The 57,671-nt window shown below is 65.1% G+C and carries 52 protein-coding genes, 1 tRNA gene and 1 pseudogene (1 of these 54 only partly in view); 39 read left to right on the plus strand and 15 right to left on the minus strand.

All coding sequences use genetic code 11. The features are described 5' to 3' along the window. Window positions 1-81: 81 nt before the first annotated feature. Genes FB460_RS12970 through FB460_RS00295 form a run of 3 tightly spaced genes read left to right on the plus strand, consistent with a single transcriptional unit; the run spans window position 82 to window position 1,956 of the window. Entirely contained in the window at window positions 82-237 is a 156-nt protein-coding gene (locus FB460_RS12970; RefSeq protein ID WP_170209879.1) for a hypothetical protein, read from the plus strand. A gap of 7 nt (window positions 238-244) precedes the next feature. Further along, on the plus strand, window positions 245-784 hold the full coding sequence (locus FB460_RS00290; RefSeq protein ID WP_142092162.1) for a PH domain-containing protein: 540 nt from the start codon (window positions 245-247) through the stop codon (window positions 782-784). Window positions 785-789: 5 nt separating this feature from the next. Further along, a complete protein-coding gene (locus FB460_RS00295) occupies window positions 790-1,956 on the plus strand; it encodes a DUF6716 putative glycosyltransferase (RefSeq protein WP_142092163.1) in 1,167 nt (388 codons plus the stop codon). Here FB460_RS00295 and FB460_RS00300 read toward each other — a convergent pair. Continuing rightward, window positions 1,886-3,040: an acylneuraminate cytidylyltransferase gene (locus tag FB460_RS00300; RefSeq protein WP_142092164.1), complete on the minus strand. Its 1,155-nt coding sequence runs from the start codon at window positions 3,038-3,040 to the stop codon at window positions 1,886-1,888. The genes FB460_RS00295 and FB460_RS00300 overlap by 71 nt on opposite strands. A 191-nt stretch (window positions 3,041-3,231) precedes the next feature. Then, complete coding sequence (pgm, locus tag FB460_RS00305; RefSeq protein ID WP_142092165.1) at window positions 3,232-4,860, minus strand: phosphoglucomutase (alpha-D-glucose-1,6-bisphosphate-dependent); 1,629 nt, start codon at window positions 4,858-4,860, stop codon at window positions 3,232-3,234. 97 nt (window positions 4,861-4,957) lie between these two features. On the opposite strand from pgm, the gene FB460_RS00310 reads away from it, so the two are divergent. Further along, on the plus strand, window positions 4,958-5,884 hold the full coding sequence (locus FB460_RS00310) for a tetratricopeptide repeat protein (protein WP_246044181.1): 927 nt from the start codon (window positions 4,958-4,960) through the stop codon (window positions 5,882-5,884). Between the two features lie 50 nt (window positions 5,885-5,934). Here FB460_RS00310 and FB460_RS00315 read toward each other — a convergent pair whose 3' ends face one another. Together FB460_RS00315 and FB460_RS00320 are read right to left on the minus strand one after the other, a co-directional pair. Further along, window positions 5,935-6,378 carry a DUF6918 family protein gene (locus FB460_RS00315; RefSeq protein ID WP_142092166.1) on the minus strand — a complete coding sequence of 148 codons (444 nt, stop codon included), beginning with the start codon at window positions 6,376-6,378 and terminating at the stop codon, window positions 5,935-5,937. A gap of 2 nt (window positions 6,379-6,380) precedes the next feature. Further along, entirely contained in the window at window positions 6,381-7,193 is an 813-nt protein-coding gene (locus tag FB460_RS00320; RefSeq protein ID WP_170209880.1) for an NUDIX hydrolase, read from the minus strand. 335 nt (window positions 7,194-7,528) lie between these two features. On the opposite strand from FB460_RS00320, the gene FB460_RS13475 reads away from it, so the two are divergent. Then, a complete protein-coding gene (locus FB460_RS13475) occupies window positions 7,529-7,831 on the plus strand; it encodes a NucA/NucB deoxyribonuclease domain-containing protein (RefSeq protein WP_142092168.1) in 303 nt (100 codons plus the stop codon). Continuing rightward, complete coding sequence (locus tag FB460_RS00330; RefSeq protein WP_142092169.1) at window positions 7,828-8,421, plus strand: SMI1/KNR4 family protein; 594 nt, start codon at window positions 7,828-7,830, stop codon at window positions 8,419-8,421. The genes FB460_RS13475 and FB460_RS00330 overlap by 4 nt, the downstream gene beginning before the upstream one ends. Before the next feature lie 175 nt (window positions 8,422-8,596). Here FB460_RS00330 and FB460_RS00335 read toward each other — a convergent pair whose 3' ends face one another. Together FB460_RS00335 and cmtR are read right to left on the minus strand one after the other, a co-directional pair. Beyond that, window positions 8,597-9,199: a cadmium resistance transporter gene (locus tag FB460_RS00335; protein WP_142092170.1), complete on the minus strand. Its 603-nt coding sequence runs from the start codon at window positions 9,197-9,199 to the stop codon at window positions 8,597-8,599. After that, window positions 9,196-9,555, minus strand: coding sequence for a Cd(II)/Pb(II)-sensing metalloregulatory transcriptional regulator CmtR (gene cmtR, locus FB460_RS00340; protein WP_006590980.1), 360 nt, complete (start codon window positions 9,553-9,555; stop codon window positions 9,196-9,198). The genes FB460_RS00335 and cmtR overlap by 4 nt, the downstream gene beginning before the upstream one ends. A 194-nt stretch (window positions 9,556-9,749) precedes the next feature. On the opposite strand from cmtR, the gene FB460_RS13225 reads away from it, so the two are divergent. The 3 genes from FB460_RS13225 to FB460_RS13235 all read left to right on the plus strand — a co-directional run bounded on the left by FB460_RS13225 (window position 9,750) and on the right by FB460_RS13235 (window position 10,823). Continuing rightward, entirely contained in the window at window positions 9,750-10,028 is a 279-nt protein-coding gene (locus FB460_RS13225; protein ID WP_281281814.1) for a recombinase family protein, read from the plus strand. Further along, window positions 9,917-10,351: a recombinase family protein gene (locus FB460_RS13380; protein ID WP_281281827.1), complete on the plus strand. Its 435-nt coding sequence runs from the start codon at window positions 9,917-9,919 to the stop codon at window positions 10,349-10,351. The genes FB460_RS13225 and FB460_RS13380 overlap by 112 nt, the downstream gene beginning before the upstream one ends. A 118-nt stretch (window positions 10,352-10,469) precedes the next feature. Next, entirely contained in the window at window positions 10,470-10,823 is a 354-nt protein-coding gene (locus FB460_RS13235) for a hypothetical protein (RefSeq protein WP_246044182.1), read from the plus strand. 97 nt (window positions 10,824-10,920) lie between these two features. Here the strand turns inward: FB460_RS13235 and FB460_RS00355 are convergent, their stop codons facing one another. Further along, window positions 10,921-11,913: a bile acid:sodium symporter family protein gene (locus FB460_RS00355; protein WP_142092172.1), complete on the minus strand. Its 993-nt coding sequence runs from the start codon at window positions 11,911-11,913 to the stop codon at window positions 10,921-10,923. A gap of 85 nt (window positions 11,914-11,998) precedes the next feature. Further along, window positions 11,999-12,820, minus strand: coding sequence for a sulfite exporter TauE/SafE family protein (locus FB460_RS00360; protein WP_142092173.1), 822 nt, complete (start codon window positions 12,818-12,820; stop codon window positions 11,999-12,001). A gap of 249 nt (window positions 12,821-13,069) precedes the next feature. Here FB460_RS00360 and carA point away from each other — a divergent pair, with 249 nt between their 5' ends. The 9 genes from carA to metK all read left to right on the plus strand — a co-directional run bounded on the left by carA (window position 13,070) and on the right by metK (window position 23,393). After that, complete coding sequence (gene carA / locus FB460_RS00365) at window positions 13,070-14,212, plus strand: glutamine-hydrolyzing carbamoyl-phosphate synthase small subunit (RefSeq protein WP_142092174.1); 1,143 nt, start codon at window positions 13,070-13,072, stop codon at window positions 14,210-14,212. Continuing rightward, window positions 14,212-17,634: a carbamoyl-phosphate synthase large subunit gene (gene carB / locus FB460_RS00370; RefSeq protein ID WP_142092175.1), complete on the plus strand. Its 3,423-nt coding sequence runs from the start codon at window positions 14,212-14,214 to the stop codon at window positions 17,632-17,634. The genes carA and carB overlap by 1 nt, the downstream gene beginning before the upstream one ends. Then, window positions 17,631-18,728: a quinone-dependent dihydroorotate dehydrogenase gene (locus FB460_RS00375; RefSeq protein WP_342775188.1), complete on the plus strand. Its 1,098-nt coding sequence runs from the start codon at window positions 17,631-17,633 to the stop codon at window positions 18,726-18,728. Before carB ends, FB460_RS00375 begins: the two co-directional genes overlap by 4 nt. Beyond that, window positions 18,721-19,527, plus strand: a complete 807-nt coding sequence (gene pyrF / locus FB460_RS00380; protein WP_142092176.1) for an orotidine-5'-phosphate decarboxylase — start codon at window positions 18,721-18,723, stop codon at window positions 19,525-19,527. The genes FB460_RS00375 and pyrF overlap by 8 nt, the downstream gene beginning before the upstream one ends. A gap of 1 nt (window position 19,528) precedes the next feature. Further along, complete coding sequence (gene mihF, locus FB460_RS00385) at window positions 19,529-19,858, plus strand: integration host factor, actinobacterial type (RefSeq protein ID WP_142092177.1); 330 nt, start codon at window positions 19,529-19,531, stop codon at window positions 19,856-19,858. Continuing rightward, entirely contained in the window at window positions 19,849-20,409 is a 561-nt protein-coding gene (gene gmk / locus FB460_RS00390) for a guanylate kinase (RefSeq protein WP_142092178.1), read from the plus strand. The genes mihF and gmk overlap by 10 nt, the downstream gene beginning before the upstream one ends. An 82-nt stretch (window positions 20,410-20,491) precedes the next feature. Continuing rightward, window positions 20,492-20,887 carry a DNA-directed RNA polymerase subunit omega gene (gene rpoZ, locus FB460_RS00395; protein WP_142092179.1) on the plus strand — a complete coding sequence of 132 codons (396 nt, stop codon included), beginning with the start codon at window positions 20,492-20,494 and terminating at the stop codon, window positions 20,885-20,887. 7 nt (window positions 20,888-20,894) lie between these two features. Next, window positions 20,895-22,151, plus strand: a complete 1,257-nt coding sequence (coaBC, locus tag FB460_RS00400; RefSeq protein WP_142092180.1) for a bifunctional phosphopantothenoylcysteine decarboxylase/phosphopantothenate--cysteine ligase CoaBC — start codon at window positions 20,895-20,897, stop codon at window positions 22,149-22,151. Window positions 22,152-22,199: 48 nt separating this feature from the next. Beyond that, a complete protein-coding gene (metK, locus tag FB460_RS00405; RefSeq protein WP_142092181.1) occupies window positions 22,200-23,393 on the plus strand; it encodes a methionine adenosyltransferase in 1,194 nt (397 codons plus the stop codon). Here the strand turns inward: metK and FB460_RS00410 are convergent. Next, window positions 23,338-24,672 carry a threonine/serine exporter family protein gene (locus tag FB460_RS00410; protein WP_142092182.1) on the minus strand — a complete coding sequence of 445 codons (1,335 nt, stop codon included), beginning with the start codon at window positions 24,670-24,672 and terminating at the stop codon, window positions 23,338-23,340. The genes metK and FB460_RS00410 overlap by 56 nt on opposite strands. Window positions 24,673-24,787: 115 nt before the next feature. Here FB460_RS00410 and FB460_RS00415 point away from each other — a divergent pair, with 115 nt between their 5' ends. The 4 genes from FB460_RS00415 to rpe are packed head-to-tail and all read left to right on the plus strand — an operon-like array spanning window position 24,788 to window position 30,191. Next, on the plus strand, window positions 24,788-26,845 hold the full coding sequence (locus tag FB460_RS00415) for a primosomal protein N' (RefSeq protein ID WP_170209883.1): 2,058 nt from the start codon (window positions 24,788-24,790) through the stop codon (window positions 26,843-26,845). After that, the gene (gene fmt / locus FB460_RS00420) at window positions 26,842-28,092 is read left to right on the plus strand and encodes a methionyl-tRNA formyltransferase (protein ID WP_142092183.1); all 1,251 of its coding nucleotides are present in this window, start codon (window positions 26,842-26,844) and stop codon (window positions 28,090-28,092) included. The genes FB460_RS00415 and fmt overlap by 4 nt, the downstream gene beginning before the upstream one ends. Next, window positions 28,089-29,441, plus strand: coding sequence for an RsmB/NOP family class I SAM-dependent RNA methyltransferase (locus FB460_RS00425; protein ID WP_142092184.1), 1,353 nt, complete (start codon window positions 28,089-28,091; stop codon window positions 29,439-29,441). The genes fmt and FB460_RS00425 overlap by 4 nt, the downstream gene beginning before the upstream one ends. Window positions 29,442-29,492: 51 nt before the next feature. Then, a complete protein-coding gene (gene rpe / locus FB460_RS00430) occupies window positions 29,493-30,191 on the plus strand; it encodes a ribulose-phosphate 3-epimerase (RefSeq protein WP_142092185.1) in 699 nt (232 codons plus the stop codon). Between the two features lie 17 nt (window positions 30,192-30,208). Here rpe and FB460_RS00435 read toward each other — a convergent pair whose 3' ends face one another. Further along, window positions 30,209-31,066: a PAC2 family protein gene (locus FB460_RS00435; protein ID WP_170209884.1), complete on the minus strand. Its 858-nt coding sequence runs from the start codon at window positions 31,064-31,066 to the stop codon at window positions 30,209-30,211. A 111-nt stretch (window positions 31,067-31,177) separates the two neighbouring features. Between FB460_RS00435 and metH the strand changes: the two genes are divergently transcribed. The 5 genes and pseudogenes from metH (at window position 31,178) to arc (ending at window position 39,476) form a co-directional block, all read left to right on the plus strand. Beyond that, on the plus strand, window positions 31,178-34,648 hold the full coding sequence (gene metH, locus FB460_RS00440; RefSeq protein ID WP_142093261.1) for a methionine synthase: 3,471 nt from the start codon (window positions 31,178-31,180) through the stop codon (window positions 34,646-34,648). A gap of 54 nt (window positions 34,649-34,702) precedes the next feature. After that, on the plus strand, window positions 34,703-35,401 hold the full coding sequence (locus FB460_RS00445; protein WP_142092187.1) for an HAD family hydrolase: 699 nt from the start codon (window positions 34,703-34,705) through the stop codon (window positions 35,399-35,401). Beyond that, window positions 35,398-36,834: an ABC transporter substrate-binding protein gene (locus FB460_RS00450; protein ID WP_142092188.1), complete on the plus strand. Its 1,437-nt coding sequence runs from the start codon at window positions 35,398-35,400 to the stop codon at window positions 36,832-36,834. The genes FB460_RS00445 and FB460_RS00450 overlap by 4 nt, the downstream gene beginning before the upstream one ends. Before the next feature lie 23 nt (window positions 36,835-36,857). Next, window positions 36,858-37,790 (plus strand): annotated as a pseudogene (locus FB460_RS00455) (tRNA (adenine-N1)-methyltransferase); the annotation flags it as partial. Between the two features lie 9 nt (window positions 37,791-37,799). Further along, on the plus strand, window positions 37,800-39,476 hold the full coding sequence (arc, locus tag FB460_RS00460; RefSeq protein WP_142092189.1) for a proteasome ATPase: 1,677 nt from the start codon (window positions 37,800-37,802) through the stop codon (window positions 39,474-39,476). A 55-nt stretch (window positions 39,477-39,531) separates the two neighbouring features. Here arc and FB460_RS00465 read toward each other — a convergent pair whose 3' ends face one another. Beyond that, window positions 39,532-39,915, minus strand: a complete 384-nt coding sequence (locus tag FB460_RS00465; RefSeq protein ID WP_170209885.1) for a DUF3054 domain-containing protein — start codon at window positions 39,913-39,915, stop codon at window positions 39,532-39,534. 37 nt (window positions 39,916-39,952) lie between these two features. Between FB460_RS00465 and dop the strand changes: the two genes are divergently transcribed. From dop to FB460_RS00515, 10 genes are all read left to right on the plus strand, one after another. Next, complete coding sequence (gene dop, locus FB460_RS00470) at window positions 39,953-41,452, plus strand: depupylase/deamidase Dop (RefSeq protein WP_211345765.1); 1,500 nt, start codon at window positions 39,953-39,955, stop codon at window positions 41,450-41,452. Between the two features lie 22 nt (window positions 41,453-41,474). Continuing rightward, window positions 41,475-41,660, plus strand: coding sequence for a ubiquitin-like protein Pup (locus FB460_RS00475; RefSeq protein WP_142092191.1), 186 nt, complete (start codon window positions 41,475-41,477; stop codon window positions 41,658-41,660). Continuing rightward, on the plus strand, window positions 41,657-42,532 hold the full coding sequence (gene prcB / locus FB460_RS00480) for a proteasome subunit beta (RefSeq protein ID WP_142092192.1): 876 nt from the start codon (window positions 41,657-41,659) through the stop codon (window positions 42,530-42,532). Before FB460_RS00475 ends, prcB begins: the two co-directional genes overlap by 4 nt. Continuing rightward, the gene (gene prcA, locus FB460_RS00485) at window positions 42,529-43,224 is read left to right on the plus strand and encodes a proteasome subunit alpha (RefSeq protein WP_142092193.1); all 696 of its coding nucleotides are present in this window, start codon (window positions 42,529-42,531) and stop codon (window positions 43,222-43,224) included. The genes prcB and prcA overlap by 4 nt, the downstream gene beginning before the upstream one ends. Further along, window positions 43,221-44,297 (plus strand): prephenate dehydrogenase, encoded by a 1,077-nt coding sequence (locus tag FB460_RS00490; RefSeq protein WP_142092194.1) that lies wholly within the window; start codon window positions 43,221-43,223, stop codon window positions 44,295-44,297. The genes prcA and FB460_RS00490 overlap by 4 nt, the downstream gene beginning before the upstream one ends. A 120-nt stretch (window positions 44,298-44,417) precedes the next feature. Continuing rightward, a complete protein-coding gene (gene cmk / locus FB460_RS00495; protein WP_246044265.1) occupies window positions 44,418-45,146 on the plus strand; it encodes a (d)CMP kinase in 729 nt (242 codons plus the stop codon). A gap of 2 nt (window positions 45,147-45,148) precedes the next feature. Then, window positions 45,149-45,877, plus strand: a complete 729-nt coding sequence (locus FB460_RS00500) for a lysophospholipid acyltransferase family protein (protein WP_170209886.1) — start codon at window positions 45,149-45,151, stop codon at window positions 45,875-45,877. 24 nt (window positions 45,878-45,901) lie between these two features. Then, complete coding sequence (gene der, locus FB460_RS00505; RefSeq protein ID WP_142092197.1) at window positions 45,902-47,236, plus strand: ribosome biogenesis GTPase Der; 1,335 nt, start codon at window positions 45,902-45,904, stop codon at window positions 47,234-47,236. 114 nt (window positions 47,237-47,350) lie between these two features. Further along, entirely contained in the window at window positions 47,351-48,811 is a 1,461-nt protein-coding gene (locus FB460_RS00510) for a catalase (protein ID WP_142092198.1), read from the plus strand. Then, complete coding sequence (locus tag FB460_RS00515; protein ID WP_246044183.1) at window positions 48,808-49,674, plus strand: DUF1206 domain-containing protein; 867 nt, start codon at window positions 48,808-48,810, stop codon at window positions 49,672-49,674. Before FB460_RS00510 ends, FB460_RS00515 begins: the two co-directional genes overlap by 4 nt. On the opposite strand, the gene FB460_RS00520 is transcribed toward FB460_RS00515, so the two are convergent. Then, on the minus strand, window positions 49,646-50,842 hold the full coding sequence (locus FB460_RS00520) for a helix-turn-helix transcriptional regulator (protein ID WP_170209887.1): 1,197 nt from the start codon (window positions 50,840-50,842) through the stop codon (window positions 49,646-49,648). The genes FB460_RS00515 and FB460_RS00520 overlap by 29 nt on opposite strands. 925 nt (window positions 50,843-51,767) lie before the next feature. Beyond that, a complete protein-coding gene (locus tag FB460_RS00530; RefSeq protein WP_211345766.1) occupies window positions 51,768-54,173 on the minus strand; it encodes a nitric-oxide reductase large subunit in 2,406 nt (801 codons plus the stop codon). Window positions 54,174-54,470: 297 nt separating this feature from the next. Here FB460_RS00530 and FB460_RS00535 point away from each other — a divergent pair, with 297 nt between their 5' ends. Both FB460_RS00535 and FB460_RS00540 read left to right on the plus strand, forming a co-directional pair. Next, the gene (locus FB460_RS00535) at window positions 54,471-55,799 is read left to right on the plus strand and encodes a Na+/H+ antiporter family protein (protein WP_142092201.1); all 1,329 of its coding nucleotides are present in this window, start codon (window positions 54,471-54,473) and stop codon (window positions 55,797-55,799) included. A gap of 103 nt (window positions 55,800-55,902) precedes the next feature. Continuing rightward, a tRNA-Pro gene (locus tag FB460_RS00540) sits at window positions 55,903-55,976 on the plus strand. 70 nt (window positions 55,977-56,046) lie between these two features. Here the strand turns inward: FB460_RS00540 and FB460_RS00545 are convergent. Both FB460_RS00545 and FB460_RS00550 read right to left on the minus strand, forming a co-directional pair. After that, complete coding sequence (locus tag FB460_RS00545) at window positions 56,047-56,673, minus strand: response regulator (RefSeq protein ID WP_142092202.1); 627 nt, start codon at window positions 56,671-56,673, stop codon at window positions 56,047-56,049. Continuing rightward, window positions 56,670-57,671 carry the 3' portion of a sensor histidine kinase gene (locus tag FB460_RS00550; protein WP_170209888.1) on the minus strand. The gene runs 258 nt beyond the window's last position, so the window shows 1,002 of its 1,260 coding nt (coding positions 259-1,260); the start codon falls outside the window, past its right edge; it ends in the stop codon at window positions 56,670-56,672. The genes FB460_RS00545 and FB460_RS00550 overlap by 4 nt, the downstream gene beginning before the upstream one ends.

Below are 57,671 nucleotides of genomic sequence, written 5' to 3' on the forward strand. Positions count from 1 at the left end.
GTCGGGCACCGGGGTGTCGTGCTGTATACATGCTGACGATGTCGTGGTTCTTCCCCCTCGCGCGGCATCGAGGAGGACGACGTGGGTACATGGGTCAAGAAGATCGTGTGGGCGCTGATCATCGGATTCGCGCTCTTCTATCTGGTGACGCGGCCCGAGGACGCCGCAAACGCTGTCAAGGGATTCTTCGGGGCGTTCGGAGCGATCTTCCGCTTCTTCACCGCACTCGCCAGTTGATGGCACGATGGCCTTCTACGACGAGTTCCTGCATCCGGACGTCGATCGGCTGCTGATCTCCGACCAGGGCGAGATCGTCGTCGACGAGGTCCGGCGTCATCCTGTGCGTATCGTCGTGCCGGTGTTGGGGATCGTGTTGGCGGCCTTCGTGTTCATGGCGATGCCCTTCGTCGCCGGGGTAGCCGGTGCTGGGTATCTGGTGCTCTTCATCATCGGGATCCTCTTGGTCCTGTGGGGCGTCTGGCGCATCCACAGTGAATACATGGACCGCTTCGTCATCACCAACATGCGAGTGTTCCGCGTCCATGGTGTCTTCACCCAACACGTGGCCACCATGCCGTTGCAGCGCATCCTCGACATCGCCGTCGAGCGCCCCTTCATGGGGCGGCTGCTCGGCTACGGGCACTTCGTCTTCGAATCCGCGGCTCAGGATCAGGGTCTGCGCGACATCCGGTTCGTCGGACGCCCCGAGGAGCGTGACCGCACGATCCAGCGCGTGATCCAGCGTTCGGGTGCCCGCAAATCGTTCGTCGACGGCAGTTGGTGACCAGCGTGCGCATCCTCGCGGTGTCCGACTCCGATTCGTACCTGAAGTGGAGCCATGCCCTGCTCCGACACGCGGCGAGCGATGAGGGACATCTGGTGCACGAGGTGGTGCTCAGCAATGTCCTGAGTCCCTCTGTGGACCAGATGATCGCAGCAACCGGAGGAACGGTGGACCGCGTGGGGATCATGGGCCTGGTCGCGCGGGTGCGTGCCCTGCGTCCCGATGCCGTGCTCGTGTCCTGTACCGGTCCGGCGCTCGAGGTCGTGATCGACACCCTGCACGCGGCCGGGCTGTTGGGCCCCGCGAACCCCGGACGGCCGGTGCTGGTGACCGGTTTCCCCGGCATCACGGTTCCGGCCAACGAGCTCGCCCTACGGTTCCGCCGTCACGTGGATCTGGTGATCGTCCATTCACGACGCGAGCTCCGCGAACATCGCGTTCTGGCAGCGTCGCTGGGGCTTCCCACGCGGTTCGCGCTCGCGCGTCTGCCGTTCCTGCCGGACTCCGCGGAGCCGGGCACAGCTGCAGCGAGGGGCGCGGCCAGAGATCGACAGGACGTGCTGTTCGCAGCTCAATCCCTGGTGCCGGCGCAGGAGGAGCAGCGTCGTGCCATTCTGGCGGCGCTTGCCGACGTGCCTGACGGAATGCGTCCCGTGGTCAAGGTGCGGGCAGTGGTGGGGGAACGGCAGGCCCACAACGAGGACCTGCCGTATGCCGAACTCGATCCCGATCCGCGCATCATGTTCCGCGCCGGGTCGATGGCTGATGCCCTGCAACGAGCCAGAGGGTTTGTCACGGTTTCGTCGACGGCGGTGCTCGAAGCACTCGCCATGGGAATCCCCAGCATCGTGCTCAGTGACTTCGGCGTCGATGATGCGATGATCACCACCGTGTTCACCGGTTCCGGACTGCTCGGAACGCTCGATGATGTGCGCGCTGGACGTTTCGCCCATCCCCATCCGGACTGGCTCGAGGACAATTACTTCCACAACCGAAGCGATGACGAGTGGCTCGACGAACTCGCACACCTGGTGTCAGAACCGAGGATGCCGGTGCACGTGGAACCATTCGGGGATGTGAAGACACGGGCGCGCCGGTGGGTCAGGGTGTGCGTGCCTCCGCGATGCGGTCGCATAGCTCCCGGACCGCTCCGCGGCCCGCGGGGAAGGTGAGCACCAGACGGGCCGCCGACCGCACCGATGCTGGGGCATCGGGGACGGCGATGGGCCAGCCCACGGCTGTCATGGCGTCAAGGGTTTCGACATCGGCCGAGACCAAGGCGGCGCGCTCGGGGGAGATGCCGTGCTCGTCCAGCCAGTCGGTGATGTCCTGCGCTGTCGACCCCGGCAGCGTGGTGAGCCCGAGTCTTTCCGGCGCAGGCGTGCCGAGTTTCTGAGGAAGAACAACCCAGGGAATGTCGATCTGGTTGAGCCCGATCACGTCGGCGCGGTCGATCGTGACCGCAGCGCCGTCACCCTGCCAGGCGCAGGCGCCGCTAGTGAGGATGCCATCGACGACGCTGAACACGACATCCACATCGAGCGGGAGATCTGCGGGCGGGCTGTCGAGGATGCCGGCGAAGGCATCGGCGAGAGCAAGCTCCTCGGCGGTGTCGATCTCGAGTGATGCCAACTCCGAGACCGGCACGACACGTGTCGTACCGAAGAAACGGTGCTGCGCACGGAGGAAACCCTTGACGTCCATCACGTAGAAGGCGCCGGTCTCACGGTAGTCCGGGCGCCGATCCTGGCGTCGGGGGCGGTGGCTGGCGTCGTGGTTCTGCCCCACCATGGGTCCGGTTCCCGGCGGACAGGAATCTTCTGCATCGCGCCACAGGAACTCGAAGGTCTCCACTCCGGAGAACACCGAGTCGGCCTCGCCGCCGGTCACGAGCTCGACACCGGCGTCGAGGTCCTTCGGTTCGAGGAAGGGGCTCGTGCACTGCACGAACACCAGGGTGCGTGGGTCGACACCGTGATCGGCGATTTCATCGAGCGCGTGCAGAAGCGCCGATTCGCTGGACGCGGTGCTGCTGGCGAGGTCTGCTGGGCGATGGATGATTTCGGCGCCCTCCGCACGTGCCACCTCGGCGATGTCGGCGGCATCGGTGGTCACGTAGACGTGGTCGATGAGCCGTGCTGCGCGGCAGGCACGCACGGCGCGACCGATCAACGGGACACCGCCGACGGGTTTGAGGTTCTTGCCCGGAACCCCCTGGGAACCTCCCCGGGCCGGGATGATCGCGACGGTGGTCATGCGCCGCATCCTAGGCTGCCCGCACGTTTTCCTTCATTGCGTCTGCGGGCGTGTCCCGCAGACGCAATGAAGGAGGATGCCCAATGCAGTGTTTGACCGGGTACCGAGACGCTCTGTGAAACGATCATGGATCAAACGCTGCATTGGGTCAGGCCATGCAGGCCAGGTGGCACTCCTTGTCGGTGGAGCGGTCAGCCCAGAACGCCGTCAACCAGCTTTTGGGCATCCGCCTGCACCGCAGCCAGATGATCGGGGCCGCGGAGCGTCTCGGCGTAGATCTTGTACTTGTCCTCGGTGCCCGATGGGCGAGCGGCGAACCAGGAGGTCTCGGTGGTGACCTTGAGGCCGCCGATGGGTGCGTCATTGCCAGGAGCGTTGGTCAGGATCGCGGTGATGGGCTCGCCGGCCAGCTCATCGACGGTCACATCGGATTTCGAGAGACCCTTGAGTCGTTCCTTCTGTTCCCGGTCGGCAGGCGCGTCGATTCGGGCATAGGCGGAAGCCCCGTGACGGGCCTCGATCTCGGCGTAGTGCTGCGAGGGGGATTTGCCGGTGACCGCAAGGATCTCCGAGGCCAGCAGACCCAGAATGATCCCGTCCTTGTCGGTGGTCCACGTCGAGCCGTCGCGGGTGAGGAATGACGCCCCGGCCGATTCCTCACCGCCGAAACCGATGTCACCGGATTCGAGGCCGGGCACGAACCACTTGAAGCCGACCGGCACCTCCACGAGGCGGCGCCCAAGCTCGGCAGCCACTTTGTCGATGAGGCTGGAACTCACCAGCGTCTTGCCGACACCCGCATCGGCGCTCCAGCCCTCGCGGTGACCGAAGAGATACTCGATGGCCACGGCCAGGTAGGCATTGGGATTTATCAGACCCGCATCGGGGGTGACGATTCCGTGACGGTCGGAGTCGGCGTCATTGCCGGTGGCGATGTCGTACTTGTCACGGTTGGTGATGAGGCTGGCCATGGCGTCGGGGGAGGAGCAGTCCATGCGGATCTTGCCGTCGGTGTCCAGCGTCATGAAGCGCCACGTGGGGTCGACCGCGGGGTTGACGACCTCGAGATCCAGGCCCCATTCCTCACCGATGCGGCCCCAGTACTGCACTGCCGCGCCGCCCATGGGATCGGCGCCGATGCGGACCTTGGCGCCACGGATGGCGTCCATGTCCACCACGAGGCCGAGCTCACGGACGTAGTTGCCGAGGTAGTCATGGATGGTGACTTCGCCGAAGGCCTTGGCGAACGCGGTCCGCTTGATCTGTGAAGGATCGGCGAGCAGTTCGTTGGCGCGGTCGGCGATCCAAGAAGTGGCATCGCTGCCGGCGGGGCCGCCATGCGGCGGGTTGTACTTGAAGCCGCCGTCGCGGGGCGGGTTGTGCGACGGTGTGACCACGATGCCGTCGGCCAGTGGCTGGGCCTTGCTGGTGTTGTGCACGATGATCGCGCGCGACACGGCCGGTGTCGGGGTGTATTCGTCCTCGCGCTCGCACCGCACGTCGACACCATTGGCGTGCAGGACTTCGATGGCGGTACGCCAGGCGGGCAGCGACAGGCCATGGGTGTCCTTGCCGAGGAACAGCGGGCCACGCACGTCCTGACTGGCGCGATATTCGACGATCGCCTGCGTCGTTGCCGCGATGTGGAGTTCGTTGAACTTGGTGTCCAGGCTGCTTCCGCGATGGCCGGAGGTTCCGAACGAGACGCGTTGGTCGGGGTCGGCGGGATCCGGCACGAGATCGTGGTACGCGGCGATCAGGGCGTCGATGTCGATCAGATCGGCGTCGGTGGCGGGCTTGCCGGCACGAGGATGACTCATGGGGCCAGCCTAGCGATGCGGCTTGGCTGACGATCCGGTGAGGTGCCCCGCTCGAGCGGGGCTGCGACGTGTTGGCACGGATGCCAGAATGAGGCCCATGACGACACCCGATAACACCAGTCGTGCCGATTTCAACCGCCCCGGAGCCGTGGACCTCTCCGCTTTGAAGCAGCAGGCCGAAGCGCAGAGAAGTGCCCCCAGCGGCGCTCCCGGTGGTGGAGCAGCCGGTGGTTATGTGGCCGATCTCGCTGACGTGCAGGAGCTGCAGGGATATCTGCAGTCTTCGATGCAGCATGTGGTGATCATCGAGTTCCACTCCGACCGCGCCGAGGGCGGCGCGCAGATGAGCCAAGAACTCAAGAGCCTGGCCAACGCCAGCGGTGGAAAGTGGCTGTTGGTGCGCGTCGATTGCGATCAGCACGCTGATGTCGCCCAGCAGCTCGGGGTCCAGGCGATCCCCACGGTGGTGGCCGTGATCGGTGGACAGCTCATGCCACTGTTCCAAGGCGTTCAGCCCGCCGACGCGGTCAAGCAGGTGGTCGATCAGGTGCTGCAGGCCGCGGTGGCCAATGGGATCGTCGGTCAGGCCCAGCCGATCGCCTCGCAGGTCGCGAGCGGAGAAAACGAGGAACCAGCGGCTGACCCTCGTTTCGCTGAAGCAGACGCCGCACTCGCACGGGGGGATTACGAGGCTGCGGTGGCCGCGTTCGACGAGGTGCTCGCGCAGACGCCCGGTGACGCCGAAGCATCCGCAGGCCGCGCGCAGGCATCGCTGCTGGCTCGGACCACCGCTGAAGAGCAGCCGAGCGAGGGGATCGACGCCGAGCTCGCCGCCGCCGATCGCGAACTGATGAGCGGTGACGCCGCCGCGGCCTTCGATCGACTCATCGCCGTGATCCGGACCACCTCCGGAGATGAACGCGATCGGGTGCGTGTGCGCTTGCTGGAGCTCTTCGAGACGCGGGGCGCGTCGGACCCGGCAGTGATCAAGGCGCGTCGGGATCTCACCAGCGCCCTTTTCTGATCAGAACGGATTCTGGGCAGAACGGGCCCCGAGCGGGGCGCGACCGGCGGTCAGGAGGCGTGACGTTCGATCACGTCGCCGACCGCCGGTAGTGCGTTCGTGACGAGTTTGGCGGCGCGTCCGCGCAGGCCGTGATAGGCCCGGCGCAGGGCTTCGCGTCGGGACGCCTCCGCGGAACGGTCTGTCACCTGGAGCAGGGCCTCGGCGACGGCTGGTCCGTCGGCAGCCAGGAAAGCACCGAAACCTCCGGTACCGGGGTAGTCCTCCCACCAGGGTTGGAGGGCGGCCGCGAACTCGGGAAGCAGATGGTTGATCGCGTCGGCCACGAACGTGGGGCGGACACGCTGGGCGAGCCCGTAACCGGTGCGCACGGCAGCCCCGGAGATTCCGGTGGTCGCCTTGACCTGTGTGGCGACGGCATGGTCGAGGTCGGTGACGACCCAGGGGCGTGTCGACGGGTCGAGCAGTTCATCGCGCAGGGCGGTGTCGGACATGTTCAATGCTCCTCGGGATCGGAAGGGTCGATGTCGGACGCTACCGGCATGCCGTCCTCCAGCATCAGGGTCTGGCCATCATCGAGGTCGAGGGCCTGCTTGATACGGGCGGTGGAGCGTTCGCTCATGACGTCGCCGAGATCATCGACCGATACCCAGTGCAGGGAGGCGATCTCAGACTCTTGGCGCCGAAGGCCGGCGATCTGGGCATCATCGATAGTGCCGCCGTCGTAGAGGAACTGCAGTGCGTCGTCCCATCCCAGGGCCGGTGGCAGCCAATCGACGATCCGCAGCGCCGGGGCGGTGATCTCCAACCCGATCTCCTCGGCAACTTCGCGAATGACCCCGATACGAGGTGATTCGTGCTTCTCCACCACGCCGCCGGGGAGTTCGTAGTCGGGCTTGTAGTGCGTATTGCACAGCAGGATGCGGCCACGTCGATCGCGGAAGATGCAGTGGGCGATGACACGTTTCGTGGCCAGCACCGAGTTCATGACGCCGGAGAACCCGCCCTGGCCAGTGACGATGTCGCCGACCAGACGCGAGTAGAGCACCACATCGACGTACCCGTCATCGGTGGCCATGGCGTCACGCCGCACTCCCTCCTGACGGAAGCCTGCCCGGATGACGGCGCGGCGTGCCTTCACGTCGGGAGCGGGCAGCCCGACCTCGACCCGGTGGACGCCGCGACCGATCAGCACATCGTCAGCGGCCATGCTGACGGCTCGATCGAGCGTCTCCTGATTGACGGCGGCGCTCCACTCGAGCCTACCGATATGGCCGTTCACGTGCACTTTCACCTGAAAATCTGTCACGTCTCGAGCCTCCCATGGTCGATGGAAGGGGAAAGCAGTGGGGCATTGAGAGTGCGGTTCGGCCCGGATCCGGCGTTCGGTGGTCGGCCGTGATGCCGATGGAGGTGTCCTAGGCGAGGGCATGATGGAGACGTTCGTTTTTCCATGGCAAACGGTCGAATCTCCGAAGTTCGTATTCATCCCAGAGCTATGCGCTTGTCGAATCTGGATCTGGGAGATCTGCTTTCGCATACGGAAAAGATGGTGGATGCATTCACGGAACCCGACGGTGGCATGGGTGAGTTGGGGGATCGTGTCGCTTCAGTGCGGGTGGATCTGGAAAAATCAATGCGTGAATGTATGCAGGGTCTCACCAACAGGCAAAGCGATCGGGTGCTCCATCGCGCTTGACAAGGGCCACATCACGTCAGGCGAGAGCAAACCGACGAGCTGCGTTGAGAGATCAGCCATCCCCGCGGCCGAACGGGAAGTCGGTGGAAGAGTGTCCATTCGCCAGCACTCGTGAAGGAGGTTCGGGAGCGACCACCGGTCTTGTTCCGTCTGCGGAACAGAACTACCAAGGTGGAGTGCTGTCGCAGTTCTATCGGAGGAACGGTGTCGATCCGGGAGATGCCTTCGAGGTAGAGAGGATTCCATGACCACAGGTGTCTTGACTCAGAGGCTTGCCGAATACGCCGACCACCTCACGCAGTTGCCAATGCCGCACCTCGTGTCGCGATTGCGTCCGGGAGCATCCTCCGAATCCGTCCGAGCGACATTGGCACATCGCGGGATGCAGGCTCCGGAGGAGTTGGTCGAGCTCTATTCATGGCACGATGGCACCGAAACCACGCCCGAGCTTCGGGGGTCTTCGCTGTGGTTCACGCCGCCATATTTCTTCGCTTCATTGGCCACGTCCGCACAGATGTACGACGAGCTCATGGCAGCGCCGGGGCGTTGGGACGCGTCGTGGTGGCCCATTGCGTTTGACAATGCGGGGTCGTATCTCAATGCCGTGTGTTTCGATGAGCCGAATACGGTCGCGCCGGTCCTCGAATACTGGACCGAGACACACGAGGAAGCCGTTATTCACGTATCGCTGGAGCGGTGGATCGCGACGCTCAAAGCCGGTATGGCCAGCGGTGCGATCCATGTCGCCGCAGATGGTGGGCTGGATGTCGATGATGCCCAGTATCTCGATGAGATCGGCCCGGCCCTGAACCCTGGTGTGCCGTTCTGGCACGAGTAGTGGATCGTCGGTTGTTGATCTGACGTGTGGCTTCGTTCGCTTGGTGGCGGGGTTTTTGCAGCGCTCCGTGGCGGTCTTGTTGCCGCGATCACGCAGGACTGGCTGCAGGTAGGTGTCGCGGTCTGAACCGAGAGGGGTGCGCCCGGTCGGGGCCGTTTGGATCGCTGCCGCTACGTCAGAGTCCGAAGGCTCGGCCGCTGACGAGGATCACGATGCCGAGGCCGATGAGAACGATGGGGAAGAGGATGTGCTCCCAGCGTTCGAGCACTTCGGCGATCGGGGGGCGGGTGGCGACGAACTTTGCCAGGGCCACCAGGACCGCGACGAGCGCGAGGAAGACGATGCAGTAGGCGACTACTGCGAGAGGTTCCACGCTGAGGAAGACAGGGGTGTAGACGCCGATGTTGTCGCCGCCGTTGGCAAGGGTGACGCCTGCGACTGTCCACACGCCGACCTTCTTGCCGGCAACCTTGGCCTCGTCGTCATCGTCGTCATCGTCTCCGCGCCAGGCCTGCCATGCGGCCCAGAGGCCGAGGCCCAGAGGGATGAGACCGAAGTACGGGATGGCTGCCGAGGGCAGGAATGCTCCGGCACCGATGGTCACCAGGACCGCGGCACCGAGGATGCCGGCGAATCCGAGGTACTGGCCGGCCAGAATGCGGGCGGTAGTGCCGCGCTGGCCTGCCCCTCGCGCGAAGAAGAGGGAGAGCACGATGATGTCGTCGATGTTGGTCGCTGCGAACAGGCCCATCGCCTGCAAGACCGAGGTGAGGATCATGCGCCCTCCCCAGCTGCGTCGCATCCGGGAAGCGAGCAGGCGGGATCGATGCACGGGGCGTCTTCGTCCACTGCCAGGGTGGCATCGACCAGTGCCGTCAGCGCCTGCGCCAGGTGCGAATCGGCGATCTCATATCGTGTCCGACGACCCTCGGGCTCGGAGACGACGATCCCGCAATCGCGCAGGCATGCCAGGTGGTTGGACACGTTCGGGCGTGTCAGGTCCAGATCTCGGGCCAGTTCCGCCGGGTAAGCGGGATGGTCGAGCAGGGTCAAGATGATCCGGGATCGAGTGGGGTCGGCCAGTGCACGACCCAGGCGGTTCATCACGTCGAGACGCGAAGCAATAGTCAGCATGGACTGAACTGTACAGCACGAACTGAATACTCGGTCACAGGCGTCAGCCCAGATCGCATGCCCGTAAGGGGAGCCCTCACCGGACACCACCGCTACTTATCGAGAGGAACGACGGCACGCCTGGCGGGCTGTCCCGTAAGACCCGTCCGGTGAACTGTCCGGTGAAGGGAGGCTATATGACACACATGGAGAGCATGTCCCCCTTGAAGGTCGGCTATGCCCGAGTCTCCACCGACGAGCAGGACCTGACCGCGCAGCGTGACGGACTCGCGGCGTTCGGCGTCGATCCCAAGCGCATCTACGTCGATCACGGGCTCACGGCACGGGCCGCAACGCCGACCGTGAGGGCCTGCGGCAGGCGCTGGCTGCCTGTCGGGACGGCGATACGTTCGTGGTCACCAAGCTCGATCGGCTGGCGCGTTCAGTCCGTGATGCCCACCAGATCGCCGACGACCTCGCGGCGCGGGAAGTGAAGCTGAGCATCGCCGGATCGGTGTACGACCCGACCGACCCGATGGGGAAACTGCTGTTCAACGTGCTGGCGATGGTCGCCGAGTTGGAAGCCGACCTCATCCGTGCCCGCACCCGCGAGGGGATGAAGGTCGCCAAGGCCAAGGGCCGGCTGCGCGGGAAGTCACCGAAACTCACCCCCCGGCAAGAAGCTCATCTCGTCCAGCTACATGCCGCCGACGAGCACACCGTGGGCGAGCTGGCCGAGCTGTTCAGCGTGGGCCGCTCCACGGTCTACCGCGCCCTTCAGCGCGCCGAGCGCGGGCGCGAGAACGCCTTGCAGTAGGTGCGTCGTGGACGCTCGAGCGCGGTGGCGAATCCTCAGGCTCCACGTCGAGGACCAGGTGCCCCTCGCGCGCTTAGCTCGCGAGACCGGTGTAGGGCTGCGGACCCTGGATCCCGGCATGGTCACCCTCGCCCTGGAGGGCGCAGCGTCCTACCGCGACAAGCACGAGCTGGTGCTCCGCCGGCAAGCAGAGCTGCCCAACGCGATGTGGCAATCCGATCACACCATGCTCGACATCCTGGTGGTGGGCACCGACGGCAAGCCCGCACGGCCATGGCTGACAACGATCCTCGACGACTTCACCGACGCCCAAGCCATCGCAGCCATCGCACGGATCACCCGCGGCAACTTCCGGCTCCTCGAACGCCTCTTCCCCCAGATCCAGCGGGTCCTGAAGATCAACGAACTCGACACCATCACCAACGACGTCATCGAAGCCGCACAGAGCACCCTGGTCATCGGTGTCACCTGACCCCGCCACGAAGCGACCGAAGAACCCCGCCATTCAGCAGACGAAGTCACAGATCTGACGGGCGTTGAGAGCCGTCAGATCATGGATTTCGGAAGTTTCAGCGGGCGACGGGGATTTGGGCCGGATCGCGCCGTCCCCACACCGCAGCGATCACTCCACCGGTGATGTTGGCCCAGACAGCGGCGATGGCGCCGGCGATCGCGGCCTCGGGAGTGAAGTACTGGGCCGCGAGCCCGGAGGCCAGCCCGGAATTCTGCATACCGACCTCGATGCTGATCGTGCGTCGTGCGGGTACCGAAGAACGGAACACCGACGCCACCGCGTGCCCGATGATCAGCCCAGCGGCGTTGTGCAGCATGACCGCGAAGAACATCAGCAGTCCGGCGGTGGCCAGCGTCTCCGAGGACGCGGCGACCACTGCGATGGCCACGAACGTGATCATGAGCGTCGAAGCCCAGGGGAGCAGGGGTGTGACCTTCTGCACCACGGCAGGAATGAGGGCCCGGAGGATCAGCCCGGCAGTGATGGGCACAACCACGATCTGCACGATCGACATGGCCATCGAACCGGCTTCCACCGGAAGGTACTGACCGGCGAGCCACAGCGTGAGGATGGGGGTGACGATGGGGGAGAGCAGGGTGGAGATCGAGGTCATCGTGACCGACAGCGCGACATCGCCCTTGGCCAGGTACGCCACGACATTCGAGGCCGTGCCGCCCGGAACACAACCCAACAGGATGAGGCCGGCGGCGAGTTGATCCGGGAGATCGAGCACGCGTGCGATGAGCAGGGCTGTGAGCGGCATGATCGTGAACTGAGCCAGCACGCCCATGAGCACGACGAGCGGACGCTTGAGCACCAGGGCGAAGTCGGGGATGCGCAGCGTCAGGCCCATTCCGAACATGATGAGCATCAGCCCGTAGGGCACGTAATCGCTCCACGAGGCGAACGTGCTCGGGGTCAGGAAAGCGATGACGCCGCCAGCCAGGATCAGGAGAGGGAAGACAGTGACGGCGATACGCCCGCTGCGCTGAGAGCGCGCGATCGTCTCCTCATCGACGGCCTGGTGGTCGAGGGTGTTGTTCGGCATCGTTGCTCCTGATCGGCGGGAATGCCACATGCTGGCATGGGAAAGTGCTCAGGGGAAGGCGTTCCACGGAACAAACAGGTCGCCCTCAACCCCAGAGCTGCCGAGCGAGTGCGGCGATGGCGACCACGACGATGACTCCGCGGAGGATCGCGTCGGGCAGGCGTTTGGCCAAGTGGGCACCGAAATATCCGCCGATGAGCGAACCGATCGCGACGAGGGCCGTGCCGATCCAGAAGATCTCGGCTCCCCACACGAAGTGGGCCACCAGATAGACGGCAGCGGCCGAGGCGTTGACGATCAAGGACATCTGGTTCTTCACCGCGTTGACATCACCCAGTTTGCGTCCGGTGCCGACCGACAGGATCGCCATGTAGAGGATGCCCTGAGCTGCGGTGAAAAACCCTCCATAGATCGACGCGAGGCCCATCGGGAGGACCAATGCTGGGCGCCGGTAGGGACTCTTGTTGCCCGCATTTCCTCCGGAAGCCGAGTCCGGGGCCGCCGCCTCAGCACGTCGCGCCTGACGCTCCTTGAGCGTCTTGGTGAGTCGAGGCTGGCTCACGACCATCACGAGGGCGACGCAGATCAGGATCGGCACCACGACGTCAAGGGTTCCGGGCGACGCCTTGAGAAGCAGGAGCGAGCCGCTCATCGCGCCGATCAACGTGGCGATCGACAACGGTCGCAGGTTGGGGCGCTCGGCCTGGATCTCCTTGCGATAGCCGGCGACCGCCCCGACGGTGGAGAAGACCATGCCGGTGGTGTTGGTCCGTACCGCCACGCCCGGAGGCAGGCCCGCAGCCATCAGAACCGGGAGCGTGAGCAAAGAACCGGAACCGACCGCAGCATTGATGGCCCCGGCGACGGTGGCAGCCACCAGTAGCAGGACCATGGTGATGGGATCCATCTGCTTCTTCGACCGTCCTTCCGCATCGATCGTCACCTCGTCAGCCCGTTTCGGCTCGGCCTTTCGAGGTGAGGTTACTGCCAGATTCGGGGTTGCGGAGCCTGTCCATGCACGCGCCGGGATGAACGACACACGGTCGCCGGGGAATCTCCGGTAGAGTCGTCTTGGTCCAGACGCGTTTCACCGGAGCCCACCTGGGCCGCCATGGTTTTCGAAGTCCGATGAAGCTGGTGGAAGGACTGGTGCTGGGTGACTGGATCACATGGAGTTCGGGCGTGTCTCGTTCTGGAGGACGGGCGCGTATTCGAGGGGGAATCCTTCGGAGCCGAGGGGGAGACGTTCGGAGAGATCGTCTTCACCACCGGTATGACCGGATATCAGGAGACGCTGACCGACCCGAGCTATCGACGCCAGGTGGTGGTCGCCACCGCGCCGCATGTGGGCAACACCGGATGGAACCAGGACGATGACGAATCCGCTCGTATCCAGGTGGCCGGGCTTGTCATCCGTGAACGTTCGCCGATCGCGTCGAACCACACCAGCACCGGCACGCTCGAGGATCAGCTCCGCCAGCAGGGGATCGTCGGCATCAGCGGTCTCGACACCCGTGCGCTGACGCGTCACATCCGCGAACGCGGTGCGATGCGCGTCGGTATCTCCACCGAGAGTTCCGCCGATGATCTCCTGACGCGGGTGCGTCAACAGCCGGAGATGGCCGGACTCAATCTGATCTCCGAGGTCTCCACCACCGAGGAGTACGTGATCGAACCCGTCGGGGAACACCGCTTCACCGTGGTGGCGTTCGACCTCGGCATCAAAGCCATGACCTCACAACGACTCGCGGCTCGCGGTTGCCGTGTGCACGTGGTTCCGGCCGACACATCGCTCGACCGCGCCAAGGAACTGGGGGCCGACGGTGTCTTCCTCTCCAATGGACCCGGCGACCCGGCGACCGCCGACGCGCAGGTCGCGTTGACCAAGCAGGTACTCGACGCCGGGATCCCGTTCTTCGGCATCTGCTTCGGTAACCAGATTCTCGGCCGCACCTTGGGCTTCGCCACCACCAAGCTCCCGTACGGGCACCGCGGCATCAACCAGCCGGTGCTCGATCACACCACCGGACGGGTGGAGATCACCGCCCAGAACCATGGATTCGCCGTGGTCGACGAAGGCGCCCCGCGTGAGACGCCGTGGGGAACAGCGACCGTGAGCCACACCTCGCTGAACGACGACGTGGTCGAAGGACTCGAACTCCGCCGGGGCGACCGCCTCGTGGCCTTCTCGGTGCAGTACCACCCCGAAGCCGCAGCCGGCCCCCATGACTCGGCTCACCTGTTCGACCGGTTCTGCGGTCTGATGGCCGACGCCCGCAACAACGCCCAGGAGGCCTGATGCCCAAGCGCACCGACATCTCGTCGATCCTCGTCATCGGATCGGGGCCCATCGTCATCGGTCAGGCCTGTGAGTTCGACTACTCCGGCACGCAGGCCTGCCGCGTCCTCCGGGAGGAGGGCTACCGGGTGATCCTGGTGAACTCGAACCCGGCGACGATCATGACCGACCCCGAACTCGCCGACGCCACCTACATCGAACCGATCACCACCGAGTTCATCGAGAAGGTCATCGCCGCCGAGCGCCCCGACGCGATCCTCGCCACCCTCGGCGGGCAGACCGCACTGAACGCGGCCATGGATCTCGACGCGGAGGGCATCCTCGAGAAGTACGGTGTCGAACTCATCGGCGCATCGATCGACGCCATCCAGCGCGGCGAGAACCGTGAGGAATTCAAGGACATCGTGCTGGGCCTCGACCTCCCCGAGGGAACCGCCGACGTCGCACGATCACGCATCTGCCACACCCTCGACGAAGTGCTGGCCGCCGCCGACGAACTCAACTACCCGGTGGTGCTGCGCCCCAGCTTCACCATGGGCGGTGCCGGCTCCGGATTCGCCCACGACGAAGCCGAACTGCGACGCATGGCCGTCGCCGGTCTCGAGGCCTCGCCGGTCACCGAGGTCCTGATCGAGGAATCCATCCTCGGATGGAAGGAATACGAGCTCGAGGTCATGCGTGACCGCAACGACAACGTTGTGATCGTGTGTTCCATCGAGAACCTCGACCCCATGGGCGTCCACACCGGTGACTCGATCACCGTCGCCCCCGCCATGACGCTCACCGACCGCGAATACCAGCGTATGCGCGATGTCGCGATCGGTGTCATCCGTGCCGTGGGCGTCGACACCGGCGGTTGCAACATCCAGTTCGCCGTCAACCCCGCCGACGGCCGACTCATCGTCATCGAGATGAACCCGCGCGTGTCGCGCTCCTCGGCCCTGGCGTCCAAGGCGACCGGCTATCCGATCGCCAAGATCGCCGCCAAGGTCGCCGTCGGCTACACCCTCGACGAGATCGACAATGACATCACGTCGCGTCCCGCGATCGATGACATCACGTCACGTCCCGCGAGCACCTCGGGCCGACGACATACCCCAGCGAGCTTCGAGCCGACGCTCGACTACGTGGTGGTGAAGGTTCCACGGTTCGCCTTCGAGAAGTTCCCCGGGGCCGACGATCAGCTCACCACACACATGAAGTCGGTGGGTGAGGCCATGTCCATCGGCCGTAATTTCACCGAAGCCCTCGGCAAGGCCCTGCGGTCCAGTGAACGCAAGGGCCACGAGTTCTGGCTCGCCGATGACGGCTCTGCGCCGGAGGACGGTGAACTCGAGCTGCTCATGGCCGAGATCGTGCGTCCGCACGATGGCCGTCTGGTCAAGGTCGAACGTGCTCTGCGCTGGGGAGCCAGCGTCGCCGACGTGCACGAGGCCACCGGCATCGACCCCTGGTTCCTCGAACAGATCGTCCTCATGCAGAAGGCCGGCGAAGCAGTTCGTGATGCTTCCCCATTGACCGCGGACGTCCTGCGCCAGGCCAAGCGTCACGGCATCAGCGATGTCCAGATCGCGCACCTGCGCGGCACGACCCCCGATGTCATCCGCGGAGTCCGTGCTGCGCTCGGTGTCCGGCCGGTCTTCAAGACAGTCGACACCTGTGCCGCCGAATTCGCCGCACTGACGCCCTATCACTACTCGTCCTACGACGAGGAGACCGAGGTGCGCCCCCGTGAACGTGAGGCTGTCATCATTCTCGGCAGCGGTCCCAACCGCATCGGGCAGGGCATCGAGTTCGACTACTCGTGTGTGCACGCCTCCCTCGCACTGTCGGAGGCCGGCTACGAGACGGTCATGATCAACTGCAACCCCGAGACGGTCTCGACCGACTACGACACCTCCGACCGCCTCTACTTCGAGCCGCTCACGCTGGAGGACGTCCTCGAGGTGTACGAGGCCGAGCGAGCCGCCGGCCCGGTGGCCGGTGTGGTGGTGCAGCTCGGTGGCCAGACGCCGCTGGGCCTGGCGCGTCAGCTCAAGGACGCCGGCGTGCCGATCGTGGGCACCACACCGGAGGCGATCGACCTCGCCGAGGAGCGCGGAGCGTTCGGTGCCGTCCTGGATGACGCCGGACTGCCCGCGCCCAAGCACGGCATGGCCCGCAGCTTCGAGCAGGCACGCACCATCGCCGCCGAGATCGGTTACCCGGTTCTCGTGCGTCCTTCGTACGTGCTCGGTGGCCGAGGCATGGAGATCGTCTATGACGATGCCGCCCTTGCCGACTACATCGAACGCGCCACCGAAGTGACCCACGAGCACCCCGTGCTCGTGGACCGCTTCCTCGACGACGCGGTGGAGATCGACGTCGACGCCCTCTACGACGGCACCGAGCTCTACATGGGCGGGATCATGGAACACATCGAGGAGGCCGGGGTGCACTCGGGTGACTCCGCGTGTGCGATGCCGCCGATCACCATGGGAACCGAGACCATCGAGGAGATCCGCCGGTCCACCCACGCCATCGCCGATGGGGTCGGGGTCCGCGGCCTGCTCAACATCCAGTTCGCACTGGCTTCGGACACCCTCTACGTGCTCGAAGCCAATCCGCGCGCGTCGCGCACCGTGCCGTTCGTGTCCAAGGCCACCGCGACACCGTTGGCGAAGGCCGCGGCACGGATCATGCTGGGCGCGACGATCGCAGAACTCCGCGCCGAGGGCATGCTCAAGCGCGAGGGTGATGGTTCCCACGTGGCGGAGGACGCTCCGGTGGCAGTGAAGGAAGCGGTTCTGCCGTTCCAGCGCTTCCGCACCGTGGATGGCGATTCGGTCGACCCGTTGCTCGGCCCCGAGATGAAATCGACCGGTGAGGTCATGGGCTTGGCCACCACCTTCGGCGCCGCGTTCACCAAGGGAGAGGCCGCTGCCAATGGGCCACTGCCGCAAAGCGGCAAGGTCTTCGTCTCGGCAGCCAACCGCGACAAGCGCCATGCGATCTTCCCGATCAAGCGACTCGCCGACCTCGGCTTCGAGATCCTCGCGACGCGCGGCACCGCCGCGGTCCTGCGCCGCAACGGCGTGCCGACCACGACGGTCCGCAAGCACACCGAGGGGCCCGGCCCGAACGGCGAGCCGACGATCGTGCAGCTGCTGATGGACGATCAGGTGGATCTGGTCTACAACACGCCCCACGGTGCGAGCCGTGGCGGCTCACCCCGCACCGACGGTTACGAGATCCGCGGAACCGCGATCGCCCATGGAATCCCGTGCATCACCACGACGCCCGGGTTGTCGGCTGCGGTGCAGGGGATCGAGGCCCTGCGTCGTCAGAGCGAGGGCGAACCTCTCGGTGTCCGTTCCCTGCAGGACTGGCAGCCGTACATGCGCCAAGATGCTTCGTCGGCCGCGACTGAGGGGATCAAGTGATCCGCGCCGAACTGCCGGAGAACGCACCATCCCTGGCGGAAGCGGCTTACCGCCATCTCCTGCGGCCGGCCCTGTTCCGGGCCGGAGGTGGCGATCCCGAGGTGGCGCACGAACGCACCATGGCCGCGGTGCGGCGCCTGGCGCACAACCGTGCCGCCCTGGCGCTGGCTCGTCTGATGCACGAACGCTCCACGCGTCGTGTGCAGGTGGCGGGCATGACCTTCAACGGACCGGTCGGGCTGGCGGCAGGGCTCGACAAGTTCGCGGTGGGCACCCTCGCCTGGGAGGCTCTCGGGTTCTCCCACGTGGAGCTCGGCACCGTCACCGCCCGGCCGCAACCGGGAAACCCTCGCCCTCGATTGTTCCGTTTGATCGAATCCCGCGGGATCATCAACCGGATGGGCTTCAACAACCCCGGAGCCGATGCCATGGCCGCCAGGCTCCGTGCCGATGGCGTCATGCGAGGAAATGGTGCGGCGGGGATCCCCGTGGGTATCTCGCTCGGCAAGACCAAGCTGACGCCGGTCGAGGACGCCGTGGACGACTACCTGTATTCATTGGATCGGCTGGCGCCCCATGCCGACTACGTGGCGATCAACGTCTCCAGCCCGAACACACCGGGTCTGCGTGGTCTTCAGGATCGCGGCGCGCTCGACGCCCTGGTCGACGCCCTGACCCATCGTGCCGCTGAACTCTCCGCTGACCCGGTTCCGTTGTTCGTGAAGATGGCACCCGATCTCGATGACCGGGGGATCGACGATGTGCTGGAGGTCTGCATCGACAGGGGAGTGGCCGGTGTCATCGCCACGAACACCACGATCTCCCGTGAAGGCTTGGCTGTGGCGGACCAGACCGTCGCCGCAGAAGCGGGCGGCCTCTCCGGCGCTCCGCTGCGCGAACGTTCCCTCGAAGTGGTCCGTCGCTGTGCGCAGCAGGCCGAGCTTCCGGTCATCGGAGCAGGTGGCATCATGTGTGCTGACGATGCGCGGGCGATGCTGGACGCCGGGGCGTGTCTCGTCCAGATCTACACGGGCTACATCTATGCCGGACCCGGTCTGGTCAACGACATCAATAGGAGCATCCGACATGACTGAATCGTTCCCAGAGCGTTTGCAGAGTCTGACCGCCGAGCGCGGACAGCTCTGCGTGGGAATCGATCCCCACCTGAGCGTGCTGGAGGCGTGGGGCCTGCCGGCCACCGTCGAGGGACTCGAGAAGTGCGTCCGGGCGATGCTCGACGCCACCGTGGGAGCGGTGGCTGTCGTCAAGCCGAACTCGGCGGCGTTCGAGGTCTTCGGGGCGGCTGGTATCGCCGTTCTGGAGCGTGCCATCGCCGAGCTTCGTGAGTCGGGCGTGCTCGTGCTCCTCGATGTGAAGCGCGGTGACATCGGCATATCCATGGACGACTACGCTCGTGCCTACCTCGAGGAAGGGGCACCGCTCTCGGTCGACGCGATCACCGTGAATCCTTTCCTGGGCATCGGGTCGCTCAAGCCGGCCATGGAGCGTGCCCGTGACAATGGCCGCGGCCTTTATGTGCTGTGCCGTACCTCGAACCCCGAGGGCGGTCAGGTGCAGACGGCGTGGGCCGGGAAGTACTCGGTGGCCGAACGCATGGTGCAGGAAGTGCTGGAGGCCAACCGTCCCGACATATTCGGCCCCTTCGGGTTGGTCGTCGGTGCCACGTTGCCGGAGCTGGATGTGGATCTCGCGGAATTCAACGGGTCCATCCTCGCTCCTGGTATCGGTGCGCAGGGGGCGACGCTCGAGGGCGTCCGCGAACTGTTCGGTGAGCTGTACCCCAAGGTGCTCCCCACTGCTTCGCGTGCTGTCATGCAGTCGGGGCCCGACGTATCTGCACTGGCCGAGGCGATCGACGCATTGCGGGGCTGACATGGAGCCGGATGTACCGGCTTTGAGCAGTGAGGAGCGTATCCGTGCCCGCGCGATCGCGCTCGAGGTCCGGAGGCGCCGCGCTGATGTGAAGCAACAGCTGCGCGATGGTGTCATCGATCTCGATGACGTGCTCGATCTTGCCCGGGGCGACGACGTGGTGGCGCACATCCGCGTCATGGACATCCTCCGGTGTCTGCCGCGTATCGGGGAGGTTCGTGCAACTGGCATCATGGAGCAGTTGGGGATCGCCCCGAACCGTCGACTGCGCGGGCTCGGGGACAACCAGAGATCCGGACTGCGCAGGGAAGCGAGCAGAGCATGGCGGTGACGGTCCTTTCGGGCCCGGCAGGTGTGGGCAAGGGCACCTTGGTGAACGAACTGAGGCGTCGTCACCCCGAGGTGTGGCTCTCGACATCGGTCACCACGCGAGCGCCGCGTCCGCGGGAGGTGGACGGCAAGCATTACCACTTCATCACAGAGAAGCACTTCGATGAGCTGCTGGAGGTCGACGGGCTGCTCGAGTGGGCTCTCGTGCATGGGGCCGCCCGCTACGGTACGCCGCGTGCTCCCGTCGACGAGGCGGTGGCCAACGGCCATCAGGTGCTGCTGGAGATCGAATTGCAGGGGGCCCGGCAGATCCGACGTTCGATGCCCGACGCGTGTTTCGTGTTCGTCGCACCACCCTCGTGGGACGAACTGGTACACCGGCTCGTCGGTAGGGGGACCGAATCGGAGGCCGAGCGGGAACGGCGTCTGGCCACTGCCCGCGTGGAGATGGCGGCCGAAGGAGAATTCGACCACGTCGTGGTCAACGATCGAATTCCCCGAGCGGTGGACGAATTGGTAGGCTTGATGGGATTGCGCAGCGAGGACGCCTGAATCGTGCTTCCCAGCACGGCGACCAGACGCCGCCAGCAGCGCAGCCAGAAAAACTCTGTACGAGAATTACGTGAGGACGATCTTGACCACTCCCGTGCCCGAGGGCATCACCAATCCGCCGATCGATGATCTGTTGGCCAAGGTCGGCTCCAAGTACGAGCTTGTCCTGTTCGCCTCGAAGCGAGCCCGTCAGATCAATGCCTACTACTCGCAGCTCGGTGAAGGCCTGCTCGAGAACGTCGGCCCGCTCGTGGAGACAGGGATCCAGGAGAAGCCGCTGACCACGGCTCTGCGTGAGATCAACGCCGATGTGCTCGAGGCCCACGAGGTTGATCCCGAAGCAGAGGCCGCCGCAGCGCTGGCCGCCCAGAGCGACCCGGATTTCGGAACCGACCTCGGTGACGATTTCTCGGCCGCCGATCTTTCGGTGGAGGATCTGGGCGACCTGACCAACGAGCCCGGCCCCGACGCGTCCTGACCGTTCCATGGCCCGCATCGTCCTGGGAGTCGCCGGAGGCATAGCCGCCTACAAGGTGGTGGAGGTGCTCCGGCGCCTTCGCGAGTCGGGTCATGACGTTCGTGTGGTGCCCACCGAGGCGTCGCTGAATTTCGTGGGCGCCGCCACCTGGCAAGCCCTCTCGGGTGAGCCGGTGCAGACCGCCGTGTTCGAGGACACCGACCAGGTGGCGCACGTGCAACTGGGTCAGACCGCAGACCTCGTTGTCATCGCACCAGCGACCGCCGACCTGATGGCGCGCGCCACCACCGGGCGGGCCGACGATCTGCTCACCAACGTTCTGCTCACCTCGCGCGCACCGGTGGTCATGGTGCCGGCGATGCACACCGAGATGTGGCAGCATCCTGCGACACGGGCCAACGTGCAGACGTTGCGAGACCGTGGTGTCGTGGTGGTCGATCCGGCGGATGGTCGTTTGACCGGTAGGGACTCCGGGCCCGGGCGGCTTCCCGAGCCGGTGGACATCTGTCGGATCGTCGAATCCTTTGTCGAATCAACCGGACACGTGGTGCATGCTGCAGGTCAGGATCTGGCCGGGCGTCATGTGGTCATCAGCGCCGGGGGCACACGGGAAGCACTGGATCCGGTCCGTTTCCTCGGGAACGCGTCTTCGGGGCGTATGGGTATCGCTCTCGCCCGGGCCGCACGGGTTCGGGGAGCCGAAGTGACACTCGTGGCCGCCAATGTGACCGAGCCGATGCCGTGGGGCTGCCGAATCATCCCGGTGACCTCCACCGCCGATCTCGATGATGCGATGCGAGGCGCGGTGGTGGACGCCGATGTGGTGGTCATGGCGGCAGCCGTCGCCGATTACCGGCCGGCCGAGGTGGAGGCGACCAAGCAGAAGAAGACAGGTGACAAGGGCGTCACTCTCGATCTTGAACAGACGCAGGATGTGTTGGCGGGGCTCGTGGCGCAGCGTGCGGAATCGGCCGATCCGGCACGCAGGGCTCAGACGATCGTGGGCTTCGCCGCCGAAACCGCATCGGGGGAGGCGCTCGACCAGCTCGCCAGGGCGAAGCTGCAACGTAAGGGCTGCGATCTTCTCGTGGCCAATGACGTCACTTCGGGCGCCGTCTTCGGGGCGGCCGACACCACGGTCCACGTCTACACCCAAGGCTCGTCCGGCCCGTCGGCAGGCGGATCGACGTGGCGGGGGAGCAAGGGAGTCGTGGCACACCAAATCCTCGATTCCATCTTGAAATACAAGATGGAATCTCAGTAGTCGGTCAATCCGCGCGAAGGTGGGGCCATCGGGTCTACGGTTGCGCCCATGTCCAGACGACTTTTCACCTCCGAATCGGTCACCGAGGGTCACCCCGACAAGATCGCGGACCAGATCAGCGACTCAGTGCTCGACACCCTGTTGGCGCAAGATCCTGCGTCACGTGTGGCGGTCGAGACCTTGGTGACCACCGGCTTGGTCGTCGTGGCCGGGGAGGTCACCACCGAGGCCTACGCCGAGATCCCGCAGATCGTACGGGAGACCATCCTCGACATCGGCTACGACTCGTCGCTGAAGAGTTTCGACGGCCGGTCCTGTGGCGTCCAGATCTCCATCGGCTCACAGTCACCCGACATCGCCCAAGGAGTGGATACCGCGTGGGAGAAGCGGTTGGAGAGCTCCTTTGATGAATTGGACATCCAGGGCGCAGGGGATCAGGGCATCATGTTCGGCTATGCCTGTGATGAGACGCCGACGCTCATGCCGCTGCCGATCGCGTTGTCGCACGCCATGTCGCAGCGTCTGGCGCAGGTGCGCAAGGAAGGACGTGTCCCCTATCTGCGTCCCGACGGCAAAGTGCAGGTGACCATCGAGTACGAGGGTGACCGTCCGGCGCGCTTGGACACCGTGGTGTTGTCATCGCAGCATGCTCCGGATGTGGACCTGGAGAACCTTCTGGCCCCCGACATCCAGGAGCAGGTGATCCGTCCCGTGCTCGCGGAGTTCGAGGTGGACCACCACGACTACACGTCGTTTGTGAATCCCACCGGGCGATTCGAGATCGGTGGGCCCATGGGTGACGCCGGACTCACCGGTCGCAAGGTGATCGTCGACACCTACGGTGGAATGGCCCGGCATGGTGGTGGCGCTTTTTCCGGGAAGGATCCATCGAAGGTGGACCGTTCCGGGGCTTATGCGCTGCGCTGGGTCACCAAGAACGTCGTGGCGGCCGGCTTGGCAACGCGATGTGAGGCGCAGGTGGCCTACGCCATCGGTCGCGCACATCCGGTCGGGTTCTACTTGGACTGCTTCGGCACCGAGAAGGTACCGGTGGCGCAGATCGAGGAGGCGGTGTTGCAGACCTTCGATCTGCGTCCTGCTGCGATCATCCGCGACCTGGACCTGAAACGGCCCATCTTCGCCCAGACCGCGGCATACGGTCATTTCGGGCGCGAACTGCCAGATTTCACTTGGGAGCGGACCGATCGGGCCGAGCAGCTTGCCGCTTCCGTTCGCGGTTGATCTGCTGACGACGCCGTGCCCGTGCGGCGCGGCGTCGTTCGGCTTCCAGTGCGATCTGCACGGCGCGGAACGCGGCTGAACCGAACAACAGCCCCATGGCGATGGAGGCGAGCACCGTGATGATGGAGATCACCGTGGTGAGCACCAGGCTGGGTTCGGCGCCGAGTTGGGTGGTGCTGAACAGGCCGAGTGCACCGGGAACGATCAACCAGAACGAGGGTTGGAACGCCACCATGCGCGGAAGATTGGGCTGCAGGATGGATGCCAGCGACGAGCAGAACGATGCCACGAAGGCGCCCAGGAAGCTGGAGACATTGCCCGAGCCGCCGAGTTCCTGGCCCAGGAGCTGTGCCAGGAAGGTTGCCACGAGGACGCCGGCCACCCATGGCCACAGGCGCCATTCGACTGAGTCCATCACCATGATCCCCAGACACATCAAAGCCAGCCCGATGATGGGGAGCGCCGATGAGAAGGCGCTGACACGGAAGTTCGCGAACTCCGAGATGGGAACCTGCATGACCCATGCGGCGACGCTGATCCCGAAGGCCAGCAGCATCAACTGGATGATGCCATTGGTCAGTCGGGAGGCCCCCGCGACGGCATGGTTGGCCGCCAACTCGGCCATGCCGGTCACGAGCATGCCGCCGGGGAGCAGGATCACCACTCCGGGCAGGATCGTCCGCATCGGACCGATCAGCAGGTGATTGGCGCTGAGGGCGAAGGCGCCGAGGGCCACGGTGAAGGCTGCGACGGTGGGAATGAGGGTGCGAAACATCGCTCGACCACTGGAGAAGTCCAGCAGCAGCATCACCACGAAGCTCGCGATGGTGACATAGAGCATGTTGGCCACGCCCGGCTGCATGATGCCTGCGACGCCGAGCGACATCACCGTGCCGCCAAGGATCGTGGCCCAGCGTCCGAACCGTGGCTTGCGGGAACGCAGGGTGGTGAGCGCTGTGATCGCCGAGTGCTCGTCCATGCGCCCGCTCATGATCTGGCGGCGGACCGAGTTGAGCTCGGTGATCTGGTCGAGGGTCAGCCCGGCTCCACTGCGTTCATACGTCGCCGGGTCGCCGGTCTCCAGGGCGACGTTGATCCCGGTAGGTAGCGCGCCGACCTGGCAGTCCGGATAACCGAGGAATCGGGCGACGCGTCGAACCTCATCCTCGACCTCATGGACAGGGTGGCTGGCAGCGACCATGGCTGCGCCGAGGTAGGCCAAGAGACGACGGGACTGCAGCGCGACCGAGTTGGCCGAACGGGATGTCGATGAAGGCACACCTCAAGGCTAGCTAGGCTCACCGAAGACGCCACAATGTGCCGTCCGATGCGTTCCGTGCCGGGGTGTGGCGTGGAGAATCGACGTGAGGACGACTGTGAGGAAGGAGGCGTCGATGGACGACGACGCGGCCGATGCGTCGGGCGCGGCCGACCTTCCCGGTGCCCCCAGCGCGGCGTTGTTCGACATAGCCGAGGGGCCGTTGCGGCATGTGGCGCGCGTGGCCGTCGATGTCTCGCTGCCCCACGTCGACAGGCCCTTCGACTATGAGATCCCCGAACGATTCCTAGAGCGGGCCAGGCCCGGTGTGCGGGTTCGGGTTGTTTTCGCCGGGCAACGCGTCGACGGGTTCATCCTCGAGGTGACGCAGACACGCGACCCTGCGCGTCACCTGCGGGAACTGGAACTCGTGCTCGGGCGGGAACAGGTACTGACCCCGGAGATCGCGAGTCTGGTGCGTCGCGTCGCCGACCATTACTGCGGCACCTTTGCCGATGTGGTGCGGCTGGCGGTGCCTCCACGTCACGCCCGGACGGAGGAAGCCGATTCCGATGTGACGCCCCGCACCACAGCGGCCGGATCGGTGCCTGATCCGTTCACCGAACAACCTGCAGGGCCTGGGTACATCGCGGCCGTGACGCGGGGGGAATCACCGCGCGCCTGCTGGCAGCCGGTACCTGGCACCACCTGGATGGGGGATTGGGCGGCCGGCCTGGCTCGTGCTGCGGCAGCGGCGGTGGCTGGAGGCCGCGGTGCAGTTCTGGTGGTTCCTGATGTCCGCGATGTGGAGCGTCTCGTCGAGGCCTGTGACGCAGCGATGGGGCAAGGTCGCACCGTCGCGCTGCATCACCGGTTGGGGCCCGCAGCCCGCTATCGGGCCTTCCTGCGGGCGCTGCGTGGTGAGGCCCAAGTGGTGGTCGGTACCCGTTCAGCGGTGTTCGCGCCGGTGCGTGATCTGGGACTGATCGCGGTCTGGGACGACGGGGACGACCTGCACGCCGAACCGCGTGCACCCTATCCACATGTTCGTGAGGTGGCATGTCTGCGGGCCGCCGGTCAGAACGCCGCACTGTTGCTGGCCGGGCATATTCGGACCGCAGAGGTGCAGCACCTCGTGGATCACGACTGGGTGCGTCCGATCACCATGGCTCCGGCCCGAGCCCGACGCTTTGCACCCGCGGTGAAGGTGACGGCGGATTCGGAGATCGAACTGGCTCGCGACCCCTTGGCACAGAAGGTCCGGTTGCCTGATCGTGTGTTCCATACGATTCGAGACGGCCTGGTGCAGGGCCCGGTTCTGGTACAGGTGCCGCGGGCCGGGTATCTGCCGAGCATCGTGTGCCAGCAGTGCCGGACGCCGGTCAGGTGTCCGCGATGCGCCGGGATCGTTCAGGCGGAGCCGGGAGGGCCGGGGCGTTCGATGCGGTTGCAGTGCCGCAGCTGTGCTCATGAGATGCCGGATTTCACCTGCGAGGAATGCGGGTCGATGCGGTGGCGCTCACCGGTCGTGGGCGTCACCCGGACCGCTGAGGAGCTGGGGCGGGCCTTTCCCCAGACGAGGGTGGTGAACTCACATGGCGGGCACATCGTCGACTCGGTCGGTCCCGAACCTGCACTGGTGGTGGCCACCGTCGGGGCCGAGCCGATCGCTGCCGGGGGTTATGCGGCTTCCTGCATCCTCGACGCCGAACACCTGCTCATGCGTGCCGATCTGCGGGCAGGTGAGGAAGCGCTCCGTCGGTGGTTCACCGTCAGCGCTCTGACCCGAGACGGCGCCGCCGGAGGGAACGTCGTGCTCGTGGGGCCGGCGGAGGCGCGTCCGGTGCAGGCCTGGGTGCGTTGCGATCCCGCTGGATTCGCCGCCCGGGAACTCGCCGACCGCCGCGAGACACTGCTGCCGCCCGCTGCTCGGATGATCGCCATCGAGGGGGAGCCGGATGCCGTCGATCGCTTCGGACGTGGAATCGAGGGGCTCCCCGACGATGTCGACATCTTGGGGCCGGTGCCGATCGAGGATCCACGCGCGGAGAACGAGACCGTGCGCCTGCTGGTCCGTGCCCCCATGGCGTCGGCGCACGACGCGGTGCGCGCCGTGCGCGCCCAGCTGAGCCGACGTGCGGCTGCACGAGAACCCGCCGTGCGCGTGCGGGTGGATCCCAGGACGTTGCTGTGACGCCGCTGCCGGATCGCGTGCGTCGGATCGTGGAGGAGATCCCACCCGGGCGTGTACTCACCTACGGCGACATCGCCGATCTGGTCGGCACAGGAGCCCGTCAGGTGGGGCAGGTGATGGCCACTCTGGAGCCCGGCGCGCCGTGGTGGCGTGTTGTCAATGCGCAGGGGCGTCTGCCCTCCTGGCTGGTTGATGAGGCGCAGGAATCATGGCGGGTCGAGGAGATGCCGCTCGGCCCCGACAGTGACCGTGTGATGCTGGCACGCGCACGCCTCTCCGTGACCGAGGTGGCACGGCTCTGGCCCACTACGATGGGCCGAATGCGGATCATGTTTGCCGGAACCCCCGAAGTCGCGGTGCCATCCCTGCAGGCCTTGCTGGACAGCGAGCACGAGGTGATCGGAGTGATCACCCGGCCTGACGCACCTCGCGGGCGCGGCAAGCGTCTCCACCCGAGCCCGGTGGCCGAAGTGGCGTTGGAGGCAGGGATCGAGGTGCTCCGCCCGGCCCATCCCCGGGATCCGGAGTTCCAACAGCGTCTGCGTGAACTGGCGCCCGACTGCATTCCCGTGGTGGCCTACGGGGCCTTGGTGCCGCAGACCGCTCTGGACATCCCCACCCATGGCTGGGTGAACCTGCACTTCTCTTTGCTGCCCCGCTGGCGCGGCGCGGCACCGGTGCAGCACGCCATCATGGCCGGCGACGACGAGACCGGCGCATGCGTCTTCCAGCTCGTCGAGGCACTCGATGCCGGTGACGTGTTCGGTGAGATCCGTCGCTCCATCGAACCGGCCGACACCGCCGGGGACCTGCTCGACGCCCTCGCCGTCGATGGGGCCGGGCTTCTGGTGGAGACGCTCGATGCCATCGGCGCGGGGACGGCCACCGCGACACCACAGCCGGAGGAAGGCATCACATTGGCGCCCAAACTCGGTGTCGAAGATGGGCGGATCGACTGGTCGATGGATGCGGAGGAGATCGATCGCCGGATCCGTGGATGCAGCCCGGCGCCGGGGGCATGGACCACATGGCGAGGGGAACGCTTCAAAGTGCATGCCGCGCGTCCGGTCGCCGGTGCGGTCGTGGAACCGGGTGTCATCGTCAGCAGCAAGAAGTGGCTCCAGGTCGGCACGGGCTCGCGGCCCCTCGAACTGGACCTGGTGCAGCCACCGGGGAAGAAACCCATGCGAGCGGCCGATTGGGCACGTGGCGTCACGATCGAACCGGGCGAACGGTTCGGCGCATGAGTGCTGCCCGGGGTGGACCCCGACGCGGTGGTCGGCGTCGTGCATCGAGGATCGATCCGGCCCGGCTGGCGGCCTATCGTGCGCTGCGTCGCGTCTCGGGTGATGACGCATTCGCCAACCTGACCGGGGTCGAGGAGTTCAGCCGCCTGGAGGGACGCGACGCTGACTTCGCCACCGAATTGCTGCACGGCACATGTCGCCTCATGGGCACCTACGACCGCATCATCGCCGCGGCATCGGGCAGGAGGCTCACAGCGTTGCAGCCGGAGGTCATCGATGTGCTGCGGCTGGGCGCCCATCAGGTGTTCTCGATGCGTGTACCGGATCATGCGGCGGTCGCGGCGAGCGTCGATCTTGCTCGTGAGGTCATCGGGGAACGGGTGACCGGTCTGGTGAACGCCGTGACCCGAAAACTGACCAAGGACTCGTTGGACGCCTGGACCGAGCGACTCTCCCGGGACGAGAGCGTCTTCGAGGCCCTCGCCATTCGGCACCATCACCCGGCGTGGATCGTGCGTTCCTTTGCCGACGCGCTGGGCGTGGAGCCCGATGATCCCGAGCTCGCCGCGGCCCTCGAGGCCGACAACATCGCGCCGCGCACCGCGCTCGCCGTGCGACCCGGGCTTGCCGAGGTCGACGATCTTGTGGCTCACGGCGCCGAACCGATCCCGGATGCGCCGTATGGAGCGTGGTTCAGCGGTGATCCGGGCCGGATTCCCGAAGTCATCACCGGACGCGCCGGGGTGCAGGACCCCGGATCCCAGCGGTCGGCGCAGATGCTGGCCGAGGCCACCGCTCCGGACGGTCCGTGGCTCGACATCTGTGCCGGTCCCGGCGGCAAAGCAGCGCTGTTGGCCGGTCTGGCCCAAGAGGCGGGGACGCGGCTGGTGGCGTCGGAGAAGGCTCCGCACCGGGCGGAGCTGGTGCGTCAGGCCCTGCGGACGTATCCGACGCGACCCCCGGTGGTGGTGGCTGACGGCACGGCCTCACCGTGGCGTGCGGGGGCCTTCGCCAAGGTGATGGCCGATGTGCCGTGCAGTGGACTCGGCGCCCTGCGGCGTCGCCCCGAGGCCCGGTGGCGCAAGACTCCCGAGGACCTCGCCGATCTGGTGCCCCTGCAACGTGCCCTGCTGGGCTCGGCGCTCGAGGCGCTGATGCCCGGAGGCATTGCCGCTTATGTGACATGCTCGCCGCATCTGCCGGAGACCACCGGTGTGGTGGAGCATGTGCTGGGAGAGCGTTCGGGTTTCAGCATCGAATACGAGCATCAACTCTGGCCTCATCGCGATGGGACCGACGCCATGTTCTGCGCTCTGATCCGTCGTGAGGGCCCGCGCTCCTCGACGTAGACGCCATCTCGACGTTGTGCCGGGACTGCGCGGCACAACGTCGAGGTGGAGATGCATTCTGCGATACTCTCGCCGGACGACCCCGAAGGAGTATCCGTGCGCATCACACCCAGCATCCTCAACGCCGACTTTGCGAACCTGCAGTCGGAGATCGAACGGATCCCCAGCTCCGATGCGATCCACGTCGATGTGATGGACAACCACTTCGTGCCGAACCTGACGATCGGATTGCCGGTGGTCGAGTCCCTGCGCAAGGTCACCGACAAGATGCTCGACATGCACCTGATGATCGCCGACCCCGACCGTTGGGCACCGGCCTACGCCGAGGCGGGGGCCGAGTCGGTCACCTTCCACGTGGAGGCGGCTGCGGCGCCGATCCGTCTGGCCCGTGAGATCCGCGCCCAAGGAGCCCGTGCATCGATGGGGTTGAAGCCCGCAACGCCCGTGGAGCCCTACGCCGACATGCTCGATGAGCTCGACATGTTGCTCATCATGACCGTCGAGCCGGGGTTCGGTGGCCAGAAGTTCCTCGACCTGTGCCTGCCCAAGATCAAGCGTGCCCGTGAGCTCATGGGGGATCGTCAGATCTGGCTGCAGGTCGACGGTGGGGTCTCGGAGCAGACGATCGAGCGTTGCGTCGATGCCGGTGCGGACACCTTCGTGGCGGGGTCGGCGGTGTTCAAGGCCGATGATCCCGATGCGATGGTCAATACCCTCAGGGACAAGGCGATCGCACGTTGCACGCATTGATCTGCGTGCGTTGAGTATCAGGTGCCGCGGCGGCGTAGATATCGCTCGAATTCCGCGGCGATCGCATCCCCGGAGCCGTTGGGAACCTGATCCTGGTGATCTTCGAGGAGAGAGGCGACGTATTCGGAGAGTTCGGCATCGGACTCCACGAGCTCGGTCACGTCGGTCTCCCAACGCCGAGCTTGTTGTTCGAGTTCGGTGAGATCGAGGTTGGCGTCGAGGACCATCTCGATGTGCTGCAACAGGGCGAGCGTCGCCTTTGGGCTGGGTGAGTTCGCCACGTAGTGGGGGAGCGTCGCCCACAGGCTCATGGTGTCCATGCCGATGCGTTCGCAGGAGTGAGTGAACACGCCGGTGATGCCAGTGGGGCCTTCATAGGTCTGCCCGGTGGCACCGAATCGTTCTCGGATATGGGTGCTGGAGCTGGTTCGGCTGATCGGGACGGGAAGGCTGTGGTGCTGATCTGAAAGCATCGCTCCCAGAACCAGCACCAGAGGTGGGTGGACAGAGCGCAGGGTGGAGACCAACTGTGAACAAAACATCTCCCAACGCATGTTGGGTTCGGGGCCCTGGATGAGCACAAGGTCCAGATCCCTGCCGACGGAGTTGGTGATCCTCCCGGTGCGCACCGTCGTGCTCGGCCAGATGATCTCGCGTGATGCTTCGGTGCCCACGATGACCGGCCGGGTGGCCTGCAGATCGTAATACTCGCCGCCCATGTCCCAGACCAGATCGGCGTGCGAAATGTCCTGGATGTGTTCGAGGGCGTCGGTGGCAGAACCCCCGGCGTCACTCCATCCACCGAACGCGACGAGCACGACCGGTTCGGTCATCTCACGCAGGGAACGGGCGGTCGATGAATCTGGGCTGGGCATGCAGGGCAGCATACGACCCGGGCAAGATTTTTCCGTCTGTTGGTCAAGTGCGGACATCCCTGTTCCGCGCTCGTAGACTCGACCGATGTGAAAACCGATGAAACTCCTGACCTGACGCTGGGCGATGCCCTGCGTGACCGTATCGTCCTCGCCGATGGCGGCATGGGCACGATGCTGCAGGAACACGATCTCTCGATGTCGGATTTCTCGGGTCTGGAGGGCTGTAACGAGATCCTCTGCGTCACTCGCCCCGACGTTGTGGAGAGCATCCACGGGGCGTATCTGGATGCCGGTGCACAGGCCATCGAAACCAACACGTTCGGAACCAACCACGCGGCGTTGGCCGAGTACGGCATCACCGACCGCCTCACCGAGCTCGCCGGGGCGGCTGCGACCATCGCGCGGCGCGCCGCCGACTCCTTCGCGACGCCGGAATCGCCGCGGTGGGTTCTGGGTGCCATGGGACCGGGTACAAAACTGCCGACGCTGGGCCAGGTGTCTTTCACCACGATCCGCGACGCCTACCGGCTCCAGGCGTCTGCGATGCTCGATGGCGGGATCGACGCGATCCTCATCGAGACCTGCCAGGACCTCCTACAGACCAAGGCGGCAGTCATAGCCGCCCACGAGGCCATGGCCCAAGTGGGGCGTGAGGTGCCGATCTGCGTCAGTGTGACCGTCGAAACCACCGGCACCATGCTCATGGGGTCGGAGATCGGAGCCGCACTCACCGCGCTGGAACCCCTTGGTATCTCATCGCTTGGGCTGAACTGTGCCACTGGTCCCACCGAGATGAGTGAGCATCTACGACATCTCTCACGGCACGCCGGTATCCCCATCACCGTGATGCCGAATGCCGGCCTGCCGGTACTCACCAAGGATGGTGCCCACTATCCGCTGGGTGCCGAGGAGTTCGCTGAGGCCGTGGCCGGATTCGTCGGAGAGTTCGGCCTGGGCATGGTGGGAGGCTGCTGTGGAACGACGCCGGCCCACATCACAGCGCTGTCTCGTCGACTGGCGTCGGTCACCAGGGCCGAGCGCACTCCCGACCGCATCAATTCTGCTTCCAGCCTGTACAGCGACGTGCCGCTGCGTCAGGACCTGTCGTACCTGTCGATCGGGGAGCGCACCAATGCGAACGGTTCGAAGGCGTTCCGGGAGGCGATGCTCGCCGAGAACTGGGATGAATGCATCGAGATCGCGCGCAATCAGATCCGTGACGGTGCACATCTGCTCGATCTCTGTGTCGACTATGTGGGACGCGACGGCGTCGCCGATATGAGCGAGCTTGCCGGCCGGTTGGCCACGGCGTCGACGTTGCCGATCGTGCTCGACTCCACCGAACCCGAGGTTCTCCGTGCTGGCCTGGAGCGGCTCGCGGGACGCTGCGTCATCAACTCGGTGAACTACGAGGACGGTGATGGACCGGGGTCACGGTTCGCGCGCATCATGCCGCTGGTCAAGCAACACGGCGCTGCTGTGGTCGCCCTGACCATCGACGAGGAGGGCCAGGCGCGCACCACCGAGTGGAAGGTGCGGGTGGCCGAGCGTCTGATCGGGGACCTCACCGAGAACCACGGCATGGAGATCGGCGACATCATCGTTGACTGCCTGACCTTCCCCATCGGAACCGGTCAGGAGGAGACGCGCCGCGATGGTATCGCCACGATCGAAGCGATCCGGGAGCTGAAGCGGCGTCATCCGCAGGTGCAGACGACGCTCGGGGTGTCCAATGTGTCATTCGGCCTGAACCCCGCGGCCCGCGTCGTGCTGAACTCGGTGTTCCTGAACGAGTGCGTCGAGGCCGGACTCGATTCGGCGATCGTGCATGCGGCCAAGATCCGACCGATGAACCAGATCCCCGATGATCAGCGACAGGTGGCGCTGGATCTGGTGTACGACCGACGGACCGAGGGCTACGACCCACTCGAACGTTTCTTGGAGATGTTCGAGGGCGTCACGAACGCCGACACCAAGGCTGCTCGGGCAGCGGAACTGGCTGCCCTGCCGGTGGCCGAGCGTCTGCAACGACGCATCATCGACGGCGACGGCAAGGGACTGGAGGACGACCTCGAGGAGTCCTTGGCCGACAAACCAGCGCTGAAGATCATCAATGACGATCTGCTGGCCGGTATGAAGGTGGTCGGTGAGCTCTTCGGGGCCGGTGAGATGCAGCTGCCGTTCGTGTTGCAGTCGGCCCAGGTGATGAAACAGGCCGTCGCCCATCTCGAACCGCACATCGATGCGACCGACGATTCCGGCAAGGGAACGATCGTGTTGGCCACGGTCAAGGGAGATGTGCACGACATCGGGAAGAACCTCGTGGACATCATCTTGAGCAACAACGGCTACAACGTGGTCAACATCGGTATCAAACAGTCGGTGAACCAGATCCTGGAGGCAGCCGATCAGCATGATGTGGATGCGGTCGGGATGTCGGGGTTGCTGGTGAAGTCGACCGTGGTGATGAAGGAGAACCTCGAGGAGTTCAACAATCGGGGCGTCGCTGCGAAGTACCCGGTGCTGCTGGGCGGCGCTGCATTGACGCGTGCATATGTGGAGCAGGATCTGCAGGAGATCTACGCCGGTGAGGTTCGATATGCCAGGGACGCGTTCGAGGGGCTGCGGCTCATGGACGCGGTCATGGCTGTCAAACGTGGGGAGCCCGGGGCATCCCTGCCCGAGCCGAAGCGTCGGCGTGTGCAGGCTGCGACCGTCGAGATCGACGAGGACGCACGTAACGACACCGAGCGATCCGATGTCTCACGGGATCACGACGTCCCGACACCACCGTTCTGGGGGTCACGCATCGTCAAGGGCATCGCTCTGGCCGATATCGCGGGGTGGCTTGACGAACGTGCGACGTTCATGGGGCAGTGGGGTCTCAAGGGCAGCCGTGATGGTGCTTCCTACGAGGAACTCGTCGACACCGAGGGGCGTCCCCGGCTGCGTACCTGGATGGATCGGATCCACACCGATCAGCTCGGTGAATTCGCTGTTGCGTACGGCTACTACCCGTGTCACAGCGAGGGAAATTCACTGCTGGTGTACGACCCCGACGACCACGGCCTGCTGCGGCACACATTCACATTCCCGCGTCAGACGCGCGGTCAGCGGCTGTGCCTGGCCGATTACTTCCGCGACGCCGAGGAGGTGGCAGAGAAGGGACCCGATGTGGTGGCGCTGCAGTTGTGCACGATGGGGTCGAAGGTGTCGGATGAGACCGCCAAGCTGTTCGCTGCGAACGAGTACCGTGACTATCTCGAGCTGCATGGCCTGAGCGTGCAGCTCACCGAGGCGCTCGCGGAGTTCTGGCATTCACGGGTGCGGAGCGATCTGGGCCTGGAACCCACGGGGGCAGACATCGAGACGATGATCCGCGATCAGGACTATCGGGGATGCCGTTACTCCTTCGGCTATCCGGCATGCCCTGAACTGGAGGATCGTACGAAGGTGGTTGACCTGCTCGAGCCGGAACGTATCGGTGTGGAGCTGTCCGAGGAACTGCAGCTGCACCCGGAGCAGTCCACCGACGCGCTCGTGGTGCACCATCCCGAGGCGAAATACTTCAACGCGCGGTGACCCCGGCGGTGGAGATCCGGATTTCTTGGGAAGTCTGGAATCATGGTCGGCGCCATGACTGACACCAAGAATTTCCCGGCCGCCGTCCTGTGGGATTTTGACGGCACCCTCGTCGACACCGAACCCCTGTGGTTCGCTGCGGAGGGGGCGTTCATCGAGTCCCACGGGGGCACGTGGAGCGAGGAGCTCGCCCACGAACTCATCGGCTCTGCGCTCACCGATGGGGCCAACAAGCTGCTTGATGCCCTCCGCTCGGAGGGCATCAAGCCCGACGTCGAGACCGATGACGTGGTCGCCGAGCTCATCGATTCGGTGCTCGCCAGCGTCGTGGATGGTGACTACACATGGCGGCCTGGTGCTCGGGAACTGCTGTTGGGGCTCCGCGACCGGGGCATCCGCTGCGGTCTGGTGTCGATGTCGTTCCGACGGATGCTGGAGACGGTGGCCGCCGAGCTGCCCGAGGACACCTTCGAGGTCATCGTGCCCGGTGACGAGGTGGAGCGAGGAAAGCCCCACCCCGACCCGTATCTCGACGCGGCGGCCGCTCTCGGCGTCGACATCACAGACTGCATCGTGATGGAGGATTCACCGACCGGGGCGAAGTCCGGGGTCGCGAGCGGTGCTGCTGTGGTGGCCGTACCGAATCTGGTGCCAGTGGCTCCCGGTGGGCGCAGCGTCGTCCTCGAGACACTCGACGGCATCGGTCCGGACGAACTGATCGATGCGGCCCGGACCGCAGGAGGTTCCGCATGAGGATCAACCGAGTCCTGGCTGCCTTGGTGATAACGGCCCTGACGCTGGGTCTTGGTGCCTGTTCCAGCGAGCAGGCGTCGGCCCGTTCCAAGCAGAAGATCCCCCTGCGGATCGGAGTCCTGCAGAGCCCCGAGATCATCGCCGACCCCGTGGCCGCCACGGGCAAGGATTCCGAGGCGTTCATCTACAACACGTTCCAGCGGCTGATGACCGTCGAATCGGGCACGGGGCTGCTGAAACCTGATGCGGCCGCGGAATGTCTGTTCATCGACGAGGTCACCTACTCATGCACGCTGAACACGCAGATGCAGTTCACCAACGGCAACAAATTGACAGCGAGCGATGTGAAATTCTCCATCGATCGAGCCAAGGCACTGTCGAAGCCCGGCACCTCCGGCGTCTTCCTCGACACCCTCGAGGAGGCGGTGATCGTTGAGGAGGACCGCGTCGATTTCAAGCTCAATCAACCCGACAACCAGTTCGGTCATGTGCTGGCCTCGCCCGCGGCGTCGATCGTGGATGAGGAGGTCTACTCGGCCACGAAGATCCGCCCCAGCGCGGAGGCGCCGGTGGGGTCAGGGCCAGTGCAGGTGATAAAGCACACCGAGGACGAACTGGGCTACTGGAGCAACACCGACTATCGCGGCCGTAACCCGGCCCAGACGATCAACCAGGTGATCCGCACCTTCGATTCGCCCGAGGAGATGCGACGCGCCGCCGAAGCCGGTGAGCTGGATGCCATCTGGGACGCCGCCGCCATGGAGACGATCCCGGAGGGCTTTCACGAGGACCGCTTCACCAATGGCCGTGTGCAGTGGCTGCGGTGGAATCCGGAGTCGAAACTGCGTGAGCAGGCCGATGTGCGCGAGTATGTGCGTGACGCGGTGCAGCCGATGCGTTCGATGCGGTCAATCCTTCCGCGCGGCACCGACACGGCCGTGCCGGTGTTCGACACCGGTCAGCGCCAGCCGCGGAGTCCTCGACAGGCGTCGTTGAAGCTGTGGCATGAGGATCTGCCCGATCAGGAGGTCGTGGCCGAGAACGTGGCCTCCTTGCTGGAGGAGGATCAGGCGGTCACCGTGGAGCTGACCACCAAGGCATCCGAGGCCGATCTCTACCTCGAGGACGTCAAGCCGTGGGTGCGCACACCGATCGCGTGGTTCCAGCCCTATCTGGAGGATCCGCTGCCGGGCACCGAGGAACGCAACGCACAGGCGGTCGCCGAGATGCGCTCGGCGTTCACCCAGCCCCGCAAGCAGGAGGCATCGACGCGTCTGCAGCAGTACGTGCACGATGACGCGACGGTGGTTCCGTTGACGGTGGAGGACCAACGAGTCCATCTCGGTCCCACTGTTGAACTCTCGCGGGAGAACGAGATGGAGAACTACATGGCGCCCGGATTCCAGCTGGGTGTGTGGGGATTCTCCCTGTGAGCGGTCAGGATGTGAGCGGTCAGGAGCCCACGTTCAGCACCTCCGGCGTCCACACCGGTGATCTGCGGCCGGGGGAGTGGGTGACGCTCACCGACCGCAAGGGACGACGAAACCTGGTGCGTCTCGAGGCCGGAGGCATGTTCCACACCACCAAGGGGGGTGTGGCGCACGATGATCTGATCGGTGGGCCCGAGGGTGTCGTCGTCCGATCGGTGGGAGGACTGAACTTCCTCGCGATGCGTCCGCTGCTGCACGATCACATCGTGACGATGAAGCGCGGTGCCGCGATCATCTACCCCAAGGAAGCCGCCCAGATTCTGATGATGGGCGACATCTTCCCCGGCGCCCGGGTGCTGGAGGCCGGCGTCGGCTCCGGCGGATTGACGCTGGCACTGCTGCGCACCCTGGGGGCCGACGGTGAGCTGCATTCCATCGAGCGTCGTCAGGACTTCGCCGACATCGCCCGTCGCAACGTCGAGGAGTTCCACGGAGGGCCGCACCCGGCGTGGCATCTGCAGGTGGGCGACCTCAACGAGGTCCTCGCCGATCCCCGGCGCCGTCCTGAGCAGGTTGACCGGGTGATCCTCGACATGCTCGCGCCCTGGGACTGCATCGAGCACGTCGGGGAAGTGCTGGCGCCCGGTGGCGTGCTGGTCTGTTACGTGGCCACCACCACGCAGATGGGTCTGGTGATGGACACCATTCGGACCCACCAGGGCTTCACCGAACCCGAGGCGACCGAGAGTATTCAACGCGACTGGCACGCCGAGGGGCTCGCGATCCGCCCGTCGCACGGAGGAGTGGGACACACCGGATTTCTGGTGATCGCCCGACGCCTCGCACCCGGGGTGACCACACCACCACGCAAACGCCGCCCGGCACCCGGGGCCTACGGACCCGATTACCACGGTCCGCGTCCCCCGGGCGTGGATGAGGCATCGAAACCGTCCGAGTAGGCTCGCGGCATGGAGCCCATCGACACATCGACGTCGTCGCAGCCCTCGTTGGAGCGTCAGCTCGCGCGGGCACGCAGCGATATGCGGACCCTCGCTCAGCAGAACGAGCGGCTGGCCAAGACCCTGAATCAGGCTCGGGCGCAGATGGTCGACATGAAGGAGCGTCTCGACGCCCTCGGGCAGCCGCCTCTGACGTTCGGGATCGTGCTCGAGCGTCCGGAGCGCAAGCCGACCGACATGGTCGCCAGTGCAGATGTGTTCGTGCAGGGGCGCCGCATGCGGCTGAAGATCTCTGCGCAGACCGAGGATGCCGACATCCATCCGGGATGCGAGGTGATGGTCAACGAGACGCTCGTGATCGTGGGCGTTCGTCCTCGTCCGCTGGCAGGGGACATCGTGACCGTCGATGACATCCTGGATCCCCCGAGCGAGGACGGGCTGTTGCGTCGGGCCGTGGTGACCGGCGCGGTCGACACCCAGCAGGTGGTCGTGCTGGCACCGTCGATCGACGCGAAGGTCCGCGCCGGGGATCGACTCCTCATCGACAAGAAGGCGCAGCTTGCTTTCGACATGGTGCCCAAGGTGGACGTCGAAGATCTGGTGCTCGAAGACGTGCCCGACATCGATTGGAACGACATCGGGGGGCTGTCGCAGCAGATCGAGGAGATCCGCGACGCCGTGGAGCTGCCGTTCGGTCACCCGGAGCTGTTCACCGAGTACGACCTCAAGCCGCCCAAGGGCGTCCTGCTCTACGGGCCACCCGGGTGCGGCAAGACGATGATCGCCAAGGCGGTGGCCAACTCCCTGGCCCATGCGCGTGGTCAGGATGGACGCTCGTGGTTCTACAACGTCAAGGGCCCGGAGCTCCTGAACAAGTATGTGGGCGAATCCGAGCGTCAGATCCGACACATCTTCGAACGCGCCCGTGCCAAGGCCGGTGACGGCCGCCCCGTGATCGTGTTCTTCGACGAGATGGACTCGCTGTTCCGAACCCGCGGCAGTGGCGTCAGCTCCGATGTGGAGAACACGATCGTGCCCCAGCTCCTCAGCGAGCTCGATGGTGTGGAAGACCTTTCCAATGTGATCATCATCGGTGCCTCCAACCGGGAGGACATGATCGACCCGGCGATCCTGCGACCGGGACGCCTCGATGTGAAGATCCGCGTCGAACGCCCCGACGCCGAAGCCGCACTGGAGATCTTCGGGCACTACCTGACGCCGAAGGTTCGCCTGCACGCCGACGATCTACGGGAGTTCTCCGGTGACGCCGAAGCCTGCCGGCGCGCCATGATCGATCGCGTGGTCACCACCATGTATGCCCCGACGCCGGAGAACGAATTCCTGGAGCTGACATTCACCTCCGGTCGCGTGGAGGTCCTGCACTTCCGGGACCTCGCATCGGGTGCCATGATCCGCAACATCGTCGACCGTGCCAAGAAGCGTGCCGTCAAGGAACACATCGACGGTGGCGGCGGTGGCGTCCGCATGGAGCATCTTCTGGGGGCGCTCACCGCCGAGTTCGCCGAGAACGAAGACCTCCCGAACACCACGAGTCCCGATGATTGGGCCCGGATCGCCGGCGCGCTGCCGAAGGGGGAACGGATCACGCAGGTGCGTCCGCTGCTCCGCTCCAAGCATCCCACCGCAGCCGAGGTGAGCACCGCCGAGACCGGGCAGTATCTCTGACCTCGGCCTTCCCGGGATCCGGGCCACCTCGACGTGGGGCCGGGCTGTCGCGGCTCTATGCAGAGGTGGAGCGTGCGCGGGTGTGGAGGATCAGAAAACCGATCAGACGCCAGCCCAAGAGGGTGAACGACAAGATGATCGTCGTCACCACGATCAGACGCATGGCCGTGGCCTCGCCACCGAGGTTGCGCAGTACCAGCCCGCCGATCAGCGTCGTGGCCCAGACGGTCAAGGCGTCTTCCAGATGCAGCGTGCGACGCCCTTGACGGCTGAGGAGCCAGCCGATGCTCAGCGCCAACCAGAATGGAAAGACGGTGGGAAGCAGGACAGCCAGGGCCGTCGGCTGGTCCTGAGCCAGCGAGTACACGAACCAGAACCCGAAAATGAACAACAGATCGATGGGGTAACCCCATAACCGTTTGGTCCGTCGCACGTCCATCCGGTCAGGGTACCGCGCAGGTGCGTAGGCTGCTGTCATGCGTCCGGTGATGGGTATCGAGAACGAGTACGGCATTGCTGCCGTGGGTGACTGTGAGCTCGATGAGATGGGGTTGTCGAACGCTGTGGTGCGCGCATGGCGCTCGCTCCTGGCGGCGGAGGGTTCGGCTGGGAACCGGTGGGACTACACCACCGAGACTCCGCTTCAGGACTCCCGTGGCTTCCAGGTGGAGCGGGTCCGAGCCCACCCCACCCAACTCACCGACGACGAGACCATGGCCAATGTGGTGCTTCCCAACGGCGCGCGTTTCTACGTCGATCACGCCCACCCCGAGTACTCCGGCCCCGAATGCACTTCCGCCCGGGACGCGGTGCTCCACGACGCCGCAGGGGATCTCATCGCGCGTCGCGCGGCGGAGGAGGCCGGACGCCGAATGGGCGTGCCGATCCGGCTGTGGAAGAACAACACGGACGGCAAGGGAGCGTCCTACGGAACCCACGAGAACTATCTGACGCCCCGCGACGTCAACTTCCATCGTTACGTGCGCCTGTTCACGCCGCATCTGGTGACCCGTCAGGTGTACACCGGGAACGGGCGCGTGGGTCTGGGACAGGAGAGCGAACACGCCGGTTTCCAGTTGAGTCAGCGGGCGGATTTCTTCGAGAAGGAAGTCGGTCTCGAGACAACTTTGCGTCGACCCGTGATCAACACCCGCGACGAGCCACATGCCGACGCCCGGCGGTTCCGGCGTCTGCATGTGATCACCGGGGATGCCAACCGTTCGGAGTTCGCCACCTGGCTCAAACTCGGTACGGCCCAGTTGGTGCTGCGGGCCATCGCCGACGGGAGGATCGACGACTCCCTCGAACTCGCCGGTCCGGTCGCCGGCATGCATACCGTGAGCCACGACCTCGAGCTTGACGCACTGCTGCCGTTGGCCGACGGTCGCCGGTTCACCGCTCTGCAGATCCAACACGAACTGTGGCAGGCCTGCTCGCGATACGCGGAATTCGGTGACGCCACCGCGGAGGACCGTGACATCCTCGATGCTTGGGCGACCGTGCTGCAGGACCTCGACACCGACCCCCTGCGCTGTGCCGACCGACTCGATTGGGTGGCCAAGTATGCGCTGCTGGACCGCTACCGCGTTCGAGACGGTCTTGCGTGGGACCATCCGAAGCTCGCACTGATTGATGTGCAGTACAGCGAACTCGATCCGGCACGTAGCCTGCACGACGCACTGGTGCGCAAGGGCCGGATGCGTCGTCTCACCACCGATGAGGATGTGGAGGCAGCCATCGGCACGCCACCTCATGACACTCGGGCCTGGTTCCGCGGGGAGTGTGTGCGGCGTTTCGGATCACATCTGGCGGCGGTGTCCTGGGATTCGGTCATGTTCGATCTGCCGGGGGAGCGCACGTATGTGCGTCTGCCGATGGACGATCCGTACCGCGGCTCGTTCGACAGTGTCGGTTCGCTCTTCGCCGACGATCCCGATGCGGCGACGCTCGTCGAGCGATTGGCGAAGGGGTCATGAATCGCGGCTAGCATGGGCCGACATGAGCCAGGAATTCCAGGAGCGTCAACAGGACGAGGACGAGCAGGTCGTCGACGACGTCACGGCGCAGGAACAGCCATCCACAGATGACGCCGGGTTCGACTCGCTGCTTGACGAGATCGACGGTGTTCTCGAGGCGAACGCCGAGGAGTTCGTTCGGTCCTTCGTCCAGAAGGGGGGCCAGTGAGCGACATCGGCCTGCCCTCCGATTTTCTGCGCGGTGGAAGCTCATCCTTCACCGAGTTCTTGCGACGTGTCGCACCTGAGCAGCTTCCGGGCCGGGAACTGGCCGGTGGCGGGCAGGTCCCCGAGGTTCCGCACGGCACCACGATCGTGGCGGCCACATGCGCCGATGGTGTGGTGATGGCCGGGGATCGACGTGCCACTGCGGGCAGCATGATCGCCCAGCGCGACATCGAGAAGGTCTTCGGCGCTGATGACCTGTCGATGGTCGGCATCGCCGGGTCTGCAGGGATCGCGGTGGAGATGGTACGGCTGTTCCGCGTCGAACTGGAGCATTACGAGAAGATCGAAGGGACCCTGCTCTCCCTCGAGGGAAAGAGCAACCGTCTCGCGTCGATGATCCGCGGGAACCTGGCCATGGCGATGCAGGGGCTCGTCGTCGTTCCGTTGTTCGCCGGATGGGACGCTCAGGCCGCCCGCGGTCGGATCTTCTCCTTCGACGCCACCGGTGGACGCTACGAGGAGCACGGTTTCCACACCGTCGGATCGGGATCGGTGTTCGCGCGGGGATCGTTGAAGAAACTGCACGACCCCGGCCATGACATCGATACCACTGTGATGGCTCTGCTGCAGTCGCTCCATGATGCCGCCGATGACGATTCGGGCACCGGTGGTGCTGATCTGCAGCGTCGGATCTTCCCCGTGGTGATGACTGCCACGGCCGACGGCGTCCGGCGGCTCTCCGATGATGAGGTGGGACGCCGTGTCGACCGGATCATCACCGGACGTCACCTTCGTCCCGACGGGCCGGCCGCCCCCGTGGTGACCACATCAGGCGCGGACGCTGACGACCACGGTGAGGAGGAAGCACGATGACGATGCCGATGTATGTCTCGCCCGAGCAGCAGATGAAGGACCGCGCGGACTACGCGCGCAAGGGCATCGCGAGGGGCCGTTCGGTGGCCGTGCTGCGTTTCGCCGAGGGGATCTGCCTGGTGGCGGAGAACCGTTCGCAGTCACTGCACAAGATCAGTGAGATCTACGACCGGATCGCCTTCGCCGCGGTCGGGCGCTACAACGAGTTCGAGAATCTGCGGATCGCCGGTATCCGCCATGCCGATCTGCGCGGATACTCCTACGACCGTGCCGATGTGACCGGGCGAGGTTTGGCCAACGCTTATGCGCAGCTTCTGGGCACCATCTTCTCCAGCGGTATGGAGAAGCCCTACGAAGTGGAGCTCATCGTCGCCGAGATCGGCGACGACGCCGGTTCCGATGAGATCTATCGCTTGACCTACGACGGTTCGGTCGCCGATGAGGATCATTTCGCAGTGATGGGTGGTGAGGCCGATGCGATCGCCGAACGCATCACCGCACTGCGTTCTGCGAAGGGCATCGGCGACGAAGCCTCGTTGACCGAGTGCGTCCAGATCGCCGTCGCCGGGCTCGCGGGCGAGCGCACCCTCGGCGTCGATTCACTCGAGGTGGCCGTTTTGGACCGTTCGCGGGAGCAGCAGCGCAAGTTCCGCCGCCTGGGCGACGCCGAGCTGACTGAGATGCTCTCGTGAGCGAGGGCGTCTCCGACATCGATCCGGTCGTCGTCATCGGAGCCGGGTTGGTGGGAGCCTCGGTCGGTTGTGCCTTGACCAGCGTCGGCGTGCGCGTGCATCTTCGGGACCGTGAGCCCAGTCATGCTGCGGTCGCCGCGGGGATCGGTGCGGGCACGACCGCGGCCCCCGACCGCTCGGCCGTGGGATTGGTCGTGGTCGCCGTTCCCCCCGGAGCGCTGTGCGGCACGGTGGCGGCCGCTTTGGAGGAATACCCGAACGCGGTGGTCACCGACGTCGGCTCGGTCAAGGGCACCTTGTTGGACGAGCTGGTGGCCGAGGGCGTTGAACTGTCGCGGTACGTGGGATCACATCCCATGGCCGGATCGCAGCATGCCGGCCCGGTGACCGCTCATGCTGACCTGTTCACCGGACGCACCTGGGTCGTGTGCCCTCACCCGGCAACGACGCCGGGGACGCTGGCGGTGGCCGAACAGCTGGGGGAGTTGTGCGGGGCTCGGGTGGTGTCGTTCGAGCCACATGAGCACGACGAGGCCGTCGCCGGTGTCTCCCACGTGCCCCATCTGGTCTCGGTGGCGGTGGCCGCGTCGCTGTGTGATGAGGTTCCCCGGCGTCTGGAACTGGCCGGTCAGGGTGTGCGTGATGTGACGCGTATCGCCGGGAGCGATCCGATGCTGTGGGATCAGATCCTCACCGCGAACGGGCCCGCGATCAGTCATCGACTGAGAGAGGTGGCCGATCGGCTGATGATGGCCGCGTCCGCACTGGATCAGGGGCGCACCGTCGAGCCGTATCTGCGGCAGGGGGTCGCCGGAACCAAGGTACTGCCCGGAAAGCACGGCCTGCGTCAGTCGGAGTATGCACGGTTCACGCTCCCGATTCCCGATGAACCCGGTGCTCTGGCGCGGCTCTTCGCTGACGCGGACCTCGCGGGTGTCAACATCGAGGACTTCTCGATCGAGCACGACAAGTATCACGCGTCGGGGCGCCTGCAGGTGGCTGTCGACCCGGAGGCGGCGGCCAGTTTCGCCACCATGATGACGGGTCGGGGCTGGGACGTCCGGCCGTTGTGAACGCTGTGGCAACCGCCGCACGACGGGGCGGTTACGCAAGATTGAACCCTGGGTGACATGTTGTTCGGACGCCGCCTGCAGGCGTGTCGAGCCGAGTGGAGGAGACCTACTGTGAAGCATGTGAACGGCTTGGTCATCGCGATCGATGGCCCCAGCGGATCGGGTAAATCGAGTACCGCACGGGGCGTGGCTCGACGCCTCGGTCTTGCGTACCTCGACACCGGTGCGATGTACCGCGCCATCACCTGGCTGGCATTGCACGAGGGAATCGATCCGGTGGACACCGACGCCATCGCCGCGCTGGCTGCGGACGCCGAACTTGAGATCGACGACGATTCCACGGCGACCGTCTTCCGCATCAACGGGCATGATGTCACCGCAGCCATCCGAGAGCCTCGCATCTCGGAGAACGTCTCACGCATCGCAACCAATCTGCGCGTCCGAGACATCCTGGTGGCCGATCAGCAGCGTCGGATCACTGAGGCCCGGGCCAGCGGAGGCATCGTCGTCGAGGGGCGTGACATCACCACCGTGGTGGCACCCGAGAGCGAGGTGCGGGTTCTGTTGGTGGCCGATCCTGAAGCACGGATCGCGCGTCGTGAGGCCGAACTCGCCGGTGCTGCGGATACCGCTGCGGTCACCGACCAGGTGGTGCGTCGGGACCGTGATGACTCCACGGTCGCGGCGTTCACCGAGGCCGCCGAGGGTGTCACGGTGGTCGATTCGACGCACATGGGACTGGACGAGGTCATCGACCGCATCTGCACGATGGCCGACCCTGCGTCGATCCCTCTTTCCGAAACCCCAAGCCCGGAAACCCCCAGCCCGGAACCCCCAGACAAGGAGTAGTCGTGACCAGGCCCACCACGATCAGTCCGCACCTACCGCACACCGAGAAGGTTCGCGCTTCTGGAGGAACGCTGCTTCGCCGTTTCCGCCGGGTCGGTTCGGGACTGTTTCGTTCGTGGTGGGACATCGAGTTGACCGGCGTGGAGAATGTGCCCGCCGAGGGGCCGGTGATCTTGGCTCCGAATCATGTGGGTGTGATCGATGGACCGTTGGTGGTGTCGGTGACGCCGCGTACCACGTTCGCCCTGGCCAAATCCGAATTGTTCACCGGTGCGGTGGGGCAGGCCCTCGAGCTGCTGGGACAGATCCCGATCGCCCGGCACTACGTGGACACCAATGCCATGCGTCGAGGTGTTCGAGTGCTGCGCGACGGCGATGCGTTGGCGATCTTCCCCGAGGGGATGCGGGCCAAGGGCGACTTCGCGACGATCCGCCACGGCGTCGCCTATCTGGCGATGGTCACCGGGGCGCCGATCGTTCCGGTCGCTCTGTTGGGCACACGAATCGATGGCATGTCGGTCAAGCAGGTTCCCGCGCGTGGCTCGCGTCTGTACGTGGACTACGGGGAGCCGATCCACATTGCACGGGAGCCCTGGCCTCGTGCCCAACATCTCGTGGCGGACCGGGCCGAGTTCGTGCGTCGCCAGCTCGAGGGCCATGTTTTCGCCGCGCAGCGTCGCACCGGAATGTTGCTTCCAGACGCCTCCCCGGTGCTCGTCGCTGCTGCATGAGTGGCATCGCGGTAGGCTGGCGGAATGTCTGAGACGCAGCCGCTCACGAAGCCCGTCGTCGCCGTCGTGGGGCGCCCGAACGTCGGCAAGTCGACGCTGGTGAACCGAATCCTGCAGCGCCGCGCCGCTGTGGTGCAGGACGTTCCAGGCGTCACCCGTGACCGTGTCTCCTATGACGCTGACTGGAACGGGCGCGAGTTCGTCCTCGTGGACACCGGCGGCTGGGCCTCCGATGCCGACGGCATGGCGGCACGTATCGCCGAGCAGGCCGAGCTGGCGATCTCCACCGCGGACGCGGTGCTGTTCGTGGTCGATGCCACCGTCGGTACGCTCGATGAGGATGAAGCCGTTGTGCAGGTGCTGCGACGCTCCCGCAAGCCGGTGGTCGTGGCCGCCAACAAGGTGGATGATCAGCGTGCCGAGGCGGAGGCGGCCGCCATGTGGAATCTCGGTCTCGGCCAGCCCTGGCCGGTCTCGGCTCTCCACGGACGGGGGTCGGGAGACCTTCTCGACGCACTGCTCGAGGCGCTTCCGGAGGCACCTCCCGAGGGGGACGGAGAGCTGGGAGGGCCGCGCCGCATCGCCCTGGTCGGCAAGCCGAACGTCGGCAAGTCGTCGTTGTTGAACAAGCTTGCAGGGCAGCAGCGGGTGGTCGTCGACAACGTGGCCGGCACCACGGTCGATCCGGTCGATGAACTCGTCGACATCGGTGGGACGACCTATCAGCTCATCGACACTGCAGGTATCCGGCGTCGCGTCAAGGAAGCTTCCGGGCACGAGTACTACGCGTCGTTGCGCACCCAGTCCGCGATCGAGCGGGCCGAGTGCTGCGTCATGGTCATCGACGCCTCGGAACCGATCAGTGAACAGGATCTGCGGATCCTGAGTTCGATCGAGGAGTCCGGCCGGGCATTGGTGATCGCCTACAACAAGTGGGACCTCACCGATGAGGAACGACGGCGCTACCTGGAACGCGAGATCGAACGGGATGTTCAGGCGTTCTCCTGGGCCTCACGGGTCAACATCTCCGCACTGTCGGGCCGACACATCGACAAGCTTGCACCAGCCATCGAGGAAGCTTTGGAGGGGTGGGAGACACGCATCTCCACCGGGCGTCTCAATGCGTTCCTTGGACGTCTTGTTGCGTCCCATCCGCACCCTGTGCGTGGTGGCAAACAACCACGCATCCTGTTCGGGACCCAAGCGCAGTCCGGGCCACCGAAGTTTGTGTTGTTCACCAGTGGCGATCTCGATCATGGGTATGTGCGTTTCGTGCGTCGACGTCTGCGTGAGGACTTCGGCTTCGCCGGGACGCCGGTGCCGATCGAGGTGCGGGCCCGCCAAAAACGTTCTCGCTGACATCACTCTGCGGGGGCGGCGGACAGTCGGAAAGGGAGCATGCTTGGGTGGTGGAGGGGTGCTTGGTGGCCCCCGGACGTCATCGACGATGATCAGCCAGTTCAGGAGGGCAACATGTCGGAGTACACGACCGGTTCCACACGGGAGAACGGTGCGCCCAACGAAAGTGACCGCAACAGTCTGAGTGTCGGTTCGAACGGGCCATTGCTCCTGCATGACACGCACCTGGTCGACACCTTGGCCCACTTCAATCGCGAGAGCGTGCCCGAGCGTCGTCCGCATGCCAAGGGGTCGGGCGCTTTTGGTGAGTTCACCGTGACTGGAGATGTCAGCCGATACACCAAGGCCGCGCTCTTCCAACCGGGAACGACCACGAAGATGCTGGCGCGGTTCTCCACCGTCGCCGGTGAGCTGGGATCCCCCGACACGTGGCGTGACGTGCGGGGCTTCTCGCTGAAGTTCTACACGACCGAAGGAAACTTCGACCTCGTGGGCAACAACACCCCGGTCTTCTTCGTGCGTGATCCGATGAAGTTCCCACATTTCATCCACTCACAGAAGAGGCTGCCGGATTCAGGCCTGCGGGACCACACGATGCAGTGGGACTTCTGGGTGAACAACCCCGAATCCGCACACCAGGTGACCTACCTGATGGGCGACCGTGGGCTACCGCGCACCTGGCGGCATATGAACGGCTATGGCTCCCACACCTACATGTGGATCAACGCTCAGGGGGAGAAGTTCTGGGTCAAGTACCACTTCATCAGTGACCAGGGCGTTGAGTTCCTGTCCGATGAGGAAGCCGCCAAGATCGCCGGTGAGAATGCGGACTTCCACCGCGCCGACCTGTTCAACTCCATCGCCGGGGGAGACTTCCCGAGCTGGACGCTCAAGGTGCAGGTCATGCCGTACGAGGATGCCAGGACCTATCGGGTGAACCCGTTCGACCTGACCAAGGTGTGGTCTCACAAGGATTATCCGCTCATCGAGGTCGGCACGATGACGTTGAACGAGAACCCGGTCAACCATCATGCCCAGATCGAGCAGGCCTCGTTCGCCCCCAGCAATTTCGTGCCGGGCACCGGGTTCTCGCCTGACAAGATGCTGCTGGGACGTGTCTTCGCTTATGCCGACGCCGCCCGTTACCGCATCGGGCCGAACTTCGATCAACTGCCGGTGAACCAGCCGCTGCCTGAAGTGGCGGCGAAGGCCAACCGTTACACGATCGGCGGTCCGATGGAGTATCACCACACCGGTGATGCCCCGGTGTACGCGCCGAATTCGTTTGGTCGTGGTCACGCTGATGAGGTGGGTCCGGTGGAGTCCTCGTGGGAGTCCGACGGAGAGATGGTGCGATCGGCCTACGAACTGCACCCCGAGGATGATGACTTCGGGCAGGCGGGTGCGCTCGTCCGGGATGTACTCGATGATGCGGCACGTGAGCGGTTGGCGAAGAACATCGCCGGCCATATCGCACCGGTCACCGACGAATCGCTGTTGGCCAGGATCTTCGATTACTGGAAGAACATCGACCCAGATCTGGGGTCGCGGGTGCAGGAGCTGCGAGAAAAATGAACATGGACGTGGAGGGTGCCCTCGACGATGCGGGTGATGCCGATTCGGCGGACGCACATGCCGCGGGGCGCATCGTCCAACAGAACCCGGTGTATCAGACCTTCGTGTGCGTGGGGCTGATCGCCTTCGGCGTCATGCATCTGCTGATCGGTTGGATCGCGCTGCAGATCGCTTGGGGTGGGCAGGGATCGGATCAGCAGGCGTCGGGCACTGGCGCTCTGCAGGAGTTGGCGCAGAAACCCGGCGGGAAGATCGCATTGATGGTCTGCGCGGTCGGGTTGTTCGTATTGGTGTTGTGGCAATTGATCGAAGCAGCCATCGGACACACCCATGTGACCGGTAAGCAGCGTCTGGGCAGAAGGCTGGGATCACTGAGCAAGGTCGTGACCTACGCAGTGATCGGGAGCGCAGCGGCACGCATCGCTTTCGGCGGCGGTGGTGGAGGAGGTGAGAGCCAGCAGGAGTCGCTCGTCGCGCAGATCATGCAGAATCCCGCAGGTCGTGTACTGATCGGGGTCATCGGGCTGGTGGTCATCGTCGTCGGTGTGTTCGGCATCGTGAAGGGCGTACGCCGCACATTCACCGAAGACCTCGATGGTGGAGTGCCCGATTGGGCGAAGACTATGGGCACACTGGGCTACTGCGCCAAGGGGATCGCCGTTGGCATCGTGGGTTTTCTGTTCGTGTGGTCTGCGATCACTTTCAACGCTCAGGCCGCAGGGAACACCGATTCGGCGTTGCGGGCGATCGTGCAGCAGCCGTTTGGGCCCTACCTGCTGACTGCCATGGCAGCGGGCATGGCTGCCTTCGGCCTGTTCAGTTTCGTGTGGGCTTTCAACGCGCGTCATGAGAAGGCGCGTTGAGAACTGCCCGGGAGAGTCTGGCACCCAGGCGTTCCACTGCGTGAAGCACTTCTTCATCGCCGAGCAGGTCGAAGGGCAGCGGAAAACCGGCCAGCCAGGCCGCCAGATCATTTGCGGAATCGCCTCCGACGGTGATCAAGGTGTGGGTATCCGAGACGTTGCTGACTTCGTGCTGGAGGTCGGAAGCGGCGTCGGTCACATGGTCCAGTGATGCGTACACAACCAGCTCTGCCCGATGTCGGTAGGCATCCGTGGGGATGGGCGCCGCTGCCCGTGCTGCGAGCTGGGTTGCTGTCTCCCTCGGCGCGAATCGCCAGGAGTGGCTCTTGAGCCTGGACATCCGGTCAAGGCGGAAGGTTCGCCACTCGTTTTTGTCGAGATCGAAGGTGATCAGACGCCAGATGCCATGTTTGGCGAACAGCCAATGGGGCTCCACGGTTCGTCGGGAGTAGTTTTCGTGCCGGTCGGTGTAAGTGAAGGTGAGACGTTGCTGCCGTCTGATCGTCCCGATGATGGTGAGAATCGTGGTTGCAGACGCACCGCCGCGTGAAGGCATGGCCTCCACTGCCTCACGAAGGTGTTCCAACCGGAGGCCGAGATGGTGGGGAAGCCCGGCTTGGATCTTGTGCAAGGCCGTCAGAGCGGGGCCGGCATAGTCAGAATCGATACTGCTCGCAGCCACGGTGAGCGCCAGTGTCGTCGCGACGGTCTCGTCTTCATCGAGCAGGAGTGGTGGTAGAACGTGGCCACGGTCCATGGCATACCCACCGAGTTCGCCGGGGGCGCCATCGATCTTGTAGCCAAGGTCTCGGAGCCGCTGGATGTCACGGCGAAGAGTTCGATGAGTGACGCCGAGACTGTCGGCAAGGTCAGCCCCTCGCCAATGGGAGCGTTTCTGCAGGAGACCCAACAAGCCCAGCGCCCGTGCCGTCGGATCACTGCCGACGACCACACCCGAGGGTGTATCGGAGTCCGTCTTCATCATCGGATCCGTACCCAGGCTCGTGCTTGTGCCCAGGCTCACGCCCGTGCTCGTCCTCAGATCTGCGCCCATATTTGAATCTGAGCCTTGGCATCTTTCGAGGTCTATGCAGGAGGTCTTGTCTATGTAGGAGTCTTTGTTTATGTAGGAGGCCTTGTCCATGAAAGAGTTCTCGACCATGCCCATGTCTGCAGGTGCGCCTGAGCCTGTTCCTGTGTTCATGGGCACATGGTTGCGCAAGGCGCAGGGGAATGGGCAGACACGCCGATTGATTCATCGACGCGGCCTGCGCGTGGCAACAGTTCATCGACGCGGCCTGTGCGTGGCTATAGAACGACAGGTCTGCTACAGGACGACAACATACGGTTTGGCGCGCGAAGGGTCGTGATGACGGCGTGCGGGAAGTAACGCGGGGCTGCGAGAAGTAACGTGGGGCTGCGGGAAGTAACGCGGGGCCAGAAGCATAGGGCCCCACACACTTTCAAAAACGTTTAGGACAGATCCTGTCCGCGACTCATCAAGAATTGCTGCTGACAACGGTCGTTGAGGACAGAAAGTGACCTAGACGAAAACCGATGTATAGGGGGGCTTCTGGTTGCCGCCGTCGGTGATGAGCAGAGGCCGACTTTCCGGGGGGGGAATCTGGTCACCGGGGAGGCTGGTCACCGGGGAGGCTGGTCACCGGGGAGGCTGGTCACCGGGGAGGCTGGTCACCGGGGAGGCTGGTCACCGGGGAGGCTGGTCACCGGGGAGGCTGGTCACCGGGGAGGCTGGTCACCGGGGAGGCTGGTCACCGGGGAGGCTGGTCACCGGGGAGGCTGGTCACCGGGGAGGCTGGTCACCGGGGAGGCTGGTCACCGGGGAGGCTGGTCACCGGGGAGGCTGGTCACTGGGTGAGGCTGGTCACCGGGAGAGGTTGACCACCGGGGGGGGGAGCAGGCCTCTCGAGAACCGGCGGCGGTGCGTTGCTGTGTGTCGGCGTGTCGGTGTCGTGTCGGCGTGTCGGTGTAAAGCGTTACGGAGACGGCTGTCAGAGCTGCGTGGGGGTCGACCTCCTGAAAGCTCCTGAAGGTGGTCGACCCCCACACGTGTGGCTACAGGTTCAATTCACTCAAACGGTCTCCTTCTCTGCCGTGGCGTCGGCGTCGGCGTTGTCTTCTGATGTCAGGTTGCCCGGGGTGAACACGCGTCCACCGTCCTTGAGCGCGTGCCCGGTGAGGATGCCGACCATGAACAGTCCGATGAGGACGGCCCCCAGCGCGAAGATGGTGTCACCGGGGGTGCGCAGCCAGCGGAGGACGACAAGGGCGGGTTGGTACAGGAACTCCGAGCTGCGGGCGTACCACAGGCCTTCCTGGATGCTGGCCCACGCTTGGGCGAGACCCAGAGGGAGCAAGGAGAACAGTGACATGGCGAGCAGGCCACCGTTCATGCACCAGAAGCCCCATTTCAACGGCCAGTCGTTCCAATCGCGTCCGGGCATGAGGCTGCGGACGCAGAACAGCATGAGTCCTACGCCGAGCATGCCGTAGACACCGAAGAGGGCGGTGTGGGCGTGCAAGGGGGTGAGGTTGAGGCCCTTGACGTAGAACAGCGAGATCGGCGGATTGATCAGGAAGCCGAAGACGCCGGCCCCCAGCATGTTCCAGAACGACACCGAGATGAAGAAGTAGATGGCCCACTTGTAGCCGGACACCCATTCCTTCACACGCAGGATCCGCATGTTGCGGAACGCCTCGAAACCGATCAGCGCGAGCGGAACGACCTCGAGGGCACTGAAGGTGGCACTCCACGCCATCACCGGGTCGTTGCCACCGCTGAAGTAAAGGTGGTGACCGGTACCGATGATGCCTCCGAGAAGGAAGATGGTCGTGGCAGCCAGCGTCGCGGTGGTGGCGATTCGGGGGCGTACGAGGCCGAGGCGGCTGAACAGGAACGCGATCACAACAGTGGCGAACACCTCGAAGAAGCCCTCCACCCACAGATGGACGACCCACCAGCGCCAGTACTCGGTGATGGAGAGGTGGGTGTCACGTCCCATGCCGAAGGCGGCGCCGAAGAACGAGGCGATCGCCAAGCAGCTGACCAACAGCATGGCCACCAGGGTCTTCTGCGAGCCACCCGCAAGGGGTGCGTCTGTAGTGGGTTCGAGCTTGGTTCCGCGAGCCCGGCTGATAGCGGGCCACATGGCGCGGAACATCAGGAAGAACCACAGGAAGAGACCGATGAACAGGCCGATCTGCCAGAAACGAGCCAGATCGAGGTATTCCATACCGGTGGTGCCGAACCACCATGACTGGATGGTTCCGTAGCCGAGCTTGCCGGTGATGGACATCCACTGGCCGAGCATCGAGCCGAAGACGACCACGACCAGGGCGACGAACAGGACGTTGACCAGCAGGCGCTGCCCCTTGGGTTCACGGCCACCGACGGCCGGGCCGACGTACAGGCCCGTGGCGAGCCAGGCGGTCGCGATCCACAGGATGCCGAGCTGCGTGTGCCAGGTGCGCGTGACGGCGTAGGGGAGCCACTCGTCGATCGGGATGCCGTACAGAGCGCCACCCTCGACGCCGTAATGGGCCGAGATGATGCCCATGGCGATCTGCAGGACGAACAAGGCACCAACCACGAAGAAGTATTTGAGGGTTGCCTTCTGCGATGGTGTCGGTTCGTAACCGAGGAGCGGATCGTCCTTGGGAGGATTGTTGGTCACCTCGTCCTCGTCCTCGTTGAACGAGTGGTACCAGACCATGAACCCGATGCCGGCGAGCAGGATGATCACCGAGATGACCGACCACAGGATGTTGGTGGCGGTCGGGACGTTCTCCACCAGTGGCTCATGCGGCCAGTTGCGTGTGTAGGAGGCCTCGTCGTAATGGGTCTCGGTGGACGCTGACCAGCTCGACCAGAAGAAGAACGCATTCATCTTGGCCATGGCATCGGGGTCCTCGACCGAACCTGCCGGGATCGCGTAGTCCACATGCCCCTCGGCGAAGATCTTGCCGAAGTGTTCTGCATTGGTCTGGTAGGCCTCGGCGCGATACTCAGGAAGAGTGATCGTGCCGGTGGCCTCGTCGTAAGTGTTGGTGCGGAACAGCTCCACGAGCTGCGCGTCGATGGCACCCTTGACCTCGGTGGGTGCCTCCTCGTAGTTGGAGACGCCGTGCTCCTCGGCCAGCTTCTGTTGTACGAAGACAGCCTCGCGGTGGAGCCAGTCTGCGGTCCAGTCCGGGGCGACGTATGCGCCGTGTCCCCAGACCGAACCGATCTGATGGCCGCCGATCGACTGCCAGACTCGTTGGCCATCCATGATCTCGTTCTCCTCGATCAGGACGTCCCCGGATTCGGAAACGACCTGCTTGGGAACCGGCGGTTTGGAGACATTGATCTGCATGCCCATCCAGAGCAGGACGCCGAATGATCCGATCACCACGATGGCGAGTGCGATCCACCAGCGTCGGTTTCGGTTGGGCACCTTACTGTCCGGGGGTGCCTCTGTTGTGTCAACTGTGCTCACGAGTGCTCCTTACGTGCCGCGGATGCTCTGGCTGGGTGGCGACGAGCTGCGCGATAATTAAAGCACATAAAAAATGTCCATTAATAATGTGTGTCAGCTCCCCGGTGCGTTCCGCCGACGCCAAGCCCGTTAGCTGTCGTTGGGTGGTGTGGAGGGCCGCGTCGTATGTGCCCGGTGTCGTATGTGCCCGGTGTCGTATGTGGCCGGTTTTGTGCCGTTGACATGGAGCAGCGGTGTGGGGAGGTAGTCTGCCGCCGGTCCACGGAGGCGGGTGCCCGCCCGTCACAAGGAGTGAGCATGAACGCTGTTGTCCTCGCAGTGCTGGTGATGTTGGCGCTGTCCTTCGCCCGCGTCCACGTGGTGATCGCGCTGGTGGTCGGAGCGATGGTCGGGGGCCTCGCAGCAGGTATGGGCATCAGACCGGCGCTGGATTCGTTCACCGAGGGCATCGCCAATGGGGCCAGTATCGCCTTGTCGTACGCCATGCTCGGTGCCTTCGCGGTGGCCATCGCTCACTCCGGGCTGCCGCAGGCCTTCGCGCGCTGGGTGATCAGACGGGCCGGTCCGGATGTTGAAGGACGCCGTGCCCGGTGGGTGGTTCGTGGCCTGCTGGTGACGGTCCTGGCTGCGGCGGTCATGTCGCAGAATCTCGTGCCGATCCATATCGCGTTCATTCCGCTGCTGATCCCGCCGCTGCTCATGGTTTTCAACAGGTTTCGTGTCGATCGTCGGGCGCTGGCCTGCATCATGACGTTCGGCCTGGTCACCACCTACATGTACCTGCCGGTGGGGTTCGGGCACATGTTCCTCAAGGAGATCCTGCTGGCCAACATCGAGCAGGCAGGTCTGTCAACCGAGGGCATCAATGTGATGAGTGCCATGGGCATCCCCGCGTTGGGGATGGTGGCCGGCGTCCTGATCGCGGTCTTCATCACCTATCGGCGCCCCCGAGACTATGACGACAAGCCGGTGGATGGGCAGGACGCTGACCAGCCCGAGGAGCCTATCGAGCCCTATCGCATCGTGGTGGCGGTCTTGGCGATCGCTCTGTCACTGACGATTCAGGTGGTCGCCGATTCGCTGATGCTGGGTGCTCTTGTCGGTTTCTCGGTGTTCGTGGCAGCCCGCGTCGTGCGGTGGGATGAGGCCGAAAGGGTATTTGACAAGGGCATCAAGATGATGGCGATGATCGGATTCATCATGATCGCGGCCCAAGGGTTCGCGCAGGTCATGAAAGACACCGGTCAGATCGAGGCGCTCGTGGATTCCTCGGCCTCACTGTTCGCCGGGTCCAAGCCCATGGCTGCCTTCATCATGTTGCTGGTGGGCCTGTTGGTCACCATAGGGATCGGCAGCTCCTTCTCCACCCTCCCGATCATCGCGACGATCTTCGTTCCCCTCTGTGGGGCAGTGGGTTTCTCGCCCCTCGCCACCGTTGCGCTCATCGGCACCTCCGGTGCCATCGGCGACGCCGGCTCGCCCGCATCGGACTCCACACTGGGGCCGACTTCCGGTCTCAACGCGGATGGCCAGCACAACCACATCCGAGACTCGGTGATTCCGACATTCCTCCACTTCAACCTGCCGCTGTTCGCTGCGGGATGGGCGGCGTCGCTGATCCTGTGATGAGAGCATCGCGATGATCGGGGCTTTCACAAGGTGACGGGGGCGACGATTGGCGCGGTCATGTCGCAGTGATGTACTGTTCTTCCTCGGGCCGCTGGCCCAACGGGCTGTGGCGCAGCTTGGTAGCGCACTACACTGGGGGTGTAGGGGTCGCAGGTTCAAATCCTGTCAGCCCGACGTTTGTCAAGGCCTCGGAACATGGTTGCTGCATGTTCCGAGGCCTTTTTCGTATCCGGGAGCCTGTGTCTCAGATCCATCCCTTCTCATAGGCGACCCGTACCGCGGCGGCGCGATCGGAGACGCCCAGCTTCGTGTAGATGTGCGCCAGATGCGTCTTGAAAGTGGTTTCGGAGACGTGCATTCGAGCGGCCGCTGTTCGGTTCGTGCCACCTCGTGCAAGTTCGTTGACCACCGCGATCTCCCGTGGGGTCAACCGCTCCGCTGCCGCGTCAGGGCTGGAGAGGGCACGCAACGCGGCAGGGCTGAGCACCGGACGCCCCGCGGCCAGGTCGTGCACGGCCCGGATCAGCTCGGCCCTCGGTGCATCCTTCAACAGGTAGCCATCTGCGCCAGCCGCCAAGGCACTGCGAATGTCGTGGTCGGTGTCGTAGGTCGTCAGCACGAGGATCTTCACCGTGACATGCTCGGGGCCGGCGCTTCCGCTGCGAATGGCCCGGATCGCCTCCACGCCATCCCCGCCCGGCATGCGTAGATCACACAGAACGACATCGGGGGAGTGTCGGGGCAAGAGCGTCACCAACTCCGGTCCACTGGAGGCCTCCAGAACGACCTCGATCTCCTCGTCCCGGGTGAGGATCGCAGCGATCCCGTCCCGTACGAGTGGATGGTCATCGGCGATCGCGACGCGAATCATGATGGTGCACCTTCCGTTGCTCCCCGGGGGACCGAGGCGGTCACCGATGTGCCCCATCCCTTCTCGGAGTCGATGTCCAGACGCCCGCCCACTGCCGCCAACCGGTCGCGGAGCCCCGGCAGCCCATAACCCGACGCAGGCCTTGGTGAGTCGAGCTGTCGAGCGTCGAATCCGCAGCCGTCATCGGTGACCTGTAGTGAGACGCCATCTGCCGCGTAGTCCAGGTGAAGCCGCACGGTGCGGGCGTGAGCATGTTTCGCCACATTCGCCAGAGCCTCCTGCGCCATGCGGACAAGGTGCTCGTCGTGGGGAGTCGTCACGGGATCGCCGGTGACGCTGAACACGCCCTCGAGCTCGTTGGCCGCGCGCCATTCGCCGAAGAGATCATCGAGAGCCAGGGGAAGGTCCGAGGCGTCGAGCCGAGGTGACGCCAGCGCGGAGACCGCCCGCCGGGCTTCACCGAGCGCGTCTCGTGCGGTGGCGTCCACGAGGGCGAGCCGTCGATCACGCTCGGCATCATCGGTCTCGTCGGCCACGGCATCCAGCTGGGCGATGATGGCCACCAGATCCTGTGCCACGGTGTCGTGGATCTCACGGGACACGCGCTTGCGTTCGTCCGCGACGCCCGCCTCCCGGGCCTGTTCGATCAGCTGGTCGGTGAGCTCGACGTTGCGTTCCTGTTCCACCCGCAGGTCCGAGTTCGCCTGTTCCAGACGACGCATGAGACGTTCCCGTTCGGCGTCGAGCCCGGCCATGATCAACGCCACCACGAGAGTGATCGTGGCGAACGCCACGTAGATCGGGAAGGTGAAGATCTCCGAGCGGGGGCCACCGGTCTGGGCGACCGCGACCACCAGGGCCGTCGCCACGATCCCCACGACCCGCCAGAGCCTGGATGTGAAGAGCGACGCCTCATGGAAACTGATGAACAGGTAGAGACCGAAGGTCGGGGAGAGCAGGATCGCCCCGGCGGCGAGCCCGAGATTCACGAAGAAGCA

The sequence above is a fragment of the Propioniferax innocua genome (assembly GCF_006716235.1).
Classification (GTDB): domain Bacteria; phylum Actinomycetota; class Actinomycetes; order Propionibacteriales; family Propionibacteriaceae; genus Propioniferax; species Propioniferax innocua.

Excerpts from the sequence above, each read along its gene's own strand:
- FB460_RS00290 (WP_142092162.1), top strand. The coding sequence starts at position 245 with ATGGCCTTCTACGACGAGTTCCTGCATCCGGACGTCGATCGGCTGCTG.
- FB460_RS00300 (WP_142092164.1), bottom strand. The coding sequence starts at position 3,040 with ATGACCACCGTCGCGATCATCCCGGCCCGGGGAGGTTCCCAGGGGGTT.
- pgm (WP_142092165.1), bottom strand. The coding sequence starts at position 4,860 with ATGAGTCATCCTCGTGCCGGCAAGCCCGCCACCGACGCCGATCTGATC.
- FB460_RS00310 (WP_246044181.1), top strand. The coding sequence starts at position 4,958 with ATGACGACACCCGATAACACCAGTCGTGCCGATTTCAACCGCCCCGGA.
- FB460_RS00315 (WP_142092166.1), bottom strand. The coding sequence starts at position 6,378 with ATGTCCGACACCGCCCTGCGCGATGAACTGCTCGACCCGTCGACACGC.
- FB460_RS13475 (WP_142092168.1), top strand. The coding sequence starts at position 7,529 with ATGTATGCAGGGTCTCACCAACAGGCAAAGCGATCGGGTGCTCCATCG.
- FB460_RS00330 (WP_142092169.1), top strand. The coding sequence starts at position 7,828 with ATGACCACAGGTGTCTTGACTCAGAGGCTTGCCGAATACGCCGACCAC.
- FB460_RS00335 (WP_142092170.1), bottom strand. The coding sequence starts at position 9,199 with ATGATCCTCACCTCGGTCTTGCAGGCGATGGGCCTGTTCGCAGCGACC.
- cmtR (WP_006590980.1), bottom strand. The coding sequence starts at position 9,555 with ATGCTGACTATTGCTTCGCGTCTCGACGTGATGAACCGCCTGGGTCGT.
- FB460_RS13225 (WP_281281814.1), top strand. The coding sequence starts at position 9,750 with ATGTCCCCCTTGAAGGTCGGCTATGCCCGAGTCTCCACCGACGAGCAG.
- FB460_RS13235 (WP_246044182.1), top strand. The coding sequence starts at position 10,470 with ATGGTCACCCTCGCCCTGGAGGGCGCAGCGTCCTACCGCGACAAGCAC.
- FB460_RS00355 (WP_142092172.1), bottom strand. The coding sequence starts at position 11,913 with ATGCCGAACAACACCCTCGACCACCAGGCCGTCGATGAGGAGACGATC.
- FB460_RS00360 (WP_142092173.1), bottom strand. The coding sequence starts at position 12,820 with ATGGATCCCATCACCATGGTCCTGCTACTGGTGGCTGCCACCGTCGCC.
- carB (WP_142092175.1), top strand. The coding sequence starts at position 14,212 with ATGCCCAAGCGCACCGACATCTCGTCGATCCTCGTCATCGGATCGGGG.
- pyrF (WP_142092176.1), top strand. The coding sequence starts at position 18,721 with ATGACTGAATCGTTCCCAGAGCGTTTGCAGAGTCTGACCGCCGAGCGC.
- mihF (WP_142092177.1), top strand. The coding sequence starts at position 19,529 with ATGGAGCCGGATGTACCGGCTTTGAGCAGTGAGGAGCGTATCCGTGCC.
- gmk (WP_142092178.1), top strand. The coding sequence starts at position 19,849 with ATGGCGGTGACGGTCCTTTCGGGCCCGGCAGGTGTGGGCAAGGGCACC.
- coaBC (WP_142092180.1), top strand. The coding sequence starts at position 20,895 with ATGGCCCGCATCGTCCTGGGAGTCGCCGGAGGCATAGCCGCCTACAAG.
- metK (WP_142092181.1), top strand. The coding sequence starts at position 22,200 with ATGTCCAGACGACTTTTCACCTCCGAATCGGTCACCGAGGGTCACCCC.
- FB460_RS00415 (WP_170209883.1), top strand. The coding sequence starts at position 24,788 with ATGGACGACGACGCGGCCGATGCGTCGGGCGCGGCCGACCTTCCCGGT.
- FB460_RS00425 (WP_142092184.1), top strand. The coding sequence starts at position 28,089 with ATGAGTGCTGCCCGGGGTGGACCCCGACGCGGTGGTCGGCGTCGTGCA.
- rpe (WP_142092185.1), top strand. The coding sequence starts at position 29,493 with ATGCATTCTGCGATACTCTCGCCGGACGACCCCGAAGGAGTATCCGTG.
- FB460_RS00435 (WP_170209884.1), bottom strand. The coding sequence starts at position 31,066 with ATGCCCAGCCCAGATTCATCGACCGCCCGTTCCCTGCGTGAGATGACC.
- FB460_RS00445 (WP_142092187.1), top strand. The coding sequence starts at position 34,703 with ATGACTGACACCAAGAATTTCCCGGCCGCCGTCCTGTGGGATTTTGAC.
- FB460_RS00450 (WP_142092188.1), top strand. The coding sequence starts at position 35,398 with ATGAGGATCAACCGAGTCCTGGCTGCCTTGGTGATAACGGCCCTGACG.
- arc (WP_142092189.1), top strand. The coding sequence starts at position 37,800 with ATGGAGCCCATCGACACATCGACGTCGTCGCAGCCCTCGTTGGAGCGT.
- FB460_RS00465 (WP_170209885.1), bottom strand. The coding sequence starts at position 39,915 with ATGGACGTGCGACGGACCAAACGGTTATGGGGTTACCCCATCGATCTG.
- dop (WP_211345765.1), top strand. The coding sequence starts at position 39,953 with ATGCGTCCGGTGATGGGTATCGAGAACGAGTACGGCATTGCTGCCGTG.
- FB460_RS00475 (WP_142092191.1), top strand. The coding sequence starts at position 41,475 with ATGAGCCAGGAATTCCAGGAGCGTCAACAGGACGAGGACGAGCAGGTC.
- prcA (WP_142092193.1), top strand. The coding sequence starts at position 42,529 with ATGACGATGCCGATGTATGTCTCGCCCGAGCAGCAGATGAAGGACCGC.
- der (WP_142092197.1), top strand. The coding sequence starts at position 45,902 with ATGTCTGAGACGCAGCCGCTCACGAAGCCCGTCGTCGCCGTCGTGGGG.
- FB460_RS00510 (WP_142092198.1), top strand. The coding sequence starts at position 47,351 with ATGTCGGAGTACACGACCGGTTCCACACGGGAGAACGGTGCGCCCAAC.
- FB460_RS00515 (WP_246044183.1), top strand. The coding sequence starts at position 48,808 with ATGAACATGGACGTGGAGGGTGCCCTCGACGATGCGGGTGATGCCGAT.
- FB460_RS00520 (WP_170209887.1), bottom strand. The coding sequence starts at position 50,842 with ATGGGCATGGTCGAGAACTCTTTCATGGACAAGGCCTCCTACATAAAC.
- FB460_RS00535 (WP_142092201.1), top strand. The coding sequence starts at position 54,471 with ATGAACGCTGTTGTCCTCGCAGTGCTGGTGATGTTGGCGCTGTCCTTC.
- FB460_RS00545 (WP_142092202.1), bottom strand. The coding sequence starts at position 56,673 with ATGATTCGCGTCGCGATCGCCGATGACCATCCACTCGTACGGGACGGG.